This is a genomic window from Methylobacterium sp. 275MFSha3.1, from assembly GCF_900108435.1.
GTDB lineage: Bacteria > Pseudomonadota > Alphaproteobacteria > Rhizobiales > Beijerinckiaceae > Methylobacterium.
In genome coordinates, this window is the sequence record NZ_FNWP01000017.1 from 55015 (window position 1) to 108544 (window position 53530).

64 protein-coding genes and 1 other RNA gene (2 of these 65 running past the window's edge) are annotated in these 53530 nt (G+C 71.9%); 31 read left to right on the forward strand and 34 right to left on the reverse strand.

Annotated elements, in window-relative coordinates; all coding sequences use genetic code 11:
- Positions 1-115: the start of a molybdopterin biosynthesis protein gene (locus BLW78_RS19945; RefSeq protein ID WP_091681638.1), read on the reverse strand. It extends 1874 nt beyond the left edge of the window; 115 of the gene's 1989 nt are visible here — the first part of the coding sequence; the start codon lies at positions 113-115; its stop codon lies off the left edge, out of view.
- On the reverse strand, positions 112-1203 hold the full coding sequence (locus BLW78_RS19950) for a molybdopterin-binding protein (RefSeq protein WP_091681640.1): 1092 nt from the start codon (positions 1201-1203) through the stop codon (positions 112-114). Before BLW78_RS19950 ends, BLW78_RS19945 begins: the two co-directional genes overlap by 4 nt.
- 224 nt (positions 1204-1427) lie before the next feature.
- Here BLW78_RS19950 and BLW78_RS19955 point away from each other — a divergent pair, with 224 nt between their 5' ends.
- The 5 genes from BLW78_RS19955 to BLW78_RS19975 all read left to right on the forward strand — a co-directional run bounded on the left by BLW78_RS19955 (position 1428) and on the right by BLW78_RS19975 (position 5083).
- A complete protein-coding gene (locus BLW78_RS19955) occupies positions 1428-2123 on the forward strand; it encodes an ABC transporter permease (protein ID WP_020094847.1) in 696 nt (231 codons plus the stop codon).
- The gene (locus BLW78_RS19960) at positions 2120-2830 is read left to right on the forward strand and encodes an ATP-binding cassette domain-containing protein (protein WP_091681642.1); all 711 of its coding nucleotides are present in this window, start codon (positions 2120-2122) and stop codon (positions 2828-2830) included. Before BLW78_RS19955 ends, BLW78_RS19960 begins: the two co-directional genes overlap by 4 nt.
- Entirely contained in the window at positions 2803-3648 is an 846-nt protein-coding gene (locus BLW78_RS19965) for an ABC transporter substrate-binding protein (protein WP_091681644.1), read from the forward strand. Before BLW78_RS19960 ends, BLW78_RS19965 begins: the two co-directional genes overlap by 28 nt.
- A 352-nt stretch (positions 3649-4000) precedes the next feature.
- Entirely contained in the window at positions 4001-4666 is a 666-nt protein-coding gene (locus BLW78_RS19970) for a 5-formyltetrahydrofolate cyclo-ligase (protein WP_244526995.1), read from the forward strand.
- A gap of 207 nt (positions 4667-4873) precedes the next feature.
- Positions 4874-5083, forward strand: a complete 210-nt coding sequence (locus tag BLW78_RS19975) for a cold-shock protein (protein WP_020094851.1) — start codon at positions 4874-4876, stop codon at positions 5081-5083.
- A 37-nt stretch (positions 5084-5120) separates the two neighbouring features.
- Here BLW78_RS19975 and BLW78_RS19980 read toward each other — a convergent pair whose 3' ends face one another.
- On the reverse strand, positions 5121-5372 hold the full coding sequence (locus BLW78_RS19980) for a hypothetical protein (RefSeq protein ID WP_020094852.1): 252 nt from the start codon (positions 5370-5372) through the stop codon (positions 5121-5123).
- A 146-nt stretch (positions 5373-5518) separates the two neighbouring features.
- Here BLW78_RS19980 and BLW78_RS19985 point away from each other — a divergent pair, with 146 nt between their 5' ends.
- The 3 genes from BLW78_RS19985 to BLW78_RS19995 all read left to right on the forward strand — a co-directional run bounded on the left by BLW78_RS19985 (position 5519) and on the right by BLW78_RS19995 (position 7013).
- Entirely contained in the window at positions 5519-6199 is a 681-nt protein-coding gene (locus BLW78_RS19985) for a spermidine synthase (RefSeq protein WP_091681648.1), read from the forward strand.
- 190 nt (positions 6200-6389) lie between these two features.
- Positions 6390-6650: a hypothetical protein gene (locus BLW78_RS19990; RefSeq protein ID WP_020094854.1), complete on the forward strand. Its 261-nt coding sequence runs from the start codon at positions 6390-6392 to the stop codon at positions 6648-6650.
- 87 nt (positions 6651-6737) lie between these two features.
- Positions 6738-7013: a hypothetical protein gene (locus BLW78_RS19995; protein WP_020094855.1), complete on the forward strand. Its 276-nt coding sequence runs from the start codon at positions 6738-6740 to the stop codon at positions 7011-7013.
- A gap of 52 nt (positions 7014-7065) precedes the next feature.
- On the opposite strand, the gene BLW78_RS20000 is transcribed toward BLW78_RS19995, so the two are convergent.
- Complete coding sequence (locus tag BLW78_RS20000; protein WP_020094856.1) at positions 7066-7461, reverse strand: TIGR02300 family protein; 396 nt, start codon at positions 7459-7461, stop codon at positions 7066-7068.
- A 373-nt stretch (positions 7462-7834) separates the two neighbouring features.
- Between BLW78_RS20000 and BLW78_RS20005 the strand changes: the two genes are divergently transcribed.
- Positions 7835-8218 carry a phospholipase A2 family protein gene (locus BLW78_RS20005; RefSeq protein WP_042672250.1) on the forward strand — a complete coding sequence of 128 codons (384 nt, stop codon included), beginning with the start codon at positions 7835-7837 and terminating at the stop codon, positions 8216-8218.
- Between the two features lie 204 nt (positions 8219-8422).
- On the opposite strand, the gene BLW78_RS20010 is transcribed toward BLW78_RS20005, so the two are convergent.
- Positions 8423-8707 carry a hypothetical protein gene (locus BLW78_RS20010; protein ID WP_020094858.1) on the reverse strand — a complete coding sequence of 95 codons (285 nt, stop codon included), beginning with the start codon at positions 8705-8707 and terminating at the stop codon, positions 8423-8425.
- A 298-nt stretch (positions 8708-9005) separates the two neighbouring features.
- On the opposite strand from BLW78_RS20010, the gene BLW78_RS20015 reads away from it, so the two are divergent.
- From BLW78_RS20015 to BLW78_RS20035, 5 genes are all read left to right on the forward strand, one after another.
- Entirely contained in the window at positions 9006-9272 is a 267-nt protein-coding gene (locus BLW78_RS20015) for a hypothetical protein (protein ID WP_042672249.1), read from the forward strand.
- 511 nt (positions 9273-9783) lie between these two features.
- Positions 9784-11400 (forward strand): GMC family oxidoreductase, encoded by a 1617-nt coding sequence (locus BLW78_RS20020; RefSeq protein ID WP_091681650.1) that lies wholly within the window; start codon positions 9784-9786, stop codon positions 11398-11400.
- Between the two features lie 333 nt (positions 11401-11733).
- Positions 11734-12630, forward strand: a complete 897-nt coding sequence (locus tag BLW78_RS20025) for a class I SAM-dependent methyltransferase (protein ID WP_244526992.1) — start codon at positions 11734-11736, stop codon at positions 12628-12630.
- A 251-nt stretch (positions 12631-12881) separates the two neighbouring features.
- Positions 12882-13226 (forward strand): hypothetical protein, encoded by a 345-nt coding sequence (locus BLW78_RS20030; protein WP_091681653.1) that lies wholly within the window; start codon positions 12882-12884, stop codon positions 13224-13226.
- Positions 13227-13579: 353 nt separating this feature from the next.
- On the forward strand, positions 13580-14812 hold the full coding sequence (locus BLW78_RS20035) for a DUF3095 domain-containing protein (RefSeq protein WP_091681655.1): 1233 nt from the start codon (positions 13580-13582) through the stop codon (positions 14810-14812).
- Here BLW78_RS20035 and BLW78_RS20040 read toward each other — a convergent pair.
- The 8 genes from BLW78_RS20040 to BLW78_RS20075 form a co-directional block, all read right to left on the reverse strand.
- Positions 14797-16623, reverse strand: coding sequence for a saccharopine dehydrogenase family protein (locus tag BLW78_RS20040; RefSeq protein ID WP_091681657.1), 1827 nt, complete (start codon positions 16621-16623; stop codon positions 14797-14799). The genes BLW78_RS20035 and BLW78_RS20040 overlap by 16 nt on opposite strands.
- On the reverse strand, positions 16620-17339 hold the full coding sequence (locus BLW78_RS20045) for a DUF4166 domain-containing protein (RefSeq protein WP_091681659.1): 720 nt from the start codon (positions 17337-17339) through the stop codon (positions 16620-16622). The genes BLW78_RS20040 and BLW78_RS20045 overlap by 4 nt, the downstream gene beginning before the upstream one ends.
- A 56-nt stretch (positions 17340-17395) precedes the next feature.
- Positions 17396-17953, reverse strand: a complete 558-nt coding sequence (locus tag BLW78_RS20050) for a GbsR/MarR family transcriptional regulator (RefSeq protein WP_026605207.1) — start codon at positions 17951-17953, stop codon at positions 17396-17398.
- A gap of 211 nt (positions 17954-18164) precedes the next feature.
- Positions 18165-18557 carry a CopM family metallochaperone gene (locus tag BLW78_RS20055; protein WP_091681661.1) on the reverse strand — a complete coding sequence of 131 codons (393 nt, stop codon included), beginning with the start codon at positions 18555-18557 and terminating at the stop codon, positions 18165-18167.
- Between the two features lie 22 nt (positions 18558-18579).
- Entirely contained in the window at positions 18580-18945 is a 366-nt protein-coding gene (locus BLW78_RS20060; protein WP_091681663.1) for a hypothetical protein, read from the reverse strand.
- 42 nt (positions 18946-18987) lie between these two features.
- Entirely contained in the window at positions 18988-22137 is a 3150-nt protein-coding gene (locus BLW78_RS20065) for an efflux RND transporter permease subunit (protein ID WP_091681665.1), read from the reverse strand.
- Between the two features lie 11 nt (positions 22138-22148).
- The gene (locus tag BLW78_RS20070) at positions 22149-23882 is read right to left on the reverse strand and encodes an efflux RND transporter periplasmic adaptor subunit (RefSeq protein ID WP_091681666.1); all 1734 of its coding nucleotides are present in this window, start codon (positions 23880-23882) and stop codon (positions 22149-22151) included.
- An 86-nt stretch (positions 23883-23968) separates the two neighbouring features.
- A complete protein-coding gene (locus BLW78_RS20075; RefSeq protein ID WP_091681668.1) occupies positions 23969-24418 on the reverse strand; it encodes a hypothetical protein in 450 nt (149 codons plus the stop codon).
- Positions 24419-25210: 792 nt separating this feature from the next.
- Here BLW78_RS20075 and chrA point away from each other — a divergent pair.
- A complete protein-coding gene (chrA, locus tag BLW78_RS20085; RefSeq protein WP_020094873.1) occupies positions 25211-26386 on the forward strand; it encodes a chromate efflux transporter in 1176 nt (391 codons plus the stop codon).
- 347 nt (positions 26387-26733) lie between these two features.
- Here the strand turns inward: chrA and BLW78_RS30950 are convergent, their stop codons facing one another.
- Positions 26734-26937 (reverse strand): hypothetical protein, encoded by a 204-nt coding sequence (locus BLW78_RS30950; RefSeq protein ID WP_128083351.1) that lies wholly within the window; start codon positions 26935-26937, stop codon positions 26734-26736.
- A gap of 410 nt (positions 26938-27347) precedes the next feature.
- Here BLW78_RS30950 and BLW78_RS20090 point away from each other — a divergent pair, with 410 nt between their 5' ends.
- Complete coding sequence (locus tag BLW78_RS20090) at positions 27348-28787, forward strand: 8'-apo-carotenoid 13,14-cleaving dioxygenase (RefSeq protein ID WP_091681670.1); 1440 nt, start codon at positions 27348-27350, stop codon at positions 28785-28787.
- A gap of 41 nt (positions 28788-28828) precedes the next feature.
- On the opposite strand, the gene BLW78_RS20095 is transcribed toward BLW78_RS20090, so the two are convergent.
- Positions 28829-29464, reverse strand: a complete 636-nt coding sequence (locus tag BLW78_RS20095; protein WP_091681671.1) for a class I SAM-dependent methyltransferase — start codon at positions 29462-29464, stop codon at positions 28829-28831.
- Positions 29465-29571: 107 nt separating this feature from the next.
- Positions 29572-29937, reverse strand: a complete 366-nt coding sequence (locus tag BLW78_RS30955) for a hypothetical protein (protein WP_139307702.1) — start codon at positions 29935-29937, stop codon at positions 29572-29574.
- A 77-nt stretch (positions 29938-30014) separates the two neighbouring features.
- On the opposite strand from BLW78_RS30955, the gene BLW78_RS20100 reads away from it, so the two are divergent.
- The 7 genes from BLW78_RS20100 (at position 30015) to BLW78_RS20130 (ending at position 33089) form a co-directional block, all read left to right on the forward strand.
- Positions 30015-30224, forward strand: a complete 210-nt coding sequence (locus BLW78_RS20100; RefSeq protein WP_012329763.1) for a cold-shock protein — start codon at positions 30015-30017, stop codon at positions 30222-30224.
- Positions 30225-30332: 108 nt separating this feature from the next.
- Positions 30333-30695, forward strand: coding sequence for a DUF6481 family protein (locus BLW78_RS20105; RefSeq protein ID WP_043712997.1), 363 nt, complete (start codon positions 30333-30335; stop codon positions 30693-30695).
- A gap of 54 nt (positions 30696-30749) precedes the next feature.
- Entirely contained in the window at positions 30750-30944 is a 195-nt protein-coding gene (locus BLW78_RS20110; protein ID WP_020094878.1) for a hypothetical protein, read from the forward strand.
- Between the two features lie 120 nt (positions 30945-31064).
- Entirely contained in the window at positions 31065-31340 is a 276-nt protein-coding gene (locus tag BLW78_RS20115; protein ID WP_020094879.1) for a hypothetical protein, read from the forward strand.
- Positions 31341-31536: 196 nt separating this feature from the next.
- The gene (locus BLW78_RS20120; protein WP_020094880.1) at positions 31537-31755 is read left to right on the forward strand and encodes a hypothetical protein; all 219 of its coding nucleotides are present in this window, start codon (positions 31537-31539) and stop codon (positions 31753-31755) included.
- 430 nt (positions 31756-32185) lie between these two features.
- Complete coding sequence (locus BLW78_RS20125; protein WP_091681673.1) at positions 32186-32530, forward strand: hypothetical protein; 345 nt, start codon at positions 32186-32188, stop codon at positions 32528-32530.
- A 190-nt stretch (positions 32531-32720) separates the two neighbouring features.
- Positions 32721-33089 (forward strand): hypothetical protein, encoded by a 369-nt coding sequence (locus BLW78_RS20130; RefSeq protein WP_020094882.1) that lies wholly within the window; start codon positions 32721-32723, stop codon positions 33087-33089.
- A 73-nt stretch (positions 33090-33162) separates the two neighbouring features.
- Here the strand turns inward: BLW78_RS20130 and BLW78_RS20135 are convergent, their stop codons facing one another.
- From BLW78_RS20135 to BLW78_RS20170, 9 genes are all read right to left on the reverse strand, one after another.
- Complete coding sequence (locus tag BLW78_RS20135; RefSeq protein WP_128083350.1) at positions 33163-33435, reverse strand: hypothetical protein; 273 nt, start codon at positions 33433-33435, stop codon at positions 33163-33165.
- An 11-nt stretch (positions 33436-33446) separates the two neighbouring features.
- Positions 33447-33656, reverse strand: coding sequence for a hypothetical protein (locus BLW78_RS20140; RefSeq protein WP_020094884.1), 210 nt, complete (start codon positions 33654-33656; stop codon positions 33447-33449).
- A gap of 66 nt (positions 33657-33722) precedes the next feature.
- Entirely contained in the window at positions 33723-33854 is a 132-nt protein-coding gene (locus BLW78_RS32070) for a hypothetical protein (RefSeq protein ID WP_267965807.1), read from the reverse strand.
- A gap of 43 nt (positions 33855-33897) precedes the next feature.
- On the reverse strand, positions 33898-34176 hold the full coding sequence (locus tag BLW78_RS20145) for a hypothetical protein (RefSeq protein WP_091681675.1): 279 nt from the start codon (positions 34174-34176) through the stop codon (positions 33898-33900).
- A gap of 278 nt (positions 34177-34454) precedes the next feature.
- Entirely contained in the window at positions 34455-35711 is a 1257-nt protein-coding gene (locus tag BLW78_RS20150; protein ID WP_091681677.1) for an extracellular catalytic domain type 1 short-chain-length polyhydroxyalkanoate depolymerase, read from the reverse strand.
- Positions 35712-35783: 72 nt separating this feature from the next.
- Positions 35784-36203 (reverse strand): CopG family transcriptional regulator, encoded by a 420-nt coding sequence (locus tag BLW78_RS20155; RefSeq protein WP_091681679.1) that lies wholly within the window; start codon positions 36201-36203, stop codon positions 35784-35786.
- 229 nt (positions 36204-36432) lie between these two features.
- Positions 36433-37122, reverse strand: a complete 690-nt coding sequence (locus BLW78_RS20160; protein WP_091681680.1) for a hypothetical protein — start codon at positions 37120-37122, stop codon at positions 36433-36435.
- A gap of 154 nt (positions 37123-37276) precedes the next feature.
- Positions 37277-37498 (reverse strand): hypothetical protein, encoded by a 222-nt coding sequence (locus BLW78_RS20165; RefSeq protein WP_020094889.1) that lies wholly within the window; start codon positions 37496-37498, stop codon positions 37277-37279.
- A gap of 104 nt (positions 37499-37602) precedes the next feature.
- Positions 37603-38427 (reverse strand): cobalamin B12-binding domain-containing protein, encoded by an 825-nt coding sequence (locus tag BLW78_RS20170; protein ID WP_020094890.1) that lies wholly within the window; start codon positions 38425-38427, stop codon positions 37603-37605.
- Between the two features lie 389 nt (positions 38428-38816).
- Here BLW78_RS20170 and BLW78_RS20175 point away from each other — a divergent pair, with 389 nt between their 5' ends.
- Positions 38817-39047 (forward strand): DUF6894 family protein, encoded by a 231-nt coding sequence (locus tag BLW78_RS20175; RefSeq protein WP_020094891.1) that lies wholly within the window; start codon positions 38817-38819, stop codon positions 39045-39047.
- A 299-nt stretch (positions 39048-39346) separates the two neighbouring features.
- Here BLW78_RS20175 and BLW78_RS20180 read toward each other — a convergent pair whose 3' ends face one another.
- Together BLW78_RS20180 and ssrA are read right to left on the reverse strand one after the other, a co-directional pair.
- On the reverse strand, positions 39347-39640 hold the full coding sequence (locus tag BLW78_RS20180) for a hypothetical protein (protein WP_056530538.1): 294 nt from the start codon (positions 39638-39640) through the stop codon (positions 39347-39349).
- Between the two features lie 84 nt (positions 39641-39724).
- Positions 39725-40103: a transfer-messenger RNA gene (gene ssrA / locus BLW78_RS20185) on the reverse strand.
- A gap of 137 nt (positions 40104-40240) precedes the next feature.
- On the opposite strand from ssrA, the gene BLW78_RS31465 reads away from it, so the two are divergent.
- On the forward strand, positions 40241-40396 hold the full coding sequence (locus BLW78_RS31465) for a hypothetical protein (RefSeq protein WP_020094893.1): 156 nt from the start codon (positions 40241-40243) through the stop codon (positions 40394-40396).
- A gap of 162 nt (positions 40397-40558) precedes the next feature.
- On the forward strand, positions 40559-41077 hold the full coding sequence (gene msrA / locus BLW78_RS20190; protein ID WP_026605211.1) for a peptide-methionine (S)-S-oxide reductase MsrA: 519 nt from the start codon (positions 40559-40561) through the stop codon (positions 41075-41077).
- A 226-nt stretch (positions 41078-41303) separates the two neighbouring features.
- Here msrA and BLW78_RS20195 read toward each other — a convergent pair whose 3' ends face one another.
- From BLW78_RS20195 to BLW78_RS20210, 4 genes are all read right to left on the reverse strand, one after another.
- Positions 41304-42059 carry an ABC transporter ATP-binding protein gene (locus BLW78_RS20195; protein WP_020094895.1) on the reverse strand — a complete coding sequence of 252 codons (756 nt, stop codon included), beginning with the start codon at positions 42057-42059 and terminating at the stop codon, positions 41304-41306.
- Between the two features lie 8 nt (positions 42060-42067).
- Entirely contained in the window at positions 42068-43903 is a 1836-nt protein-coding gene (locus BLW78_RS20200; RefSeq protein ID WP_056530541.1) for a branched-chain amino acid ABC transporter ATP-binding protein/permease, read from the reverse strand.
- A complete protein-coding gene (locus BLW78_RS20205) occupies positions 43900-44775 on the reverse strand; it encodes a branched-chain amino acid ABC transporter permease (RefSeq protein WP_012329745.1) in 876 nt (291 codons plus the stop codon). Before BLW78_RS20205 ends, BLW78_RS20200 begins: the two co-directional genes overlap by 4 nt.
- 63 nt (positions 44776-44838) lie before the next feature.
- On the reverse strand, positions 44839-46002 hold the full coding sequence (locus BLW78_RS20210) for an ABC transporter substrate-binding protein (protein WP_020094897.1): 1164 nt from the start codon (positions 46000-46002) through the stop codon (positions 44839-44841).
- Between the two features lie 513 nt (positions 46003-46515).
- Here BLW78_RS20210 and BLW78_RS20215 point away from each other — a divergent pair.
- A complete protein-coding gene (locus tag BLW78_RS20215) occupies positions 46516-47709 on the forward strand; it encodes an alpha-hydroxy acid oxidase (RefSeq protein ID WP_056530545.1) in 1194 nt (397 codons plus the stop codon).
- A 629-nt stretch (positions 47710-48338) separates the two neighbouring features.
- Here BLW78_RS20215 and BLW78_RS20220 read toward each other — a convergent pair.
- On the reverse strand, positions 48339-48875 hold the full coding sequence (locus BLW78_RS20220) for a DUF2059 domain-containing protein (protein WP_056530934.1): 537 nt from the start codon (positions 48873-48875) through the stop codon (positions 48339-48341).
- A gap of 207 nt (positions 48876-49082) precedes the next feature.
- Between BLW78_RS20220 and BLW78_RS20225 the strand changes: the two genes are divergently transcribed.
- Positions 49083-49376 (forward strand): hypothetical protein, encoded by a 294-nt coding sequence (locus BLW78_RS20225; RefSeq protein ID WP_056530937.1) that lies wholly within the window; start codon positions 49083-49085, stop codon positions 49374-49376.
- A gap of 63 nt (positions 49377-49439) precedes the next feature.
- Here BLW78_RS20225 and BLW78_RS20230 read toward each other — a convergent pair whose 3' ends face one another.
- A complete protein-coding gene (locus BLW78_RS20230) occupies positions 49440-50102 on the reverse strand; it encodes a ribonuclease H family protein (RefSeq protein WP_020094902.1) in 663 nt (220 codons plus the stop codon).
- A gap of 276 nt (positions 50103-50378) precedes the next feature.
- On the opposite strand from BLW78_RS20230, the gene BLW78_RS20235 reads away from it, so the two are divergent.
- Positions 50379-51590, forward strand: coding sequence for an MFS transporter (locus tag BLW78_RS20235; protein WP_244526993.1), 1212 nt, complete (start codon positions 50379-50381; stop codon positions 51588-51590).
- A gap of 85 nt (positions 51591-51675) precedes the next feature.
- Here the strand turns inward: BLW78_RS20235 and BLW78_RS20240 are convergent, their stop codons facing one another.
- A complete protein-coding gene (locus BLW78_RS20240; RefSeq protein ID WP_020094904.1) occupies positions 51676-52086 on the reverse strand; it encodes a group III truncated hemoglobin in 411 nt (136 codons plus the stop codon).
- A 189-nt stretch (positions 52087-52275) separates the two neighbouring features.
- Between BLW78_RS20240 and BLW78_RS20245 the strand changes: the two genes are divergently transcribed.
- Both BLW78_RS20245 and BLW78_RS20250 read left to right on the forward strand, forming a co-directional pair.
- The gene (locus BLW78_RS20245; protein ID WP_091681683.1) at positions 52276-53361 is read left to right on the forward strand and encodes an efflux RND transporter periplasmic adaptor subunit; all 1086 of its coding nucleotides are present in this window, start codon (positions 52276-52278) and stop codon (positions 53359-53361) included.
- Positions 53358-53530, forward strand: the 5' portion of a protein-coding gene (locus BLW78_RS20250; protein ID WP_091681685.1) for an efflux RND transporter permease subunit. 2941 nt of this gene lie beyond the right edge of the window; only the first 173 of its 3114 coding nucleotides appear in the window; it begins with the start codon at positions 53358-53360; its stop codon lies off the right edge, out of view. Before BLW78_RS20245 ends, BLW78_RS20250 begins: the two co-directional genes overlap by 4 nt.

Consider the following 53530-nt stretch of genomic DNA (forward strand, 5'->3'; position numbering starts at 1 on the left):
ACCGCGCGAGCGCGTCGTCCCGGCTCATCACCCGGAGAAACTGCTCCTGGCTCGAGGCCGCGGCGAGGCGCGCGACGAAATCCGCCGCCCCGTCACGGTCCGCGTCGGCGCTCACAGGGCCCAAACCTCTACCTCCTCGCCGGCCCGGAAGCCTTCGCTCTCCGGCTCGACCACGACGATGCCGTCCGCCTGCACCAACCGACCGAGCGGGAGGCCGGCTCCGCCCAGCGGCTCCACGCCGTCCGACCCGCTCCGGACGAAGACGACCTCGGACAGACCGATCGACGAGACGATCTTCCGGAGGAGGACGTGCCGCCGCGGCGAGCGCTCCCGCGCGCCGGCGAGCCGCGCGATGAGCGGACGGCCGAGGGCCAGGAACGCGGCGAGCGCCGCCTCGGGAGGCCCGGGCACCAGGAGGACCGGCCTGCCGGCCGCGGAGCCGACCGCGGTGGTCTCCCCGGGCCGCAGGGCGATGCCGTGCGCGCGGACGTCTCCGGCGCGGGCGAGGGCCGCCGCGCTTTGGTCCGAGCGGCCGAAACCGCTGCCCCCGACCACCAGCACCGCGTCCGCCGTGCCGCCGCGGATCGCCTCGGCGATCTCCTCGCCCCCCCGGGCGCGAACCGCCTCGGTCGCCCCGCCCGCCCGCGCGATCAGACGCCCGAGCAGGGGCGACACGGTATCGAGGCTGGACGTCCCGGCGGTGACGACGCGCAAGCGCGGCTGACGGACATCGACCGCCTCCAGGCCGGCCGCCTCCAGGACGAGCAGGTGAAGGGGCTCGATCCGGGTGCCGGCCTCGATCAGCCGCGCGTTGGCGGCGACGTCGTCTCCCGCCCCGCGCACGCCCTCCCGCGGGGCGATGTCCGCGACGACCATGCCGTCCGCGAATCCCTCCGGGGGCAGGACGGCATCGGTGCCCGACGGCAACGGCTGTCCCGCCTCGACCCAGGGTGGCGGTCGCGCCGGGAAGATCGGCGCGTAGGCCGACGCGCCGCCCACCGCGGCGGCCTCGACCGCGAAGCCGTCCCGCATCGCCGTCGGGCCCGCGGGCACGGCGGCGTGCGCGACGACCGCTCGCGCGGCGACGCGTCCGAGCGCCGCTGCGAGCGGGACGGTCGCGGGTTCGACGGGAGCCGCCGCGCCGCTGAGCAGGATCGCCGCCTCCCGAAGCGGGATCAGCGCCGAGGACGCATTCCGGATCATCGTGGCGGCGATGCGCCATCCGGGTTCGATGATCAAGGGCCGGCGCGGCGGCCGACCCGCCGACACGACAACGGTCGCCCCGGGCGATATGCTCACCGCCTACCCGCACGCGCTCCCCTGACAGGCATGACAGGTCCATTCCGCCGAACCTGCGTCACGAGGTCGGCCTCGACGGCTGATCTCGCCATCCGCCTCGTCCGATTCCCGAGGACCGGCCCGGGGGCATGATGCAGACGCTCCAGGACATCCTCTCCCGCCTGTTCAGCCTGGATCGGGACGTGCTGGCGATCGCGTGGCTGTCGCTGCGTGTCAGCCTCACCGCCGTCGGCATTGGTCTCGTGCTCGGTATACCCCTGGGTGCGTTCCTGGCCGTCGCCCGCTTCCCCGGACGCGGCGCCGCGGTCGGCCTGCTCAACGCCTTCATGGGGCTGCCGCCGGTGCTCGTCGGCCTCGCGCTCTACCTCGTCCTGTCCCGCTCCGGTCCGCTCGGACCGCTCGGCCTGCTGTTCACCCCCGCCGCGATGATCGCCGCGCAGGCGACGCTCGCGACCCCGCTCGTCGCCGCCCTGACGCAGCAGGTCGTCGCCGACGCCCGGGTGCATCTCGGGGAGCAGTTGCGCTCCCTCGGGCTCTCCGCACCGCGTCAGGCCGCGGCGATGATCTACGACGTGCGCTTCTCCCTCGTGACCGCCGCGCTCGCCGCGTTCGGCCGGGCGATCTCGGAGATCGGCGCGGTCCTCGTCGTCGGCGGGAACATCGACGGGTATACCCGCACGATGACGACGGCGATCTCCCTGGAGACCCAGAAGGGCGATCTCAGCCTCGCCCTGGCGCTCGGCCTCGTGCTGATCGGCCTCGTTCTGGTGGTGAACGTCGCCGTGGCCCTGCTCCGCCGGCACGCCGCGCGGGTGTACGGATGAGCGCGACACCGGCCATCCGCCTCGAGGACGTGACCCTGGTCCTCGACGGTCGGACGGTGCTCGACCGTCTCTGCCTGGAGGTCGCTGCGGGCAGCGTCACGGCCGTCATCGGCCCGAACGGGGCGGGCAAGAGCGTCACCCTGAGGGTCGTCGACGGGCTCCTGCGGCCCGACGGCGGCACGGTGCAGGTCGGCCCGCACCGGCGGGCCTTCGTGTTCCAGCGGCCGGCGCTGATCCGCGCGACCGCGGCCGCGAACGTCGCGCTGGCTCTCGGAGACCTGCCCCGTCCTGCGCGGGCCGCGCGGGTGGAGGAGGCGCTGGCCCGCGTCCGCCTCTCCGAGCGCGCCCGCGATCCCGCGACGCGTCTCTCCGGCGGCGAGCAGCAGCGGCTGGCGCTGGCCCGTGCCTGGGCGGTCGGCCCCGGCCTGCTCCTCCTCGACGAGCCGACCGCGAACCTCGACCCGGCCTCGACCGAGATCGTCGAGGGATTGGTGTCCGCGATGGCGCGGGCGGGCACCACGGTCGTGCTCGTCTCACACAATCTCGGGCAGGTGGCGCGCCTCGCCGACGCGGTGATCGTGCTGGCCTCGGGCCGCGCCGTCGAGCATGGTCCCGCCCGACAGATCCTGTTCTCGCCCCGGACGTCCGAGGCGCGGGCCTACCTCGCTGGGGAATTGCCGTGGACGCCTTTCGTCGCCGCCTCCTGATCCTGGGACTGGCCGCGCTCCTGAGCGCGGCCGGCGTCCTGCCGCCGGCCGAGGCCGAACCGGTGTCGATCGTCGTCGCCTCGACGACCTCGACCGAGCAGTCCGGCCTGTTCAAGCACATCCTCCCGCTCTTCCGGGAGGCGTCCGGGATCGACGTGAAGGTCGTCGCCCTGGGCACGGGACAGGCGCTCGACGCGGCGCGCCGCGGCGATGCCGACGTGGTCCTGGTCCACGACCGTCCGGCCGAGGACAAGTTCCTCGCCGAGGGCTTCGCGAAGCGGCGGTACGACGTGATGTACAACGATTTCGTGCTGATCGGCCCGGCCTCCGATCCGGCCGGCGTGCGCGGCCTGGGCGTGCGCGAGGCCTTCGCCAAGCTCGCGGCCAGCAAGGCGGCGTTCGTGTCGCGCGGGGACCGCTCGGGCACTCACAGCGCCGAGCTGCGCAGCTGGAAGGAGGCGGGCGTCGATCTCGCGGCCGTGCGCGGCCCCTGGTACCGGGATGTCGGCCAGGGCATGGGGCCCGCGCTCAACACGGCCTCGGCCCTCGGCGCCTACATCCTCGCCGACCGGGGGACCTGGCTCGCGTTCAAGAACCGCGCCGACCTGGTCATCCTGGTCCAGGGGGACCGGAGCCTGTTCAACCCCTACGGCGCGATGCTGGTGGATCCCGACAGGCACCCCGGCGTGAAGGCGAAGCAGGGACAGGCCTTCATCGACTGGCTCGTCTCACCGGAGGGGCAGCAGGCGATCGCGGGCTACAAGGTCGGCGGCGAGCAGCTGTTCTTCCCGAGCGCCGGCGCGCCCGTGACGCGCTGACCGGGGATCCCCGGGTCGAAGCGCCGGACCGCCGTCGACGCGCGCGCCTGCCCGTCCCGGGCACCCGCGAGGGTGGGCGGCGGATCTCGCCGGCATTCGCCATCGTGCCGCTCGGAGACCGGCCAGGGACGATGGCCGGCCGGGTCGGGGCGGCGCGGGACGTCGCGATCCGCTTCACCGAACCGGAGGTGCCGAGCGCGCGTTTGGCCGAGGTCACCCAGGACTGTGCGGGTCCACCGTCGCGAGGGAGATCATCGTGGTCGGGCATTCAACCGAGCGGCCTGAGACGCCCCCGGAACCCGCGGCGCCCGAACACTCCGCGTTCGGCGCGTACAGCTCTCCACCCTGCTTCATGCACGAGCTCGGCCCCGACTTCGTCGGCCCGGCGGCGGAGCCTCGGCCTTCCGAACCCTGCGGTCCTGAGAGCGCCGCATCCGACTGGCCGAGCGTGCGGCAATGGCGAAAGGAGACCCGCGCCGCGCTCATCGCGCGGCGGGTCGGCATCTCCGCCCAGGACCGCGCCGCCCGGAGCGAGCGGATCGAGCAGGGTCTCCGAGCCGCTCTACCTTCGGCATCGGGCCTATCGATCGGTCTCTACTGGCCCTTCAGGGGCGAGTTCGACGCCAGATCCCTCCTGACGGAGCTGCGCGGAAGCGGGGCGCGACTGGCGCTTCCGGTCGTCGTCGAGAAGGCGCGCCCGCTCCAGTTCCGGGTCTGGTCGCCGGGCGAGCGCATGATCCGCGGCGTCTGGAACATACCCGTTCCCGCAGAGGGCGAGATTGTCGACCCGGACGTCCTGATCGCGCCGCTCGTCGGCTTCGATCAGGCAGGGTACCGCCTGGGATACGGCGGCGGCTTCTATGACCGGACCATCGCGTCCAGGTCGACGAAGCCGCGGGTCATCGGCGTCGGCTTCGAGCTCGCGCGGCTCGCGACGATCCACCCGCGGGCGCACGACGTCCCCATGGACATCATCGTGACGGAAGGCGGCGTCTGGCCCCGCACGGAGCGACCCTGATCGCGCCGCGGAGCGGGCCGGTGCCCGCGCTGGCCGGCTCGGCAGAGCCTGGCCCAGGACCGTTCGGCCTGAGGTCGGCGGATGAGGGCGCGGGGGTCTCAACCGAGGCTCCTGATCGCGAGTGCCCTTGGAACAGGCGGCCGCGGCGGCTCGTTCAGGCGTCACGGCCCGCCACGTTGGCGAGCCGGTGACGACCAGGATACAGCCATGGCTACAGGCACCGTGAAGTGGTTCAACGAGACCAAGGGCTACGGTTTCATCCAGCCCGACGATGGCGGCAAGGACGTGTTCGTTCACATCTCGGCCGTCGAGCGTGCGGGCCTTCGCTCCCTCAACGAGGGTCAGAAGATCTCCTATGACGTCGAGGCGGACCGCCGCAGCGGCAAGGAGAGCGCCGCCAACCTGAAGGCTGGCTGAGCACCGCGCGACGAGTGGCCTGTATCGGGGCCGCTCGTCACAGATCGGGCTTCGAACTCGGGGCAGGAGACCGCGTCAGGCTCTCGATCTCCCGCATCGGCCTCCCCGACTTGCGGGCGATCTCCTCTTCCTGCTCGGTGATGAGAGTGCGTGCCGGCTCGTCGCCGTCGAGGCCGCCCAGGATCTCGGCCGGCACGCGCCGATTCGAGGCGCGGCTGCCGTCGGCGTAGGTGACGTCGAACAGCACGAACCCCTGCACCTTCGGCAGAGACTTGGTACGCTTGGCCATGAGGGGTATGCCGGCTTCTCGGACGAGGCGAACGCCGTCGCGGCCCCTGCGTCTTGCAGGCGCGACGCGCGGTCAGGAGCGCGTCTCATAACCCATCCTTCCCGTTTGCCGGAATATCCATGGCGCCGGCCCACAGAGGGACGCCTGTGACATCTTGGATGCACATCGACACCGGCCTCGTTCCCGGCGGGACCCCGTTGCACCTGATGCAGCGGGGCCACGAGTTCTCCATCGTCGCCGACACGATCGAGCTGATGAACAGCACCCGCGGGGCCTCCGAGGAGGCGCTGGCGATCCTCGCTTGCGGCCGGGTGCGCGGGCGGGGCGCGGCGCGGGTGCTCGTCGGCGGCCTCGGAATGGGGTTCACCCTGCGCGCGGCCCTGCGCAACCTCGAGCCAGAAGCGCGCGTCACGGTCGCCGAACTGGTACCGACGGTCGCGGCTTGGGCGCGCGGACCGCTCGCGGGCGTCTTCGCCGGCTGCCTCGACGACGCCCGCGTCGATCTGCGCGAAGCCGATGTCGAGCACCTTATCCGGTGCGGCCCGGCCGCCTGGGACGCGATCCTGCTCGATGTCGACAACGGACCGGAAGGGTTCGTGCGCCCGGAGAACGATCGCCTCTACGGCAAGCACGGGTTGGAATCGGCGCGGCGGGCGCTGCGGCCGGGCGGCGTGCTCGGCGTCTGGTCGGCCAATCCCGACCGCAAGTTCAAGGCGCGCCTCCAGCGCTCGGGTTTCGCCGTCGAAGAGGTTCGCCCCCACGCGAACGGGCGCAGCGGCCCGCGGCACGTGGTGTGGATCGCGACCTCCGCCGGCCCGACGGTCTGACCCTTCCTGAACATCGATTGGGCCGCGTTCCGGCCTTGATGGCCTTGCCTCGGCAGCGAGCGGGCGTCCTTCGCACTCTATCCTTCGCGTCCCGGCCCTCTTACACTCGATCCGTCGCCGGATCGGCCAGACTTCAGGTTCCGGCGGCTTGGGGGACGCGTGCCCCCTCCTACGGAGCCGTGAGCCCGCGATGGCCGACCTCATCGATTTCCCCGGGAAACGCCGAGGCTCCGGCTCGGCCTACCGGTTGCACCGGTTCGGCGCGGACGGCAGCGACCGCGGCACGGTCCTCATCCGAGCCCGCGACGACGCGGAGGCCAGGCATCAGGCCGACAGGCTGGCCGAGGGATTGTTGGCCGAGCTGTGGTCCGGGGACCGGCTCCTGGATCACTTCGCGCCGGCCGGCCACCCGGTTGCGGCCTGCATCGGTCCCCTGCGCGACGGGCCCTGATCCCGCGGACGCGCCGGCCTGCCGGCGCCGCGAGCCAGCCGTTGTTACATTGTTGCATGCTCTCGCGCGAGGTGCGATACGCCGCGGATGTCAGCTGAGGCCACGCTCTGGGATCTGGTGACCGCCGAGCGTATCGCCATCGAGGATGTCGGCGCCGCCGTCGACGCCTACTTGGCAGAACCGACCACTCAGGATCACGCCATCGGTCCGGACCACGTGCTCGATCTCGCGGCGGCCGTCGCGGCCCACCCCTCCGCGCCCGCGATCGTGGTCGACACCGAGTCCGACGAGCCGTCGCGCCGCATGGCGGTGCGGGCGGCCCTGCTCATGAGCCGCCCCACCACCCGATCAAACAGCGACTGAGATTGCGGCCACCCGCGCCTGTCCGCCGGACGACCGGCGGCGGCGTGCGGGCCTACTGGTCGTCATCGTCGTCGTTGACCTCGACGAGATCGCTGGTGTCGTCATCGTCCTCATCGACGACGAGGTTGTCGTCGTCGACCTGCTCCCCGTCGTCCTCGATGTCGAGCGCGTCGTCATCCTCAGCGTTGCTGTCCGTGTCCTTCTCGGCCTCCTCGGCCTCGACCTCGTCCAGCGAGACGAGTTCGGGGCCCTCCGTCTCGTCCTCTTCGTCGCTCGGCGCCTCTTTGCGCGCGACGACGGGAGCGCTCCCCCTGGAATACGATGTCGCGGCAGCGATCGGCACGACCTCGCCCGAGTAGGGCGAGATCACGGGATTCTTGCCGAGATCGTAGAACTTCTTCCCCGTCGTCGGGCAGATACGCTTCGTGCCGAGGTCCGGACGCGCCACTGAGACTCTCCCTAAAGGCCGTGAGACGCTGGATCGCCAGCGAGCATGCGGTGATGTCTACCACAGTCAGCAGCCCGATGCCCCGCCTCTTCGCGCCGAGCGAGGCGTGTCTGAACGACAGAGGTGCCGACACGCGATCGGCAGAGGAGGCAGAGGGGGAGAGTGCGGCGGGGCCCGACCTCCGTGATGCCGCGCGATGTCGCGGACGCTGCGGTGACGCAGCGACCGCGATGTCCGCGATGCGGGTAGGACGTCATCCAAATAGGGGTGGTGCTCCGGAGCACGTCGCGCGGTGATGTGTGGTGCTTAATCGTGTCTCGCACCGTCATCGCCGATGGGATTTGTGCGGCGCAGGTGCTGGAGGGTCTCCACCATGTTGACTCGCACCGTCATAGGCCTCGTCGCCCCCGTCTGCCTCGCCGCCGCGTGGGCCACGCCGTCCCTGGCACAGCCGGCCGCCAATGGCGGGCCGAAGTTCCTCATCCACGGCAACTATTGCGGCCCCGGCAACAACGCGCCTCTGCCGCCTATCGACGCCCTCGACGCAGCCTGCGCACGCCACGACGCCTGCACGCCGGATATCGGACTTCCGACAAAGGCCTGTAACCTTCGGCTGGAACGCGAGGCAGCCGCGGTTGCTCGGGACCCGCGGCAGCCGGACAATGTGCGCTCCCTCGCCGGATTCGTCGCGTCGTTCGCGGCGTCGAACGCGTCGAGCCCGGCGCCGACGGTGCTCCCCGCGAGACTGGCGCGCTGAGAGCCCGACGGATCCGCCACCATCCGCCCGCGCGGGCGCAGGGCGCCGGCTCGAACCGGAAGCCGGCGGGATCGCCGGCCGCGGGGGGTCATCCCGCCTGCGCCGTCTGCCGCCCCCGGTCCCACGCGCGGGAATCCGGTGACGGCGATGGCGCGCGCGGAGCCCGCCGCGGCCGGGCGGGCCGCGTTGCGCGAGCGTGGGGGCCTACCGTCCGCTGGGCGCGGCGTAGCTGCCGGTAACGCCGTTACCCCGGCTGCTGCCGCCCGCAGAGCCGGGGGTCTTGTTCCGGACGAAGCTCGCACCCGGATAGCGCCGCTGGACCCGCGACATCGAGTGTCGCCGCACGTGATGGCGCCTCATCCGGACGTCGGTGAGCATGTCGGACGGCGACGAGAGGCCGGTCGCGGGGCCCGCGGGAACGGCCGAGGCGGGGACGGCCAGGACGCCGAGGCCGACACCTGCGAGCGCGGCGAGAACGAGAATGCGCATAGAGCTCCTCCATGCCTCGGCGGAGATCGATCGCCTCGGCATGGAGGGAAGACCTGAAGCACGCGTCTGGTTCAATGAGCGTGCCTTCGTGAGCGCAGTCTGCCGGGCGGCCGCGCGCCGGCGGCAGAGACAGCCTGGTCACGCGCGGTCACAGCTGCGCCGCCAGCGCGATTAATCCCGGACGCCGCGTGCGCAGCGGCACGTCGCTCCGAGACAATCGCCCCCATATCAGTGTCACGCAAGATGAAATGGGCCGTAAGTCTCGGACTGTACTGCGTAAAGGAGCAAGAATTAGCCTATGAAGACCCGTATCGCCGCTACCGTCACCGCTCTCATGCTCGCCGTAGCTCCGATCTCGTCCGCCATGGCCTACGATCGTCCTGCCTGGACTGGCTCCACGCCCTACGATGTCGAAACCACGGGCTCGTTCGGCGCCCCGTTCGGCGGCCGCTACGACCGCGACCCCTGGACCTGCCCGCAGAGCTCGGCCGCGGAGGGCAATGCCAACCAGCAGAACTTCCCGGTCAAGCAGTACGGCCAGACCGCCGGCGGCAACCGCTGCTGAGGTCGGGGGACACGATGCTGAAGGCCTTCTCCTACGCGATGATCGGCGCCTTCCTGGGCGGCCTCATGATGACCGTCGTCGGCTCGGCCGGCGTGCTGATGGGCCTGTGAACCCGGCAGGATGCCGGCGGCCACCCGGTAACGGACAACGAGACTGACGCGAGCGGCGGGGTGCGAGCCTCGCCGCTTTCGCGTGTCCTGCCGCTCGATCCGCCGATCCGACCTGCCCGCTCGCCAGCTTGTGGCGCGGACGAGAAACCGTGTCCCATGTAACGCGCGCGGTCACGCGCCGAAATCCACCTGTAACAGAAGCATTGCGTTATCGATCCGCGCGTCGAACGCGGGGCGCGCGCCGCTTCGCGCGGCAGCCCGATCGCGGCGCCACTGATGTTCCGGCAATCCCGACGAGGCGATTGCTGGAGCGCGGAGACGTGAGCGTCGGAGTTTTCTGCCCGATCCTCGATGGACCGAGATCATTCCGATCCGCTGCTACAGGTGAGACCTTCCAGATCATGAGCACTTCAGACGCCCTCGACCGGGCCGATTTCGCGCGGCGGGCGGGGGAGAACCAGGCCCGGCTGACCGCCGACCTGAAACCGGCCTACGACTTCGTCGTCTGCGGCGCGGGCGCCTCCGGGTCGGTCGTCGCGCGGCGGCTGGCGGAGAACCCCGAGGTGCAGGTGCTCCTGCTCGAGGCGGGCGGCTCGGACGACGCCGAGGCCGTGCTCGATCCCGCCCTCTGGCCGACCAATCTCGGCGGGGCGCGGGACTGGGGCTTTCGCGCGGAGCCGAATGCCCACCTGAACGGACGCACGCTCTCCATGGCGATGGGCAAGGGCCTCGGCGGCGGCTCCAGCGTCAACGTGATGGTCTGGGCGCGCGGCCACCGGTGCGACTGGGACGCCTTCGCCGCCGAGGCCGGCGACGCGGCCTGGGGCTACGAGAGCGTCCTCGACATCTACCGGCGCATCGAGAACTGGCGCGGCGCCCCCGATCCGGCGCATCGCGGAAGCGGCGGTCCGGTCTGGGTGCAGCCCGCCTCCGATCCCAGCCCCGTGGCCCACGCCCTGCTCGACGCCGCGCGGGACCTCGGCATCCCGACCTTCGACAACCCCAACGGGCGCATGATGGAGGGGCCCGGCGGCGCGGCGATCACCGACATGCTGGTCCGCGACGGCCGGCGCGTCTCGCTGTTCCGCGCCTACGTCCATCCCTGGCTCGACCGCCCCAACCTGACCGTCCTCACGGACGCGCTCGTCCGCCGCGTGACCTTCGACGGCCGCCGCGCCACGGGGGTCGAGTTCGTCCACGCGGGCGCGGTCCGGACGGTCGGCGCGCGTGCCGAGACGGTCCTGTCGATGGGGGCGATCCACACACCCAAGGTGCTGATGCTCTCGGGGATCGGCGACCGGGACGAGCTCGGGGCGCTCGGCATCCCGTCGGTGCAGCACCTGCCCGGCGTCGGACAGAACCTTCAGGACCACGTGTCCTTCGGCTGCACCTGGGAGTATGCCGACCCGATCGCGCCGCGGAACAGCGGCAGCGAGGCGACCCTGTACTGGACGAGTCGGCCCGGCCTCTCGGCGCCGGACCTGCTGTTCTGCCAGGTCGAGTTTCCGGTTCCGAGCGAGCAGACCGCGGCGCGCGGCGTTCCGGCCCACGGCTGGACGATGTTCGCCGGCCTCGCGCAGCCCGCCAGCCGCGGCCGCCTGCGGCTGCGGAGCGCCGACATGGCGACGCCGCCGGTCATCGAGGCGAACTTCCTGTCCCACCCGGCCGACGTGACGGCGGCCGCGGCCTGCGTCGATCTCTGCCGCGCCCTCGGCAACGCGCCGGCGTTCCGCCCGTACGTGCGCGCCGAGGCCATGCCGGGCCCGCTGTCCGGCGCGGCGATGGCGGACTACATCCGCGATGCCGCCGTCACCTACTGGCACCAGAGCTGCACCGCCCGGATGGGCCGCGACGCGCTGGCGGTCGTGGACGGCGCGCTCCGGGTCTACGGCATCGACGGCCTGCGGGTCGCCGACGCGTCGATCCTGCCCCGCGTGACCACCGGCAACACCCAGGCGCCGTGCGCGGTGATCGGCGAACGGGCCGCCGAGATGCTGAAGCGGGCGAACGGCCTGTAACGCCCGTCGCCGCAGCGAGCACGATCGGCGGACCGGAGGGCTCGCTCAGGACGCCCCGTCGCGCGGACATCGCACCGGCCGAGCCGGGCGTCGATCCCGTCCCCGGAACCGCGACGCACAGCGCGTCGCGGACGGCCCGATCAGGCCGCGTGTGACGGCCGGAAGCGCTGAGGTCCCCTGAGCCGCTGTCGAGGAGCGCCCGGGTGGGTGATCCACGGGCTCACGGCCGGGAAAGACACCGCGGATCCTTGCCCGGCCTCTTTCCGAGGATGCCGGGCCGTCCTGTTCGGGTGCCGCGACGCGTCGTGGCGATCATCACTTCGGCGGTCGCGGATGGCTATCGACACGATTGAACACACGCTGCGCGCGATGGGAAACGCGGCGCGAGGCCTGGCCGCGATCGGTGCGGCCCTGCGATTGCGGCAAGACGCGAAGGAAGGCGCGCGGGAAAGCGCGAGGGCGGTCGATCCCGAGGTGGCGCGCCGACTGCGCGACGTGGTCGCCGCCGTCATCCCGGGCGGCCTCGGTGAGCTCGAACCCGAGCAGGTGTCCGCGCTCCTGGCATCCGTCACCCACGCGCTCGAGGAGGCGCGGGATCTGCTGGATCACCCGGAGCGGCCGCCGGTCTGGCAGGTTCGCGATCCCGCGATGTTGCAGGCTCAAGGCCAGGCGTCGCGCAGCGTCGTGCGGCGCCTCGCGGCCTTGTCGACCGAGCGCCCGTCGCTCGCGGCCGCACTCACCGGGCGCTTCCTGGATGTCGGCACCGGCGTGGGCGGCATCGCGCTGGAGGCCGCGGCACACTGGCCCTCGCTGCGGGTCGTCGGCCTGGACATCTGGGAGCCGGCCCTGGCGCTGGCGCGCGCGAACGTGGCGGCGAGCCCCTTTCACGGCCGTATCGAACTCCGTCTGCAGGATGTGACGCGGTTCGACGATTCGGCAGGCTACTCGCTGACGTGGCTTCCGGCACCCTTCCTCTCCCGGGACGCGGCCCGAACAGCGCTCGATCGGCTCACGGCTGCGCTCGAGCCGCGGGGGTATCTTGTGGTCGGACTCTACGCTCCGCCGGCGGATCCCGCGGCCGCCGCGCTCGCTGCCCTGCGGCTGGCCCGCAGCGGCGGACATCTGTGGGAAGGCGCGGACATGGAGGCTGAACTCCGCGCACGCGCCTTCACCGCGGTCGAGACTTTCGCGGGCCAGCCGGTCACGCTCGTGATGGGACAGCGCCCGTAGAGCGGTCGCACGCGCGGGGCCGACGCGGCCGACGTGGCGGCCGACGTCGCGGCCAACGGCGCGGGCCGCCTGCCCGCCGCGGCGTCGGAGTTCGCGGTCGTCCCGACCGGTCGAGGTTCGGTCGAAGCGCGCACCCGAGCCCCCGCGAGGGATCCCCGTCGAGCCCCGCGTCCGGGCTTCTGTGACCGGGATCACAGCGGCCGGCCATCGGTCGGCGGCAGAGTGCCTTCACCCCAACAGGGAGACGCACGATGAAGATGATCTCGACGAAGTTGTTGATGGTGGCGGGTCTCGCGGCCGCGACATTGGCCGGTGGTGCCGCCAGTGCCGACGCCCGCGGGTTTGGCCGTGGCGGTTTCGGACACGGAGGCTTCGGCCATCACGGAGGCTTCGGCCATCGCGGGTTCGGGCACGGAGGCTTCAGGCACGGCGGGTTCGGTCACCATCGCCATTTCTACCACCGTGGATTCCGTCGGCGCTTCGGCGGGTTCAGCTGGGGCCATCCCGCGAACAGCTCCTTCCTCGGCCCGAACTTCGGCGATTGCCGCGCGATCTACAATCCTGTCTTCTTCGGCCATGAGCGCGTGTGCGGCTAGCTGAGCGACCATCTTCGACGGATCGCGTTTCCGTCACGCGATCGGCCGCCGCTGCACGCGCGGCGGCGGCCGGCTGACCGACGCCATCCCGCAACCCCTCGCTCCGACGACGGGATCCGTGACGGCGACCCCAGCCCCATCCGTCCCGGGGATGCCGCCCGACTCTCGTGATCCGAGCCGCATCGGCCGCGGATCGAGCGACAGCTCGTAACGGCCGCGAATTCGGACCTCACGTGCCGCCCTCGCTTGAGGGCGGCACGTGGGCGTGGTGAGGGTTGTCTCACCGAGGATGGTATCGGTGACGCGATCCGGGCGCGTCACGGCGCCCTGGCGCTGCGCCGAGGAGCAGGGCGATGGCGGTGGGGACATCGATGGGTGCAGGTCAGGAACGCGAACCGGCGACACGCCGCGCGGCCCCGGATTTCTACGACAGCCTGCCCCGGTTCACCGCCTTCTCCAGCCTCATGGATCCAGGCCTCTACCGGCCCCTGCCCGCGGATTGGTGGCTCGGCGTGGCCGATGTCGTCGGCTCCCGGCAGCAGATCGGGCTTGGCCGCTACAAGGCGGTGAATGCGGCCGGCGCAGCCATCATCACGGCGGTCTCCAACGCACTCGGCCGGCGCGAATTCCCCTTCGTCTTCGGCGGCGACGGGGCCAGTTTCGCCGTCGCCCCGGACGACGCGGACGCCGCGAGAGACGCGCTGGCGGCGACGGCCAGCTGGGTCCGCGAGGCGCTGCAACTGGAGCTGCGCACCGCTCTCGTGCCGGTCTCGGCCGTGCGCGATCGCGCGCTCGACGTGCGCGTGGCGCGCTACGCGCCCAGCGCCCACGTTTCCTATGCCATGTTCAGCGGAGGTGGGCTGCCCTGGGCAGAGGCGGCCATGAAGGCCGGCGACCACGCTATCGCACCGGCCGAGGCCGGCACCCAGCCCGACCTGACCGGCCTCTCCTGCCGCTGGCAGGAGATCCGTCCCCGGCACGAGCTGATGCTCTCGCTCATGCTCGTGCCCCAGCACAGCGGCGACGCGCCGGCCTTCCGGCAACTCGTGCAGGAGCTCCTGCAGAGGCTGGAGATCAGCGGCGAGGTCGCGCGCCCGATGCAGGACGCGGGACCGGAGATGCGCGGACCGTGGGCGGGACTGGACCTCGAACTGCGCGCGATGCCGGGCTCTCGCAGGAGCCGCTTCTGGGCCAAGCTCCGCCTCGCGGCGCGATCGATACCGGAATACCTGATCTACCGCACAGGCGCGCGGGTCGGCGCGTTCGATCCCGCCGTTCTGCGGCGCGAGATCGTGGGCAACACAGATTTCCGCAAGTACGATGACGCGCTGCGGATGACGCTGGATTGCACCCGCGCCTTCGCCGATCGCCTCGAGGCGGAGCTCGCCGGCGCGGAGGCGCAGGGGATCTGCCATTTCGGCCTGCAGCGCCAGGCGGCTGCGCAGTTGACCTGCATCAGCCCTCCGGTCCCCGGCAGCGGACACATGCATTTCATCGACGGTGCCGGTGGCGGCTATGCCGCGGCGGCCGCGAATCTGAAGGGTCGCGCGGCCGATGGCGGTGCCTCGGCTCAGACCCGCCCGTGACGCGGCTCGGGACCGTGCCCGCTGCGGGACGGGGCGCGGGCGCGCGATGACGCGATCGGCAGGACGGTTACCGGCCCGGGATCCCCGCTGGGTGGCCGGGATGGGCCCTGTGCCGGATGTCCGCTCCGAGGCGGTGCGGTCGGCTCTGCGCCCGGGACGAAGCCGGATCGACTCCTTGCGCGATCGTCCGTGTCGAGCCAGCCGCGGTAATGCACCACCAGCCCGACGCGTGGCAGGGCGATCGAGACGTCGAAGCGGAACAACCCCGCCTCCTCCCACTCGCGGGCGGCGGTGCGGGGTGCGAGCGCCAGCGGCAGGGGCAGCCGCGCGACGGACCAGCCGCGCAGCACCATGCGCAGGCCGCCGCCCTCGGGCGCGAGGTCGAACCTGAAGCGGAGCGGACCGAACCGCTCCACGACGCAGCCGCGCTCTTCGGAGAACGCGCTCGTGAACCGGCGACCGGAGAACGCGCGCGTCCAGCGCTCCACCCCGCGCGTCTCGCTGAAACCGACGTGGAGATCGTGCGCGCCCGCGACCGGCAATCCGAGGAGCGCCGCGAGGCCGCGCGCGATGGGGTGGCGGCCCCGTCGCACGACGGCGCGGCCGTGCGCCCCCGCCTCGCGCAGCACGCCGTGCAGGGCCGCGACGCGCGGCGCGAGTTCGGCGAAGCGCGGACCCAGGACGCGCGCGTAGAGCGCATCGGCCTGTCCCGACTCCCGCACGTCGTGGCGGATCGACAGGCGCGCGAAGCTCGGCTCGAAATCGGACAGGTCGAGCGCGGTCCCGGCGTCGCGCGCCCCGGGCGCGATCGCACCGTCCAGGATCCGCTCGGCCAGGATCGCCGCCGGCAGCACCGGGATCTCCGGGCCATGACCGTCGGCCGCCAGGAGGGTCCAGCGCCGTTCGACGCGGCGCCCTGCGGCCGTGCCGAACATCCGGACGACCATGCCGGACCGATCCGAGCCCCAGCGCGCGGTCAGCCGCTGCGCCAGGAGAAGCCCGCGCGCGAGCCCCTGCAGGGAGGGGATCCAGCCCCAGCGCACCGGCCAGCTCGCGCACCAGAGGCCGATCGTCTGCACCGCGAGTTCGGTCCCGGCCCTGAAGGTGACCGCCGGCCGGCCCGGAAGCCGATCGGGCAGGAGATCGAGGTCCGGGACGTCCGCCAGGGCCAGCCAGCGGCGGCCGAGGGACGCGCCGTCGGACAGGGCGAAGCGCTCGCGCCGCAACGCCTGCCAGCCGACAGCCGCCGACCAGCGCTGTCCGCGCCAGAGCCGGATCGGCCGGCCCACGTAGCTCAGGATGGCCGCGGCGACCGACGTCCCGGCGGTCGCGCGGTTCGAGGCGCTGATCGCGATCTCCACGGCGGTGACCGCCTCCATCCCCTGCGCCAGGCGCCGGGCGACGGCACCGGACAGGGCGGGGACGCTCGATGCACCGGAGAGGATCGCGACGCCGGCCGCGCGTGCGGCGGCGTCGAGCTGGCCGATGCCGGTCACGAACGCCCGGCCGTCCGCGAGATCGAGGTACGGGATCGCCGCGGCGATACAGGCCCGGGGCAGGTCGTAGCCGCTGCCCTGGAAGGGGCCGGCCGCATCGATCACGAGGTCGGGACGGACACGTTCCAGCAGGGGCGCGACGGCACCGTTGCGGTCGGCCTGAAGGGGACGGCACGGGGGATGGGCCGCGCAGAACGCCTCGGCGCGCGCCAGGCGGCGGCCGGCGACGACCACGTCGTGACCGGCCGCCGCGAGCCGCCGCGACAGGCGAGCCCCGAAGCCGCCGTACCCGCCGAAGACCAGGATCGTGCTCACGCCGCCTCTCCCTGCCCCGCCGGCTCGGCGTCCTGGAAGACCGCTTCCTGGTGGATCAGCCGCCCGAACCAGGGGTGGGCGATGTCGAGGATGAAGCGGAAGGCGCCCGGCGCCGCGTCCCCGCCGGCATCGGCGTGGGTGACGGTGAGCGCGCCGGGGGTGAGCCAGCCCGGCAGGTGCAGGCGGCGCCCGAGGCAGGCGATGAAGTAGCGGTGGCTGCGAAACGTCAGCGCCCCGTCCTCGACCGCCACCGTGAGGCTCATGCCGACGCCGGCGCCGACATGCTCCTCCAGGCCGGTGGGACCGGCGAAGCGCTTGGCCGAGTGGATCACCTGCGGGAAGCCGGAGGCGCGGGCGTACAGCCGCGTCCAGACCTGACCGCCGCCATCCGGGTCCTCGGTGACGGTGACGACGCCGGCGCGGCCGGTCTGGCGTTCCAGAGGCAGCGGGCCGCCGACCAGCCGCGTCGCCTGCGCGACGAGCCAGCCGAAGCGGCTGACGTCCATCGCGACGACGTGGCCGACATAGACCGCGCTCGCCCCCTGCGCGAGCCGCTTCCCGAAGCGGCGGCGCACGGCCGGCGACAGGCTCGCCCACGCGCGTTCCGGGATCAGGGTCCGGAAGCGCAGGTCCAGCAGGTCGCCCGGCTCGGTGAGCGACCGGGCGGGGGAGAACGCGCGGGACGGCCCCGCATCGGCTCGACGGACATGTCCCATCGCGGTCACCTGGGCCCCTCGATCGGTCCGGCTCTCCGAGGACGACCCTCGGATCGTCACTCAGCCTTGGCCGGCAGGAACTTCACGATCCGGCCGCCCAGCCGGATGAGCTTGGCCAGCGTGCCCCGGGGCACGTTGAGCATCTGGCCGTACCAGCGCTCCATCGACTCGGTGAAGTCGAGCATCGCGCGCAGGCGCCGCTTGGCGACCGCCCCGAGCGCCGGGTCCGCGTCCGCTTCGGCGACGCAGGCGCGCAAGGCCGCGATGGCGGGATCGATCTCGCGCTCCTTGCGGCCGGCGGCGATGCGCGTGACCATCTCCCAGAGGTCGGTCTCGGCGGCGAAGTGGTCGCGGCGCTCGCCCATCACCGGCACGCGGCGGATCAGGTTCCAGCCGAGCAGCTCGCGCAGGGAATTCGAGACGTTCGACCGCGCGATGCCGAGCATGCCGGCGATGTCCTCGGCGGCGAGAGGGCGCTCGGAGAGGTAGAGGAGCGCGTGGATCTGCGCGACCGAGCGGTTGACGCCCCACTGGCCGCCCAGATCGCCCCAGTGCAGCACGAAGCGCTCGACCGCGGCCGGCAGGGGACTCGGTATGTCTGTTATTTCTGTCATGACAGAAATAACAGACCAGAACGAACACGCTGTCAAGCGGCCGGGATCGCGGGCTGTCGACGCTCGGCCGGGTCCCGGTCGCGCCGCCAGGGCGGGACCGGGCATTCCGTCCCGCGCCTGACCGGGAACGGCGCCCGCGTCAGGCGCGGGGTGATGCACCTCCATCGGGGCGGGTCGGGACCACCCCGGTCTCCGGTCCCGCCGCGGGCGGCTACTGGCCGTGCCGCTTCAGCCACGCCTCCATGTCGGAGATCTCCTTCTCCTGATCGTCGATGATCTTCTGCGCCATCGCCTTGGTGGCCGGATCCTTGGCGTGCTTCAGCGCGACCTTGGCCATGGCGACCGCGCCCCTGTGGTGCGGGATCATGTGCCTGCGGAAGTCGACGTCGGCATCGCCGGTGTAGGGGACGTCCATGTCCTTCATCATCGCCGTGTCGGCGGCCTTGAACGCCTTGGTCGAGGCATCGTCCTTCGGGTTGGGCTTCATCGAGCCCATGTCCTTGCCGGACATGGAGCCGTGGTCGTGCATGCCCTGCGCCAGGGCCGCCCCGGCCAGCCCGGTCGACAGCAGTGCGGCGGCGAGAAGGGTGCGGAGGTGCGTCATGGATCGTTCTCTCCCGGTGGGGTCAGTTGAACTTGCCGCTGGCGGTCGCGCCGTCCGGGCCGGTGAGCTGCACCGCGCCCTTGGGGCTCGCGCCGAGCGCGGTCGCGGCCTTGCCGGTCATGCGGTTGCCGTCGGCGGGCTCGAGCGGCACGCGGGTCGGCTTGCCGCCGACGACGAGGATGGCGGTGCCCTTGAAGCCGGCGGCCGGGACCGGCTTCTGGCCCTCGTCGGACAGGAACACGTCGACGGCCTCGCCCTTGGCGACGAGCTCGACGTGGAACCTGCCGGCATCCGTCACACGGCCGCCGTGCTGGCCGGCGGTCTCGTGGGCGCAGACGGCGGACGCGGCGAGGAGGACGGCGATCAGGGCCAGTCTCGGTAGGATCATCCCGGTTCTCCTGGGTTATGCGGGTCAGTTGGGTTGTGCGGGTCAGTAGGCCTCGGCCGGGCGCGGGCGCGCGCCGTCCGGGGATGGGTGGGCCGGCGTGTCGGCGTGGAGGGCGCGCAGCCGCTCCAGGGGCGCGCGGCCGAAGCGCAGGAACAGGACGGGGGTCAGGACGGTGTCGAGCAGCGTCGCGCTGACGAGGCCGCCGAAGATCGTCACCGCCACCGGGTGCAGGATCTCCTTGCCCGGGCTCGCCGGGTGGTAGAGCAGCGGCACCAGCGCGACGCCGGCGGCGAGCGCGGTCATCAGCACCGGGGTGAGCCGCTCCAGGCTGCCGCGCACCACGAGGTCGGGCCCGAACGGCACGCCCTCGTGCAGCGACAGGTTCAGGTAGTGGCTGATCTTCAGGATGCCGTTGCGCGCCGCGATGCCGGTCAGCGTGATGAAGCCGATCATCGACGCCACCGACAGCGGCTGCCCGGCCAGCCACAGGGCGACCACCGAGCCGATCAGCGCCAGAGGCACGTTGCCCATGATGATCAGGGCGAGCGCCGCCGACCTGTAGCGGCTGAACAGGATGGCGAAGACGAGCGCCAAGGACACCGCGGAGAGCACCGCGATGGTCCGGCTGGCCTCCTCCTGCGCCTGGAAGGTCCCCTCCAGGCTGGTGAAGAAGCCCGGTGGCAGCGGCTCTTTCGCCACCGCCTCGCGGATGGCCGCCACGACGGTGGCCATGTCGCGCCCGCCGTCGGTGTTGGCCTGCACCACGATGCGGCGCCGGGCGTTCTCGCGCAGGATCTGGTTCGGGCCGTCGGTCTCGCGGATGTCGGCCACCTGGCGCGCCGGCACCCAGCCCGAGGGCGTCTCCAGAAGGAGGTCGCCCAGGCCCGCGGTGGTCCGGCGGTCCTCGGACAGGCGCAGCACCACGTCGAAGCGGCGCACGCCGTCGACCACCGTCGAGACCACGCGCCCGTTCGAGAGGCGGCTGATCTGCTCGACCACGGCCGCGGGCTGCACCCCGTAGAGGGCCGCCCGCGTGTAGTCGACGCGGACCTCGAGCTGCGGGATGCGGACCTGGCGCTCGACCTGCAGGTCGGCGAGGCCGGGGATCGCCGCCATCCGGTCGCGCAGGGCGTTCGCGACCCGCCGCAGGGCGTCGAGATCCTCCCCGTACACCTTGAGCGCGATCTCGGCGCGCACGCCCGAGAGCATGTGGTCGAGCCGGTGCGAGATCGGCTGGCCGACGTTGACGGCGACCGGCAGGGCCGCGAGGCGCCCGCGGATGTCGGCGACCAGCGCCTCCTTCGGGCGCTCGGCACCCGCGTCGAGGGCCACCTCGATCTCGGAGGCATGGACGCCCTCGGCGTGCTCGTCGAGTTCGGCCCGCCCGGTGCGGCGGCCCACCGTCCTCACGCCCGGGATGTCGAGCAGCAGCTTCTCGGCGATCAGCCCGACCCGGTTGCTCTCGGCGAGCGAGATGCCCGGGTTGAAGGTCATGTTGACCGTGAATGAGCCCTCGTTGAACGGCGGCAGGAAGGCCCGCGGCAGGGTCCAGGCCGCGACGCCGGCGGCGACCACCGCGACCGCGACCGTGCCGACGAGCAGGCCCTGGTGCCGGAACGCGACCCGCAGCAGGGCGGCGTTGCCGCGTTTGAGCCGCTTCAGGAGTCGGCTGTCGTGCTCCTCCAGCGTCTTCAGGCCGGGCAGCAGCAGGGACGCCAGCACCGGGGTCAGGGTGATGGAGGTGAGCAGGCTCGCCAGGATGGAGATGATGTAGGCCTCGCCCAGCGGGGCGAAGAGGCGACCCTCGATGCCCGACAGGGCGAAGAGCGGCACGAACACCAAGATGATGATGAGCGTCGCGTAGACGATGCCCGAGCGGACCTCGTTCGAGGCCTCCACCACCACTTGGAGCACGCCTCTCGGGTTGCCCGCCCGCCGGTTGTCGCCGAGCCGTCGGTAGATGTTCTCCACGTCCACCACCGCGTCGTCGACGAGCTCGCCGATGGCGATGGCCAGCCCCCCGAGCGTCATCGTGTTGATGGACAGCCCGAACAGGTGGAACACCGCCGCGGTCGTCAGCACCGAGACCGGGATGGCGAGCAGCGAGATGGCCGTCGTCCGCACGTTCAGCAGGAAGGCGAACAGCACCACCGCCACCACCAGCACGGCCTCGACGAGGACGCGCGCGACGTTGCGGATCGAGGTCTCGATGAAGTCGGCCTGGCGGAACAGGATTCGGTCGGCCCTGATGCCGGACGGCAGGGTCGGTCCCATCTCCTTCAGGGCGGCCTCGATGCTGCGGGTGAGCCGCACCGTGTCGACGTCCGGCTGCTTCTCGACCGAGACGATGACCGCGGGTCGCGCCATGTAGCCGGCGTCGCCGCGCTTCACCTTCGCGGCGAACGAGACCTCGGCGACCTGCCTCAGGTGGACGGGCGCGTCGTTGACCGTCGCGACCACCAGGCTGCGCAGGTCGTCGAGGCTCATGGTCCGGCCGATGTTCCGGATCAGGTACTCGCGCGCGTTCTGGTCGGTGAAGCCGCCGCCGGCGTTGGTGCCGAACCGGGCGAGCGCCGCCTCGAGCTGCGCGTTCGTGACGGCGAGCGCGCGCATGGCGGCCGGGTTCGGGCTGACCCGGAACTGGCGCACCTCGCCGCCGATGGGGATGACCTGCGCGACGCCCGGGATGGTCAGCAGCCGCGGCCGGATCGTGAAGTCGGCGACCTCGCGCACCTGCATGGGGGTCGCGGTGTCGCCCGTGATCGCCACCAGCAGGATCTGGCCCATGATCGAGGAGATCGGGCCCATGACCGGGGTCACGCTCCGGGGCAGCTGGTCCTGCACCAGGGCGAGGCGCTCCGCGACCTGCTGCCGGTTCCGGTAGATGTCCGTGCCCCAGTCGAACTCGACGTAGGTGATGGACAATCCCACGCCCGAGACCGAGCGCACCCGGGTGACGCCCGGCAGCCCGTTCATCCGGGTCTCGATGGGGTAGGTGACGAGCTGCTCGACCTCCTGGGGCGCGTAGCCCTCGGCCTCCGTCATGATGGTGACGGTGGGCTTGTTGAGGTCGGGGAAGACGTCGACGGGCAGCTTGGTGGCGGTGAAGGCACCGTAGAGCACGAGCACCGCGGCGAGCGCGAGGACGAGCAGGCGGTTGCGGACCGATTGTCCGACGAGGACGGTGAACATCGGCGGATTCCTCAGCGGACCTGGTCGAGGAGTTCGGCGCCCTGCGTCACGACCCGCGTGCCGGGCCCGACCCCCTCCGCCACCAGCACCCGGCCGCCGTCGAGGGGCTCGACGCGGACCGGCCGCGCCTCGAAGCGCTCGGCGGTGGTGTGCTCGTAGACGACGTCCTGCCCGTTCCCCGCGCGCACGACCGCCGCGCGCGGCAGCGCCAGCCCGGCCTGCTCGGTGTCGGTCCCGGCGAGCACGGTGACGAACTGCCCGACCCGCAGGCCCGAGGCGTCGCCCTGGACGGCGAACTGCACCGGGATGGCCTGGTTGCGGTCGGCGAGGCCCGAACCCTGGTAGGCGAGCTTGAGGGTCCGGCCGTCGGCGAGCCGTGCCGTGGCGTCCTGCGCCGCCGCGAGGGCGTCGAAGCTCAGAGCCTCGACCCAGAGGCGGCCCGGGTCGACGACCTGGAAGACCATCTGCCCGGGGGTGGCCATCTGACCGGCCACCGCCGCGGCCTGCGCGACGACGCCGTCGACCGGCGCGACGAGCGGTTCCGGCTCACGCCTGATCCTGTCGAGGGCCGTCCGTCGGTCCTGCAGGCCCTTGAGCTCCGCCAGGGCGTCGTCGAGCTGGGTCTGGGCCACGGCGCCGGTCAGGGCGAGCCGCCTGTAGCGGTCGACCCGGCGCTCGACGATGGAGATCTGCTGGTCGAGATCCCCTTGCGTCTGGCGCATGTCGGAGACGTCGACGGCCTGGATCGGCGGTGTGACCGTGGCCAGGACCTCGCCCTTGCGCACCCGCGTGCCGAGGCGCGGGAACAGTCCCGAGGGCGGAGGCGACAGGCGACCGCCGACCGAGGACTGCACGACGCCGCTGGCGTTCGGGTCCGGGATGATGCGGCCGGGCAGCTCGACCGAGCGGTGGAAGCTGCCTTGCTCGGTCATCGTCGTGCGCAGGGCGAGCAGGCGCTGGGTGGGCTTCGGCACGAAGACGGATCCGTCGGGCAGGCGCTGCGCGAGATCCGACGCGGACGGCGCGGCCGGGCGCGTCCCGGTCAGCGCGGCCCCCCGCACGGGGGCTTCGCGGTCGTCGTCGCCGTGCGCGAAGGCGGCGGTACCCAGAACGAGGGTGATGCCGACGGCGATCAGCGCCGCCGTCGGGACGCCGCGGCGGCCCCGCGCGAGCGCGGTGACGAGGACGCCGAGCAGGAAGGCGACGGCGACCGCGCCGACCAGGATCGGGTCCCCGGCGCCGAGGCGCTGGCGGACGCCACGGGCGACCTCCGACACGCGCGCGAGCGCCGCCCGTGCCGCGGCCGGCTCGGCGGGAATTGCGGCGCCGGCATCGGCCGGCACGGTCACCGTGACCGGCAGCACGTCGACCGCATCGCCGGCGGTGACCGTCGCGACGAGGTCGTGCCGGCCGGGCCTCGACAGCCACGGGGTCGGCAGCGTGTAGCCGCCCCCGGGCGTGGCGCTGGCGGTCCTCGGGCCCTCGGGGGTCTCGACCTCGATCGTCGCGCCGGTCACCGGCTCGTTCGTCCGGAAGCGGTCGAGGAACAGGGTCAGGGTGCCGTCGCGCGGGATGGCGACCAGCTCGAAGGCGTCGGAGAAGGCCTCGCCGCGCGGGGCGATGGTCTTCGAGACGGGGGGCTGGGCGGCGCCGTGGTCGTGGCCCTCGTGGGCGCGGGCGGGCCCCGCCAGGACGGCGGCGAGCAGCGCCACCGCGCCGAGGGCGGCGGCAAGACGGGTCGACATGGAAACGGTATCCTCGCGATGGGGATGCCGGGCGCGGCCACGGGCGGGCGCACCTCGGGCGTCGCGCGCCTCGGGCGCGCCTCATCTCACGCGCGGGTTCGTGGGGGCTCGGGCAGGGCCTCGGGGCCGAGGCCGGTGCGGCCGGCGACGTCGCCCGGGACCAGCGTGACGGCGCCGAACAGGTCCGGCGACAGGCCAGGGGGCCCCCCGAGGACGCCGGTGGCGCAGCAGGCCATCGTCCCGCAGCAGCGGGTCTCGCGGCCCGGACGACAGCACCCGTCCTCGGTCGGCTCGACGCGCGCCGCCGCGACGGTGGCGCGGGCGACCTTGGACCATGCCGGCGCCGCCGACCGGGCGGCGGGCGTCACCGGCACGGACGCGGCGACCGGGGCGACCGCCCTCGGCTGCGCTGCGGCCGCGCGGTGGCCGTGGTGGGCATGGCCCTCGTGGGCCTGGGCGGCGGACGGCGCGACGTAGGCGACGATCGCGAGGATCATCGCCGCCATCAGGCGCAGGATCTGCCGGTCCGGGCTCATGGGTACGGGATTACACCGGTTCCGGCGGCGGGACCATGTCCGCGGCCGGGACGTGGACGCCGACGTGAGATTCCGGTCGCTGCGGCGTCCCCTGGGGCCGCCGCGAGCACGGGCTCGGCCGGGAAGCCGGCCGCGGTGACGCGCTTCGTCGCCAGGTCGACCTCTATGTCGACCTCGATCCGGGCGCCGGGCGCGACGGCCTGCACGGCGCGGGTCACGGACCCGGCGCAGCCGCCGCGCCCCGTCTTCCCGACCTCGAAGCGGACCATGTGGCTCTCCTCCCGACGGTGTCCGGACGAGATGGGGCTTCCCACCGTTGGAAGGTCAAGGCCCGAGATCTGCCCAGCTTCGCGCCCATCGAAGGCCGAGCCTCGTCCGGTGCCATCCCGCCCGGCCGGGATGGTATCCCGCGCGGTTCGTCCCGCGCCCGGCCTCGCCGGCCTCGAGCGGAGCGGATCAGTCCCGCGAGCGCCCCAGGGCCGCTCCGCCTGTTCGCGAGGACGTGACGGACGCGCTCCCGGCACGCCCGCCTGCGAACCGCGGAAACCGGTTGGGTCATCCTGGTGCGCCTGCTGGTAGGCCGGGTGGTAAGCTTGGTAATACGCCCGGCGGTGTTCTTCCCGGACGGCATCCGGACGCGGCTCGACCCCGAGGTGCCCGGTGCCGGTCGTTGGACGCCAGCCACGCCCGCCCCTTCGCGACACGCCCGGACCCAGGCCGCCCATGACCGACGCCTCATCGTCCGCTGAGCCCGGGCGGCCCGAGTCCGCATCCGCACGCGCGCCCGGTTCCGTGGGAGAGGTCTTCCGCGCCTTCCTCAAGCTCGGATTGACCGCGTTCGGCGGCCCCATCGCGCACCTGGGCTACTTCCGCGACGAACTGGTCACCCGGCGCCGATGGCTGGACGAGCGCGGCTATGCCGACCTGGTGGCGCTGTGTCAGTTCCTGCCCGGGCCCGCCTCCAGCCAGGTCGGGTTCTCGCTCGGCGTGCTCCGCGGCGGCGGCCTCCTGGGCGGGCTCGCCGCCTGGGCGGGGTTCACGCTGCCCTCGGCCCTGCTGCTCCTGGCCTTCGCCTACGGCGCCGCGGCCCTGTCGGGTCCGGTCGCCGACGGCGTGATCCACGGTCTCAAGCTCGTCGCCGTGGCGGTCGTCGCGCAGGCGGTCTGGGGAATGGCCCGCTCCCTGGCACCGGACCGGCCGCGCGCCGGCATCGCGGTGGCGGCCCTGTTCCTCACGGTGTTCGTCGCGGGCTCGGTCGGGCAGCTCGGCGCCATCGCCCTCGGTGCCCTCGCCGGGCTCGTCCTCTGCCGGGCGGCACCGCAGGCGCAGGCGGGGCACCTCGCGGTCCCAGTGTCCCGGCGGGCCGGCGCCGCGGCGCTGGTCGCCTTCGCCCTGCTCCTCGTCGTGCCCCATCTGCTCGTCGCCGGCCTGCCATCCCAGGGCCTGGCGCTGTTCGACGCCTTCTACCGCTCCGGCTCCCTGGTGTTCGGCGGCGGCCACGTGGTGCTGCCGCTGCTGCAGGCCGAGGTGGTCGCGCCGGGCTGGGTCGGCCCCGGCACCTTCCTCGCCGGGTACGGCGCCGCCCAGGCCGTGCCCGGCCCGCTGTTCACGTTCGCGGCCTACCTCGGCGCGGTCGCGGGGCCGTCGCCCCACGGCGTGGTCGGCGCGGCCATCGCGTTGGTCGCGATCTTCCTGCCGGGCGTGCTCCTGGTCTACGGCACGCTGCCCTACTGGGACGCGTTCCGGACGCGTCCGCTGGCCCAGGCTGCGATGCGCGGGACCAACGCGGCGGTGGTCGGAATCCTCGGTTCCGCGCTCTACGATCCCGTCTGGAGCAGCGCGGTCGGCAACCCCCGCGATTTCGCCGTGGCCGTGCTGGCGTTCGTGCTGCTGACGGTCGGTCGGGTGGCGCCGTGGATCGTCGTCGCGCTCACGGCCCTGGGCGGTGTCGCCCTCGCCTCGCTCTGACCGGAGCCGCCCTGACCCGATCGGCCCGCTCGACCCGGCCGACCTGAACCCGAGCGACTTGGACCCGACCAACTTGGACCCGTCCTGGCCGGTGCGACCGGGAGGATCGGCTTCGACCGAGGGAGCCGGACATGCGGCGCGGTCGGAAGACGAGCGCGGAACAGGTGGTGCTGACGCTGCGCCGGATCGCGGTGCGGAACGGAACTGCCCCGTCGCGGAGCTTCGCTTCGGCTGCGCGCCCAGACCGGCGGCATCGCCGGCGGCAGCGGCGTCGGCCCCGGCCGCGACGGGCGGGCCCTGTGGGCCTGGAATGCGTCACAGGGCCCGCCACCTTCGAGGCGCCTCGGCTACGGCTTGTTGGCGGGAGCCGGATTCGTCGTCGTGGCCGGAGGCGCAGGGTTCGCCGGCGCCGTGCCGGCGGGAGGCGGAGGCGGCGGGGGGGTCTCGGCCTTCTTCTCGTCCTTGCAGGCCGTGAGCGCGAGCAAGCCGACGAGCGGCAGCAGATAGCGAATTCGCATGAGCGTTCCTCCTGTCTGGGCGATGTAGGCCATGAGGAACGTCACCCGGCCGCTGTTCGATCCAGCGCGCCGCGAGCCCGGCCCCTCGGACGATGCCGATTCATCGCGGGTCGCGGCGAGGCACGGCCACCGGCCCGATCCCGCGGGCCGGCAGGTCGGAACGACGCGGAGCGGACATCGCGAGAGCCGGCCTCGGGTCGGGAAGAGGCGCGGCGGCAACGTCCGCGACCCTGGATCGCCGCGCGGAGGCGGACCGTCGCGAGACCACCCGCGTGCGTCACGCGCGCCGCCTCCGGTCGCAGCGGCATCCGGCAGCACGCCGCCTCACCGCTTTCGGCTATACTGCGCCGTGAAGCGCGTGCGGCGGCCTCCCATGGCGAGGACCCGGACGGCCTCGCGTCGATGTCGCTCCTGCCCGCCGCCCCATCCTGGAAGCGCTGCCGATGCCGAATCGAGTCCAGTCGGCCTTCCGCGCGGCCGCCGAGTTCGGCGTCGGCCTGGTGGCGGCCTGCAACCGGCTGCGGCTGCCCAGGGCGGCGAATCCCTTCGTCGTCGGTGTCCACGCGCCGATGCGCGCGGAGCTGACGCTGGAGAACCTGCCGGTCACCGGGACGATCCCGCCCGGCCTCGACGGCCTCTATCTCAAGATGGGGGCGAACCCCGTCCGCGCGGCGATGCGGGGCCACGACTGGTTCCTCGGCGACGGCATGGTGCACGGTCTCGCGCTCGAGGGCGGCAGGGCGCTGTGGTATCGCAACCGCTGGATCGGCTCGCGCACGGCCGCCGCGGCGCTCGAGCGGCCCGCGGCGCCCGGGCCGCGGCGGGGCGGCAACGACACCGTCAACACCAACGTCGTCGCGATCGGCGACCGGATCTTCGCGGTGGTGGAGGCCGGCAGCTTCCCGGTCGAACTCTCGCCCACCCTGGAGGCGCAGCGCTACAACCCGTTCGACGGGACGCTGGCCGGCTCCTTCAGCGGGCACCCGCACCGCGACCCGCTGACCGGCGAGACGCACGCCGTCGCGTATGACGGCCGCGTCTGGGACAGCGTGCGCCACGTCGTCCTCGCCCCGAGCGGGCGGGTCGTGCGCGATGTGCCGGTCGCGGTCGCGCACGGCCCCTGCATCCACGATTGCGCGATCACGGCGCGCTTCGTGATCGTGCTGGACCTGCCGGTCACGTTCTCGTTCCGGGCCCTGCTCGCCGGGTACCGCTTCCCGTTCCGCTGGAACCCCGGCCACGGGGCCCGTGTCGGCCTCCTCCCGCGTCAGGGCGACGGCGCCGACATCGTCTGGTGCGCCGTCGAGCCCTGCTTCGTGTTCCACACCGCCAACGCCTACGACGACGCGGACGGGCGGGTGATCCTCGATGTCGTCGCCTACGGGACGGTGTTCGCCTCGGCCGCCGGCGGGCTCGACGCGCCGGGCCGGCTCGAGCGCTGGATCATCGACCCGTCGACCGGTCGGGTCGAGCGGCGCGTGATCGACGCGGCGGCGCAGGAATTCCCCCGCATCGATGAGCGGCGCCTCGGGCAGCGCCACCGCTACGTCTACACGGTCAGCGTGCCGGCCGACGGCAACACGCAGCTCGCCGGTGCGACGCAGCTCTACAAGCACGACCTCGAGACGGGCGCGCGCCACGTGCACGATTTCGGTCCCGGTCACGTCCCGGGGGAGTTCGTCTTCGTGCCGGCGCGGACCGGGGCCGATGAGGACGAGGGCTGGCTCGTCGGGCTCGTGATCGACACCGCCGGCGACGTGACCGACTTCACCGTCCTCGACGCGCGGGCGTTCGACGCCCCTCCCCTCGCCCGGATCCGCCTCGGGCACCGGATCCCCCCGGGCTTCCACGGCAACTGGTTCCCGGCGCGCGCGCCGGCCTGAGAGACCGGGTGCGGTCCCGGTGACGGCCGCATCCGGACCGATCAGGCCGCGGCCGTCCAGCCAACCACCGCCGTCACGGGGTCGCCGGGACCTCCCGCGGGCTTGAGGACGCGCCGCTCGACGCGGGCGAAGCCGGCGCGCTGGAGGTACAGGCCGACGAGCTGGGCATGTCCCCCACCGTCGAGGGCACTCCAGATGGCCACGGCCTTGGTCGGGAAGCAGCGGTTCGAGAAGCTGATCACCGCCGGAGCGCCGGGGCGCAGCAGGCGCGCGACCTCGGACAGGACGGAAACGGGGCGCTGGAGATACTGGACCGAGACGCAGATCAGCGCGGCGTCGACGCAGGCCGTGTCGAGCGGCAGGCGCGGCTCGGCGTTGAGGTCCTGCACGAAATGCCGGGTCAGGCGCGGGTTGGCGGCGAGTTCGGCGGCGTTCAGGCCGTGACCGGTGACGCTGGCATACGCGACCTCGTCCGGCAGGTGGCTGACCCAGCTCGACATCAGGTCGAGGACGTCGCCACCCGCCGGCACGATCGCCCTGTAGAGGTCGGTGACCGCCGCCACCGCGGCGGCATCGATATGGGTCACGAAGCGCGGTTGCGCGTAGAAGGCGGGATCGGGATCGCGGTCGTGCTTGGCGAACGCCTCCGGGGGAAAGTCCGGCAGATCCTGGGTCATCGTAGCGCGCTTCCGGATCTGACGGCGCGCCGGCTCCCAGAACCGGCGCGCGAATCGTGGATTGCGTGCGCGTGTAGAGAGAGCCGGGACGCCCCGCGGCCAGGTGTTCACGTCGCCGCATCCGCGCCGTGGCGCGGACGGCAACACGGGTCGGAGCCGACATTGCCGCCGCTTGTCCGCCCCGCTGGCGCGGCCCTGCTCATCACGCGCGACCGGCCGTCGACACTGCCGGAGATCGGGCGGCCGAACGCGGGACCGCACGGGAACCGGCAAGCCGCTTCGTCCGAGCCGTTCACGGGAAACGCCCCGCGAAGTTTCAGGATAAATAATCGCCGCACAAATCGGCGTGAAACGCGCAATTTCTCAATGTACTTGTCATCGACACGTCGATGGCGTACAGATATGAAATCGATTTTTGGCCAGGTATCCGGCCGTATCGCCTCAACAGGGCGAGCGTTCTGCATCTCTCCCATTTTCGACATCCGGCGACCGGGCGCGTGTGATCCATGCGCCCGCCCTATCTATTTGCCTTCACTGACATGGAATACCTATGACCATCGGCACCGTTAAATGGTTCAACGACACCAAGGGCTTCGGCTTCATCCAGCCGGATGACGGCGGCAAGGACGTGTTCGTCCACATCTCGGCCGTCGAGCGCGCCGGCATGCAAGGCCTGAACGAGGGCCAGAAGGTCTCCTACGAGATGGAGACCGACCGGAGGACCGGCAAGCAGTCGGCCGGCAGCCTTCAGGCGGCCTGAGTCTCACGCGTCCACTCGTGACGCGCTTCGAAGCCGTTCCTACCGCGGAGCGGCTTCATCCATGTCTCGCCACCGGGGGCTGACGTCCGGTGCGCCCACGGAGAGTTCGTGAAGCCTTTGAAAACCGATCACCTCGTCGATCGTCTCGCGGAGACGGCCAGAGCGCGGCAGGCCACACTGGCCCGGTTCCGGGCACGCCCGGCGGCCGATGATCCGGTCGTCCTCGCTCGGCAAGCCGCGCGGCGCGCGGTCGTCCAGGCCCGGGACCTGCGGGCGACCGAACGGGAAGCCGTTCGTCTGGCCGCCGAGATCGAGCGTGAGGCTGAGGTCCAGGCCGCGCAGGCCCGCGCCGAGGCCGAGTCAGACCGTCTGGCCGCCGAGAAGGCGGAGCAGCAGGTTGCCCGCGCTGCCGAACAGAAGGCGGCACGCGACGCGCGATTCGCGGCCCGCAAGGCGCGTGCACGCCGCTAGCACGCCGCTAGGTCGAACCCAGCCCGCGCGCGCCATCACTCCGGAGGACGACCCATGTCTCACAAGTTCAAGATCGGCCAGCATGTCCGGCAGCTGGGGATCAGCTACGCTGGCAGTAAGAGCACCGTCGACGGCCTCTTCGAGGTGGTCCGCCTGACGCCGGACGATCGTTCCGGCGAGCCGACTTACCGCATCAAGTCCGCGAGCGGCGAGCGCGCCGTGCGGGAAGGCGAACTCACGCCCGCCTGAACCGTCTCGGGCGGTCGGGCCCGCGGGGGACGACGCGACGTCCCGTGACGCGCATCCGCCATGGTGCACCGGCCCGGCGGAAGGCGTCCGGATGGACCGAGATCGAGGCCTTTGCGATCCATGACGACGACGAAGGACATCCACCCGGCCGATGCGGCGATGATCGAACCCAATCAGACGGCCTTCATCCTCAAGGTGACGCGGCCCGACGACGCGGAGCTGTCGGGCCGATTGGTCATGTTCTACGCCGCGATTACCACCTCGGAGGACGAGGCGCTGGCCATCGTGCGCCGCGCGGTGAAAGCCGATGCGGAGGTCGAGCCGACGGGCGTCCGCCTCTCTCAGCAGACCGCCAGCGCACTCGATCTGGAAGCGGGCCTCGCGCGGGCGCTCTGACACGACGGCCCCCTGGCCCGGCCACACCGCGGGATCGCGCGGAGAAGCCGAAGTGCGACCCTCATAACTCACGAGGTCTTCCATCCGCGCCGATTCCCCGAGCCGATCTGCGGCCCCGACCGGGGTCACGGCCGCGTTGGACCTCCGGGCAGGACAGCGCGTTGTGGCAGGCGGCGGTGAGCGGAGGACGTCTGCCATGAACATCGAACGCTTCGCGGAAACCGAGACGACGCTCGCCGTCGCGGACCGCCTCTGGCGCGCCGAGATGCGTCGCGCCTTCGGACCCGATGCGGTCCTGCTCCACGGCTTCGGCGCGGAGCGTCAGGGCGCACCGGGCACGCGGTTGCGCACGGCCTTCGAGGCGAGACGGAGCGCGATCGCGGCGTGGCGGCACGCGCGGCGCCCGGCCGCCTGAGCCACCCGCCTGCGGGATCGGGCGCCGCTTGGCACGGCCCGTCGTCGAAGCGCCCGGCACGCGCCGCGAAGACGCCGTTCCTGGCGCGCAGCACCCGCCGCCCTCTCGGTCCGGCCCGATCGCGGAGCGGCATCCCGGACGGGGGACGCGAACAGCGGCCGCCGGCACGGTATGAGGGCGATGCGGCTCCGCGGGCTGTGCAGCGACCGACGGTTGCGCAGCCCCCTCGCCTCTCCGAGATCAGCACCATCGCCGCCGCACGACGGCAATCGAGGACAGACCGATCGCAAGCGAAGCACGAGCCCGCGGCGTCCCGAGCCGGGACGCCCCGCGCGTTCCCGAGCGCACCGTCCCCGGCCGGTCATGCGGTTCCTGCACGGTGTGCTGCCGTGCTCTGGCGATCCCTGCCCTCGACAAGCCGGCAGGGATCGTGTGCCGGCACAACACCGGAACGGGCTGCGGGATCTACAGCGAACGCCCGGAGGCCTGTGCCCGGTGGTACTGCCTCTGGCGCAAGATCGACGTCCTGCCCGACGCGCTCAGGCCCGATCGATCGGGCGTGATGTTCTCACTGGATATCCGCTCGCCCGCGGCCGATGTGGCGGATGCGGCCTGCATCGTCGGGCGTGCAGTCGAGGGCGTGCACGCCTTCGACCGGCCGGACGTGATCGAGGCGTTCGCCATGTTCGTGCGCGAGGGCTCCTGGCCCGTGTGGCAGGCGACCGAACACGACACGACCCTGGTGCATCCGGGTCCGCAGATTTCTCCGCCGTGACCGTCGGCTGTGCGGGCACGGCCGGGTGCCGGGACGCGCGACGACTCGGTGGGCGCGCGGCGTCCGGCCCCCGTCCCGGCATACCGCGGCTCCTAATTGTCTCCGAAGTCGTATATTTAAGATCAGGGCGCGACGCGATGTGCTATGTATCCGCACGGGCACGCATTCGCCGCCCGCTCAGGAGATTCCGATGACCATCGTCCGGTGGCTGATCTCCAGAACGATCCAGTTTTTTCTTGGCAGCGCGCAGGAGCGCAGGTCCGATGCGATCGCCAAGCGAAAGGAAGCCGGGACCTTCGAGGGGGCATCGGCGAGCAAGGGCCGGGATTTCGAAGCCAACTACGCCGCGGCAGCTCAGCTCCTCAGAACGCGGATCGATCGGGAATTCCCCGACGCCTACTACGCGCGGCTGAGTTCCGGGAGAAACAGCTCCTACGATTACGGGCAGGATCGCGCGCTGGCCATCGACACCATGTCGATCGCCATAGCGATGGCGTTGCGGAACGGCGCCACCGTTCCGCAGGCGGCCGCGGCCGGGGCGGCGAGTATCGGCATCTGACGGGAGGCGCGGGACATTCGTGCCTCGGAGGACCGGGTCGCGCTCCCGCGGTCGCTCGGCCAGCGGCGGCGCGTCACGCCGTCGTGGCACCGGCCATGTCGCGGGTCCGCTCGATCATCGCGAGGAGGACCGTGTGAAAGGCTTCCTGCTCGCGCGAGCGGGAGCCCGCCCGCGTCGCGCACGCGAGTTCGGCACGGAGCCCGTCGAGGGCCGCCGCGCGTCGCTCCGCACCGTCTTCACGCAGGACGAGTCGCAGCAGGATATCTTGGGCGGCCGCGAGATCGGCCGGGTCCGCCCGGACGATGAGCGCTCCCAGAGCCTCCAAGCACGTCTCACGATCAGTCATGCGCACATCCATCAGGGAGCGAGCGGCAGAGACGACGTCGGCATCAGGCCCTCGACGCGCAGCTTCAATCGAGTGGCCCTGATCGTCTCGATGGAGCGCCACGAAATATTCCGGGCCAGGCCCTCGGTTTCCAGATCCGTGAGCTGATCGATCAGCCGCCCGCTCTCGAGGAGGCCGGGTCGCTGCGCCATACGGACGACCAACCTGGTCAGCTTCCGCATCACCGGGCACGGCCGGGGTTGGCCGGGCTCTACCACGCGGCTTGGCCGTGACGCGCGAACATCGCGTCAGACCTTCCGGGGCGGCTTCGTGGCCGCCGCGACGGAGCCCTTGACGGAGGGCGCCGACGCGTTGGTCTTGGGCACAGACTTCTTCGGCTTCTTGGCTTCGCGATTTCCGCGCTTCTGTTCCGCTGCCATGATCTCGCTCCTGGATACGGTGACAGCCCCGACGACGTCGTCCTCACCGTTCGGGCGTCGGCTGGTCTGGAAGCAACCGGATCGCGGTCGCGACCGGGGTCTCGAACAGGCCGAAGACGGCAACGAGGCGGTCGCTTGCCCAGAGTTCGGCATGATGCCCCGCGATCAGACCCGCTGCCTGCCGCTTGGCGTCGCCGTCGTTGCGCGCTGTGATGACGCAAGTCGTGAGCACGCCACCGGTCGGGGCGAGCCGGTGGACCTGATAGGCGCGGCGCGCGTGTCGTGAGCGCGGCTTGGCGGGAAACGTGATGAGGTCTGCCACGCGCGCCTGTCCGTTGCAGGCGGGGGCATGGACCCTCAGCCACCGGAGCCTGGATCAACCGATCCGGTGATGGCAACACTCTGCGCTCTCACGGCCGACAAAGATAGCCCTGACCGGACGGGCGTCGCGCCCGGCGCGCGACGCGGCGGGCCCGCTCGAGACCTGCGCCCAGCGCCCGTTGGATGATCGGGACGGACGCGAGCGCGCCGACCGGTTGCGATCGAAGCGGTCTGTCCCGTGATCCGGCCGGGCCGATGCGGCCGACCGGCCGGCAACATTCAGGGTCTGGCACCGGCGGCGCGCGCGTGCTCCAGGAAGAAGCGGATCATCTCCTGGCTCGCGTCCGGTCCGCGCGGGTCGGTGAACGAGCCGGCCGGGCTGCCGCCCGACCACGCGTGCCCGGCTCCGTGCAGAACCCACTGCTCCACGATGGCGCGGCCGGACGCGTCCGAACGGACGGTGCGGGTGTAGTCCACCCCGTCCGGTGTCCGGCCCTGGGTCACCGCTGTGCGGAGTTCCGGGTCCGACGGCCCCTGAGCGGCCACGCGATCGCCGTTGGCCGCGTGCACCGTGCGGTCGCGGTCGCCGTGGAACACGATCAGCGGCACGGCGTGGCGTTGTCCCGTCGCGCGCGCGCCGTCCCCCTTCATGGCCGCGAAGGCCGAGGGCACGTCCCGGGCGGAGCCGCAGGCCAGGCCGGAATGGACGCCGATCGCCGCGAACAGGTCGGGGTAGGTCATCGCCAGGATCGCGGCGGCAGCCCCGCCCGCCGACAGGCCCGCCGCGTAGACCCGCCTGTCATCGGCCGAGAACTCCGCGATCACCTGCCGGACGATGCCGGCGATCAGGGCGGGCTCGCCGCCCTCCCGCTGCTGGTCGCCGGGCTCGTACCAGTTCCAGCACCGCTGCATGTTGGCCGAGCGCGGCTGCTCCGGATAGACCACCAGGACGCTGCGCGCCTCCGCGACCGCGTTCATCCGCGTGCCTGCGGCGAAGTCGTCCGGGTTCTGCGTGCAGCCGTGCAGCATCACCACGACGGGCAGGGCCTGGCCGGTGTAGCCGCTCGGTACGTAGACCTTGTAGTTTCGGGTCCCGGCCACGCCGGTGAACGTGCGGGCCTCGAAGCGTGCCCCCTCCGGAAGCCGGGGCGCGGCCGGCGTCGCGCCGTCCCGCCCGTCGCGATCCGTGCCGATGCCGGCCTTCGCCAGCGCCTCCTGGACGGTGCGCATCACGGTGCCGGCGATGTCGCCCGCGGATCCGGCGTGGGGATGCTGGCCCGGACGTTCTCCGGCCGTCTCCGGCGCGACCCAGGCTTCGCCGGGAGCGGAGGGCGCGACCATGTCGAGGATGTCGGCCGCGTCCGCGCTCGGCGCACCCGTCTCGGCGGCGCTCCGGGCCGCCCCCGACCACAGCCTGAAGGCTGCGGCCTGGCGCTCCTGAAGCCTGGCCATCGCCTCCGCGGCGCGGGCGGCACGGGCGGGGTCGACCTTCGGGAACGCGAAGCGCGTGAAGGCGGTCTTCGTGGCGTGATCCATGGGACGGGTCCTGGCTGAGCGGGAAGCGGGCGCGGCGGGGTCCGGCCGCGTCGGCGGGGAGAGGTGGCGGCGTCAGCTCGTCCGGTCGGCGAGCGCCGCCTTGACCGCGGGACTAGCCTGGAAGGCGCCGAGCACCTCGACCGAGGCGATGGCGGCGCGCGCCAGTTCGGGCGTGACGTCGAGGGCGATGCTGGCCAGCCCGAGCACCTGGATGTGCAGCGGCGCGCCCGCGTCGCGCGCCGCCTCGAGCGCCTGCTTCGTGTAGTGCGACAGGCCCAGGCTGAGCTGCTTCCGGCTAACCGATTGCCTGACGGCCTCGCCCTGGCGCTCGATCTGATTGCGCACGGCGGTGCGGATGAAATCGGCACGGTTGGCGTAGAAGCCGTCGCGCACCATCAGGTCGATATGGCCGAGGTCGACGAAACCGAGGTTGAGCGTGATCTTCTCGCTGTCAGGCAGCCTGGGTCGCAGATCGTGCACCTTGTCGGCCATGTGAACCATCCATACGCCATCCGGTTGGATGGTCTGTAGATGGTGCGCAGATACGGCGGCGCAAGGGTTGCCGGTGACGACTCCAATCCGAGGGGCCGATCGCGACGTCTTCGAGGATGCGCGGAACTGCCTCGAGGACAGGAACAGCGCCGCGTCGGATCGAACCGCGGCAGGGCGCGGCCCTGCCAGGTCTCGCCACGAGAAATCGATTCCGGACCCGGTCGGGTCGTCAGCTTTGAGGCCGGCGCGCGGTCGGTGCGGCCTCGTCCCATTCGCGATCCTGCTCCGCCAGCAGGGCGGCGCGACGGGCGGCCGCGCTCGCGGCGTCGCACGACGGTGCCGCCCGGGCCTCCTCCAGGGGACGCGAAGGCACCGGATCGGACGCGCGAGCGAGGCGGGTGAGTGCGGCGACGACGTGGTCCACGTCACCGGATGTCACGGCGCCTGTCCGGAGGAGCCCGAGACGCGAACACGTGGCGATGTCCGCACAGGATGCGTCCGCGAAGCGGAGCGCCGCGATCTGATCCGCCGCGAGGGGCAGGCATCCGGCCGGCAGCCCGCGCAGCCGGCCGAGCCGCCGCGCCCGCGTGGCCTCGGGTGTGTGCATCTCCCGCGCGCCCGGAAGCCAGCGCGCCAGCACGTCGAGGATGAAGTGCCGGACGCGCTCGACGCGGACGGGACCGAACTTCCTGATCGTGGCGATCGCGACCGGTGAAGACTGGGCCAGATGACCGAGATCCGGGAATCCGGCCTTCCGCAGGCGGGCGCGCAGGGACGCCGTCAGCAGGCCGCGCCCAAAGCCCTCGGCCGACAGACGCCGGATCGTGTCCGGGGACAGGTCGTCGAAGAGGGGAAGGCGGGCGCCGACCTCGGCCATGAGGCTGTCGGACCAGACGGCGCGGAGGGATCGGTCGGGCATCACCGCGGCCGATAGGGCACTTGCCGGGTGTCCGCAACGAACCGTCACCGCGGGCCCGACGGACGGGCGCCGAAACGGACCGTCGGACGCGGCATCGCTGGTCGCTCGCGACCGGCCCTGCCCCGCGCGTCGCCGCGGAAACCGTCCGATCAGACTACGATCTCACCGCGGTCAGTTCCTGGAGAGCGCAGTCGATCGCCCGGATGATCTGCTCGCTGGTTCGAACCACGGCAGCGTCTCGCGATAGAGCGACGACCGCTTGCTGCAACGCCCGAAACTGATCGAGCCGAATGGCCGGATCGAGACCGCGCGCGACGGCCGACTGTACGAGGCCGCGGACGAATTCACGCGCCAATTGCTCGTCGAACTCGTGCAAATTCTGGATCTCTGCCTCTCAACCGCGACACGTCTAACACCGTCCGGATGAGAAGGGATCCGCGCAGCAGCGAGTCGCCGAATCCGGCGCCTGGCCGCACGGCGTCATCGCGCGAGGGTGGCCTCCGCGATCCGGACGGCCGATTGCGCGTCCGCGGCGACGGCGTCCGCGCCGACGACACGGGCGCTGGCAGGCTCCCGCACGAAGAGCGGCCCGCCGACGATGACGCGCAGGTCCGGGTTGCACGACGCGGCGCGCAGTTTCGCCACGGACACCGCCATCACCGGCAGGAGGATGTCGCAGGACAGCGAGATGCCGACCAGATCGAACTGTTCGGCGCGGACCAAGCTGGCGGGGTCCTCGTCCGCTCCGTTGGTCAGGACCACGTCCCACCCCGCCTCGCGGAAGAAGCTCGCCACGAGCGCGAGGCTGAAGAGATGGGTCTCACCGGGACAGGGCATCAGCAGGACGCGGCGACCGTTCGCCGTCACGTCCACGCCCTCCAGATCCGCACACAGGGCGCGGGTCAGGTTCTGGAGGCGACCGAGCGCGAGCGCCACGTCGAGGAAGTCGGCGGCATCGTCTTCCCAGAGCTCGCCCAGATACCGCGCCGCGGGTGCGAACAGGTCGAGCAGCAGGGCATCCAGCGATAAGCCCTCTTCCAAGAGCGCGCGCACCCACTCGGCGTGCGGTTCGCCCTCCATCAGCGCTTGAGCGAGAGAGGCGACGCGCTCAGGCGTCGGTGATCGCGTTGTCGACGCGGGCGACGGCGGATCCGCCCGATGCGCGAGCGCCAGACGCGGCAGGATCTCGTCCTCGACGATCCGGGCGAGACCGGCCTGGATGATGGCCGAGTTGCGTTTGGCCGCTCCGTGAACGGACCAAGTCCGTCGGTCGACGCGGGCGCGCGCGACACCGATACCGGCCATTTCAGGCATTGGCTCCCCCGCCGACGCGGCACTATATGTTTTGTATCGGCACTAGGCAACTCGATTAGCGAACTATAATTCCGATCGCGGACGGATGATTGTGGCTACAGCCTGACGGAACACACGCGCGCCGCGACCGGTGCGGGCTGTACAGGTCGGTACCGGCACAGAACTGCCGCCTCGGATGACGGTTCCCGTCAATCCGGCACGGCGGACAGGGCGCTCCGGAGCGAACGATCTCTTCACCGAGAGAGCCGGTCGTTCCGCGCCGCGGCGATTGATCCAGGTGAGTGCCCGCGCGCCGCGTTTGTGCGAGCGTAGACGATTGTGGGCTCGGCGGCCGGTGACCGCGTGATGCGCGCTGCTATGTCCAGTCGGCGGAGAGCCCGATGCCGCGATATTTCATCGTCACATCCGATCACATCACGGTCAAGGACGACGAAGGCGTGCAACTTTCCGGTCGGGACGCGCTGCGCGACACCCTTCGCCGGCTGCTGACCGACATCCTGCGCGATGAGGGCTATCGCACCGAGGTGAACGCGTTCACCGCTCAAGCCTACGACGAAGCGGGCAAGCTCGTGATGAGCGCGAGCGCCAGCTTCTCGGCGACAGATGTGTAGGTTGCAGCCTGTCCGTCGCCGAGGCGCGCGGGCGCTCCGTGGCCGCGGAGGCAGATCGGGTTCTCGCTGATCGACGGTGCGGCGGGTACAAGATCAGGGATGACGGAAGGCCTGCCGCGCTCGGCTGGTTTCACCGGCGGTCACCCCGATTTCCTTGTCCTCGGCCGGGATCGCGGTCTCAACATTCCCGAGACGGAGCTTAGCCCAGGAAGATGGCGAGCAGTTCGCCGGGGACTGTCGCCGTGCGCGGACCGCCTGGAAGGGCCCGCGCCCGGCGGCAGGCACATCCGCGGAGTGCCTCAGTCGCGCGCCGCCTCGACGCTGGCGCGATCGACCACGGCGCGCAGCGCCTCACCGCCCTCCATGGCGAACCAGGCCCGCAACATGTCCGTCGTCTCCGGCGTGTCGCCGGGCCGCTCGCGGAACAGGTCGGCGCAGCGAGCCAGCTCGCGCGCCACGAAGATTTCCAGGAAGGCCGCACCGCGGGTTCTCGCGAGTTCGGCGAGAGCGTCCTCCAAGACGCGCCGCATCATCTCGCCGACCATGGCCGAGATGTAGACGGCCTCCGCGCTGCCCTGTTCGGGCTCGTTCAAGCAAGTCTCCGATCTGCCCGGACGCGACCCCGAACTGAACAACGGGCAGACGATAAAGGCGGGTCCCGAGGCCGAAGCCTCGGGTTCTGTTGCTAGGCGTACCCACGCCCCGGAAGATTACGCCGCGAGGCGCATCTCCATGCCGACGTTGTCGTTGGCATTTAGAGTTTTGGTCAGGTGCCCGGAACGAGGGTTGCCCGCGCCGAGCCGGTCGAGTCCTTACCGAAAGCCGCATCTTACCCTGCCGAGGCAGGGCAGAACTCGCGATCCCTTTACCGCCCAGTCGAACCTGTTTCACCCCCAGCAGAAGCACCCTGGCAGCGCGCGATCCGCAACGCCGGACGCTCGCCCTCGTCCCCGCGCGGTATCCGGGGCAAGATGCTTCTGGTGGAGGCGCCGGGTACCGCCCCCGGGTCCTGAAGCGTTATTACGAACCGGTCATCAACCTCGCAGCCACCGTAACCCATCCCGGCCCGCCGGTCCATCGCGTGCACGCAGCGATCCTGGCCGGACATCGGTGGCGCCGCGGCCGCCGCGTGCCCATATGCGTGCGATCCCTCCGCGCAATTCCGTGCTCTGGGCCACGAAGCGGAGGCCGAGATGGCACGCGAACTCAAGACCGGCAAAGCGCAGGGCGTCACGCCCGAGGACTTCAACGAGCGCGTGAAGCGGCTCCTCGCCGACAAGCCGGATCCCCGCAAGGCCGAACCGGCGCGGAAGAATTTCAAGGTCAACAAGCCGCTCGTGCGGAGCTGACAGACCGCTTCGGAGACGTTCGCCCGGCAGCGAACGTCTTCTCGGAACCCCGCGCGTGCTCGTGCAGGCATCGCAGGCATGGCAAGCTACGAGGCCGCAGCGCGAAGCGCCTCGGGATCCCTATATCTGCGCGATCAGTGGAACGGCTCAGGAGGAGCGACGATGGAAACCGAGAGGGCGGTGCTGGCCGGTGGTTGCTTCTGGGGCATGCAGGACCTCATCCGGCGCCAGGAGGGCGTCGTGTCGACCCGCGTCGGCTACACGGGCGGCGACGTGCCGAACGCGACCTACCGCAACCACGGCACCCATGCCGAGGCCATCGAGATCATCTACGACCCGGCGCGGACGAGTTTCCGGCGCATGCTGGAATTCTTCTTTCAGATCCACGACCCGACGACGCCGAACCGCCAGGGCAACGACAGGGGCCCGAGCTATCGTTCGGCCATCTTCTACACCGACGAGGGCCAGCGCCGCGTCGCCGAGGAGACCATCGCCGACGTCGACGCTTCCGGCCTGTGGCCGGGCAAGGTCGTGACCGAAGTGGCGCCGGCCGGCCCGTTCTGGGAGGCCGAGCCGGAGCATCAGGACTACCTGGAACGGCGTCCCGACGGGTATACCTGCCACTTCATCAGGCCCAACTGGGTGCTGCCCGCGCGCGCGCCCGCCACCCAGAGCGCGTAGGCTTATCGGCCCGAGGCCGCCGGACAGTCGGCGGTCTCGGGCCTCACGGTCGCGACGGTACCGCCGGGGGCCGCGGAGACGCGCCGGTCGTGACGCTGGCGGGCTCGCGGGCCGAGGCGCGTCCGACCGCTGCCGGACCGCCGCGTCGCGGACGCCATTCCGTCCGGCGGTGGTTGCGCGCGCTGCACCGCGCGAGCGACGAAGTCGCCGACGAGGCCCGGTGCGGTCAGCCCGCGAGTTCGGGCCTCGTCCGTCCGCCGAGATAGGCCGACCGGATCTCGTCGTTGGCCCAGAGGGCGTCGGGGGCGCCCTGCAGGACGAGCCGGCCCGTCTCCAGCACGTAGCCCCGATCGGCGACCGAGAGCCCCATCCGGGCGTTCTGCTCCACCAGCAGCACGGTGGTCCCGCGGCGCCGCACCTCGGCGATGATCGCGAACACCGCCTGGACGATCACGGGGGCCAAGCCGAGCGAGGGCTCGTCGAGGAGCAGGATGCGGGGCTTGGCCATCAGGCCGCGCGCGAGGGCCACCATCTGGAGCTGGCCGCCCGACAGCGTCCAGCCCAGGGCGTCGCCGAACCGGCGGATGTCCGGGAAGAGGTCGAACATCGCCTCGACCTCGTCGCGCAGCGCCCGCTTGCCGAGGCCGGCGCGGTTGGACGCGCCCAGCATGATGTTCTCGCGCACCGTGAGCCCCGGGAAGACCCGGCGCCCCTCCGGGACGTGGGCGACGCCGAGCCGCACGATCGCCTCGGGCTTCAGGCCCTCCAGCGGCCGCCCCTCCAGCAGGATCGTGCCGGCGGCGGGCCGCACCAGCCCGGAGATCGCCTTGAGGGTCGTCGACTTGCCGGCGCCGTTGGACCCCAGCAGCGTCACCACCTCCCCGGCTCCGACCGAGAAGGACAGGCCGCGCACCGCCTCGATCTCGCCGTAGCGGACGACCAGGTCGCGGATCTCGAGGAGTGGCGTGGCGGGCGTCGTCATCGCTGGGGTCAGGCCGGGGCGAGGTCGGTCTTGAGGCTCGCCGCCGGACCGGCGGCGGCGTCCTCGCCGAGATAGGCCTGGATCACCGCCGGCTCGCGCAGCACGGTCGCCGTGACGCCGTCGGCGATGCGGCGGCCGAAGTTCAGCACGGTGATGTGGCTCGCCACGTCGCTCACCAGCGTCATGTCGTGGTCGATGATCAGGATGGTCAGGCCCTTGGCGGCCATCCGGCGCAGGAGCACCGTGAGGGCATTCTTCTCGCTGGAATTGAGCCCCGCGGCGGGCTCGTCGAGGAGCAGCAGCACGGGGTTGCCGGCCAGCGCCCGCGCGATCTCGATCAGGCGCTGGTGGCCGTACGAGAAGCCGGAGATCGGCTCCTGCGCCCGCCCCTCCAGCCCCACGAAGGCCAGAGCCGCCCGGGCGCGGGCCTCTAGCCCCGCCCGGTCGCGCGCGCCGAGCGGGTTGTTGGGGCGCTCGGCGCCGATGACGACGTTCTCCAGGGCGCTCATGGAGCGGAACAGGCGGATGTTCTGGAAGGTGCGGCCGATCCCGGCCGCCGCCCGCCGGTGCGGGGACAGGCGCGTGACGTCCTGCCCCGCCAGCCGCACGGTGCCCCCCGTGGGGCTGTAGAGGCCGGACAGGACGTTCAGCGTCGTGGTCTTGCCGGACCCGTTCGGGCCGATCAGCGCGTGGATGCCGCCCCGCGCCACCGTGAAGCTCACCGCGTCCACGGCCTTGAGGCCGCCGAAGTGCTTGGACAGGTCCGACACCTCCAGCATCGGCGCGGCGGACGCCTCGCCCTGGCTCAGAATCAGTTCGGCGGCGGGCGGCGGGATCGGGCGGGCGCGGCGCAGGCGCCGGACCTGGTCGCCGAGGAAGCCCCAGATCCCGTCGGGCATGAACACCACGATCAGGATCACCGCGAGCCCGTAGATCGCGAGGTAGAGCCCGGGGATCTCCTTGAGGAAGCGGAGCCATTCCGGGATCAGGATCAGCAGGGCCGTGCCGATCACGGCGCCCACCGGCGAGCCGACGCCGCCGAGCAGCGCCATCGTCAGGAAGACGATCGACTCGGCGAAGGCGAACTGGTCCGGGCTGATATAGGTGAAGCTGCCGGCGAACAGCCCGCCGCCGAGCCCCGCCAGCAGCGCCCCGAGGGCGAAGGCCGCGACCTTGGTGCGGTAGATGTCGATGCCCGAGACCCCCGCCGCGAGCTCGTTGTCGCGCACCGCCCGCATGGCGCGCCCGAGCCGCGTCCGCGGCATGTGCCAGACGAGCCAGCCGACGACGGCCAGCACCAGCACGCACAGGGCGAGGTAGCTCTGCCCGTCCGCGAACAGGACCGGGCGGCGGATGTTCGGCACGCCGTCGGGCCCGTGCGTGACCGGGATCCAGTTGGTGAGGACCAGGGTGAGGATCTGCTGGAACGAGATCGTCACCATGGCGAGGTAGTGGCCGCCGAGCCGCAGCGTGGAGGCGCCGAGCGCGGCGCCCAGCACGACCGCGAGACCGAGGCCGGTGAGCAGGCAGATCCAGAAGTTCAGGCCCCCGTCGACCGTTCCGAGCCCGACCGCGTAGGCACCGATCCCGAAGAAGGCGGCCTGGGCGAGGTTGATCTGCCCGCACAGGCCGAGCACCACGGTGAGGCCGATCACCGCGATGGCGTAGGTCGCCGCCTGCATCAGGATGTTAAGGGCGTAGCCGCTGAGCGGCGTCGTGGCGGCCAGCGTCACCAGGGCGGCGGCCAGGACCGCGTAGGCGAGGCTCCCGAGGGGCAGGCGGCGGGGCGGGGGCGCGGGAGCCGCTGCGGCCGGGCCGGCGACGGTGGAGGGGCGACCGCTCATGCCTTCTCCGCCACGCGCTCGCCGAACAGGCCCTGCGGGCGCACGACCAGGAACACCACCAGCACCAGGAACGCGAAGGCGTCCTTGTAGGGGACCGAGATGTAGGCCGCCCCGAAGGTCTCGATGATGCCGAGCGCGAGGCCGCCGATGATCGCCCCGGTGACGTCGCCGAAGCCGCCGATGATCGTCGCCGCGAAGGCCTTGAGGGCGATCGTGGCCCCCATCTGGATCGACACGAACAGCACCGGCGCCACCAGGATGCCGGCGATGCCGCCGAGCACCGCGCTGTACACGAAGGTCAGCATGATCATGCCGGCCACCGGGATGCCCAGGAGGGCGGCCATCTCTTTGTCCTGGGACGTCGCCTGAAGCTTCTTGCCGACCAGAGTGTGCTCGAAGAACCAGTACTGGAACGCCACCAGGGCCGCCGTCACCGCGATGATCAGCAGGTACTGGCTGTCGAGGAAGACCGGCCCGAGCAGGAACCCTTGCGTCTCGAAGACGGGCGGGAGCACCTGGGGCTGCGGCCCGTAGAGGGCGAGCGTCGTGTTCGCCAGGAAGATCGAGGCGCCGATGGTCGAGATGATCACCGGCAGGTAGCTGCGGTGCCGCAGAGGGTAGTAGACGCCGAGATTGAACAGGGCGCCGAGCAGCGCCATCCCGCCGAGCGTCAGGAGGAGGGAGAGCCAGTAGGGCCACTGGAGGTCGACGGCGAAGACCACCATCAGGAAGGCCGCCACCATCGAGAACTCGCCCTGCGCGAAGTTCACCACGTTGGTGGCGCGGAAGATCAGCACGAAGCCGAGCGCCACCAGGGCGTAGACGGAGCCGATGCCGATCCCGGTGAAGAGGAGCTGCAGGATCAGGTCCATGCGGTCCGCACTCTCGCCTCCTTCTCCGGATGTCGTTCACGCACCCCGAACACGTCGGCCGGCTCACCCTTGGTAGAAGTCGATCCGCCGGTCGAAGACGATGTTGCCCTTGTCGTTGCGCACGACGTTGTAGCCGTGCAGGCCGTCGCCGTTCTTGTCGAAGTTGTAGGTTCCCTCGGCGCCCTCGTGGCCGCGCACCGCCAGGATCGCCTCGCGGACCGCCTGCGGGTCGGTCTTGCCCGCCGCGTTGATCGCCTTGGCCAGCACCGTGACCGCGTCGAAGGTCCAGGAGGACTGGTTGTCGGGCGCGATCTTCATCGCGGCCCGGTAGGCCTTGCCGTAGGCGCGCGCGGCGTCGCCCGACTCCTCGGCGTAGTCGGCCACGCCGTAGGTGCCGTAGAGGGACGGCCCGGCGAGCTTCAGGGCGGTGACGTTGGTGATCGAGGGCGAGCCGACCCAGGGCGCGGTGACGCCGAGCTGGCGCAGCTGCCGGGCGAAGATGCCGATGTCGTTCTCGAAGGTGAAGTACGAGCCGATCACGTCGGCGCCCGACTGACGGATCGCCAGCACGACCGGCGTGAAGTCCTGGCTCTGGTTGGTGTAGCCCTGGTCGAGGGCGACCGTGGCACCGCCCTTGGCGAGGCTCTCGGTCAGCGCCTTGGCGCCGCTGGTGCCGAAGGCGTCGGTGGAGTGGATGATCGCCCACTTCTTCTTGCCCAGCCCGTTGACGCCGTGCTCGGCGATCACCCGGGCCGAGAAGGTGTCGTTGGGGCGGAAGCGGAACAGCCAGGGATTGCCGAGCTGCGTCAGGACCGGGTCGGTGCCGCCGAAACAGACGGGTTTTCCCGTCTTCAGGATGTCGGGCGCCATCGCGTGGTTCTGGGTCGAGCGGATCGAGCCGAGGAAGCCGACGAGGTCGCCCTGCGACGCCAGTTTCGAGAAGGCGAAGACCGCGCCGGGATTGGTGGTCTGATCGTCCTCCGTGACGATCTCCAGGGGCTTGCCGAGCACGCCGCCGGCCTTGTTGACCGTCTCCAGGGCGATCTTGGCCCCGGCGAGCGCGTAGCGGCCGGCATCCGCGCCGGGCCCCGTCACCGGGAGCACCATGCCGATCCGGACGGTCGACCCGGCGCCCTGAGCGCAGGCCGAGCGGATCACCCCCGGCGCCAGGCCGCCCGCGACTGCGGATGCGGCCCCCGTCAAGAAAACGCGGCGCGTCGTCCTCATTGGCGTATCCGTCCCACCGCCGATGCTCAGGCCCGGCGTTGGCGACGATGGTCCCTATTCCGCGCGCCGATGTCTATCCTGCAAACCTTCGACGCTAAGCTTCGATGAGAAGAAGCTCTCGGATCGTCACTCGACCGCTTTCGCTGCGGTGCGGCGAAGGCGAAGACGATGACGACGAGGCTCCGCCCGCATTCATTCTGTCCTGACGCGCGCTCGGAACGCGAAGATCCGAACAGGCGCGATCCGGAATGTGTACTATCAGGCAGAGATCCGGCGTTCCTCTGCGGCGCCGGCGAGCGCAACAGGCGCTATAGGATCGGTGTACGCGCGGGAAGAGGCCTGACGCGACCGGCGCATTCGGCGAGGAGGCGCTTCCGTTTTCCAGCGAACCGTTGCACCGTCGAGCTTCCAGCACGGGGCATCGCGGCCTGAAGCGCGCGCGGCGTACGAGCGGGCGCGAGCCCGCCTCAACCGCGACCGGCCCCGTCATCCAGTCGCGAGGCCGAACCTCCCATGGCGCCCATCATCACGACGGTCGAGGATCTGCGGCGGGTCGCCAAGCGGCGGGTGCCGCGGATGTTCTACGATTACTGCGATTCCGGTTCGTGGACGGAGTCGACCTACCGCGCGAACGAGGCCGAGTTCGCCGGCATCAAGCTCCGCCAGCGCGTCGCGGTCGACATGACCGACCGTACCCTCGCCACGACGATGGCCGGTCAGGCCGTCGCGATGCCCGTCGCCCTGGCGCCGACGGGTCTCACGGGCATGCAGCACGCCGACGGCGAGATCCTGGCGGCACGGGCGGCGGAGGCGGCGGGGGTGCCGTTCACGCTGTCGACGATGAGCATCTGCAGCATCGAGGACGTCGCGGAGAACGTCAGCAAGCCGTTCTGGTTTCAGCTCTACTTCATGCGCGACCGCAGCTTCAACGACCGCCTCATCGACCGCGCGAAGGCGGCGGGCTGCTCGGCTCTGGTCCTGACGCTGGACCTCCAGATCCTCGGGCAGCGCCACAAAGACATCCGCAACGGCCTGTCGGCCCCGCCGCGGCTGACGCCGGGCACGGTCCTCGATCTCCTGACCAAGCCCCGCTGGTGCTGGTCGATGCTGCGCACGCAGCGCCGGACCTTCCGCAACATCGTGGGGCACGTGGACGGCGTGCGGGATACCCGCTCCATCTCGGCCTGGACGGCGGACCAGTTCGACCCGCGCCTGGACTGGGACGACGTGCGGCGGATCCGCGACCGGTGGCAGGGCCCCCTGATCCTGAAGGGCATCCTGGACGTCGAGGATGCCGAGAGGGCGACCGCGACCGGGGCCGACGCGCTCATCGTCTCGAACCATGGCGGGCGGCAGCTCGACGGCGCCCCCTCGTCCATCGCCGCGCTTCCCGGAATCGCGGACGCGGTCGGCCGGCGCGTCGAGGTGCTGATGGACGGCGGGATCCGCTCGGGCCAGGACGTGCTGAAGGCCGTCGCCCTGGGCGCGAAGGGCGTGTTCATCGGCCGCGCCTTCCTCTACGGGCTCGGCGCCTACGGCCAGGCCGGCGTCGCCCGCTCCCTGGAGATCATCCGCACGGAACTCGACATGACGATGGCCCTGTGCGGCCATCGCGACATCCGCGCCGTCGACCGGTCCATCCTCTGGACGCCCTCAGCGCAGGAGACCCGGGAGGATGCGCCGCCCGTGCGGCGCATCGGGCCCTGACGGCGGGCGACCACCGGTCCGATCCGGACCTTCACGGTGTCGCGGTTCCCGATCCGAATCCCTCGCGGATCGCGCGTCGCCGCGGCCGAGGCGTTCCAGCGCGGCACCGGGCCGGGGGCCTCGCGCCGCGCCCGAGCCACAACGACAACGGCGCAGCGACCCGTGGGGTCGCTGCGCCGTTGGATCGGGCCGCCGAGGGGGGAAAGACGGCCTGCCGAATTCAATATGCCAGAAGAGCCGTCCGGGAGGTGCGCCCGAGCACATCCAAAAGGATGTGGCGCGGCAGCGACAGAGATCGGCCATCACCTGTGGACAGCGCGAAGCGCCCTCGATCCGTCAAGGTTCAGGAGCGAGCGTGATGCCCTCACCACCGATCCGACCCAGCCATGTTCGCCAGCCCGCACGCCTTCGTCCTGCACCATCGCGAGCGCCTCGCCGTGCTCGTCTCCTCGGCCCTGTTCCTCGCGGGCGCGCTGCCGCTGTTCTGGGCCATCGGCTGACCGTTCAGGCCCGCCGCGCTGACCGAGCGTCCGGGCACGCTGTCCCGGCGCCCCGCATCGTGTCCGGCCTATCGACGCCTTCGAAGCAGGGTGCCGCTCCGCTCGGAAGGCGTCGCGGCCCGGGGAGGCTCAACGCGGCTTCGCCGATCCGCCCGGCGCCCAGCCGTGGGCCTGGATGGCCGTCGTCAGCTTGCCCTGCATCTCGGGCATCACCGACTGGATCCATTGCTGCATGCCCGCGAGCTGGATCTGAGCGAGCTGCGGCTGGGCCGCCGCGAGGCGCTTCCCGGCGGGGGTCGCGTAGAAGGCGGCGATGGCCTGCAACTCGTCCTTGTTCAGCACGGTGGCGAAACCGCGCGCCTGGATGTCGAGCAGCTCGTCGTAGTGCGCCGTGAGCGTCGGCATGACGACCTCCTGCACCAGCACCTGCGCCTTGTCGGGCTCCTTGATCCCGATCTGCTGCATCATGCCGATCATGGGGGCCGCCATCGAGCCGAGCGTCGCGGCGCGATCACCCTGCATCTGCGCGACGGTCTCCCGGGCAACCTTCAGCAGGGCCGGATCCGGCGCGGTCGTGGGCGCGGGCTTCGGGGCCGGTTGTGCCAGTGCCGCACCGATCGGGAAGGAGGTCAGGCACAAACCGACGACGAGGGCAGAGAAGCGCATGGCGGTCCCGTTCACGAGCGCCGCGCGGTCCACAAGGCCGCGCGGCCGGTCCGGGTAGCTACCACAGCTCCGAACAGGATCGATGACAGCGCCGGATCGCCCGGCACCGCGTCGCGCGCGGCGGGCCCTGAACTCGGGGTGCCGATCAGCACCGAGATCCGGCGGTCGCGGGCTCATGGTGTCCGCATCGAGGAATGGGAGGACACCATGCGTCAAACGTTTCTGCGGACCGGCGGTGCGGCCGCGCTGGTCGCTCTGGCACTCTGCGCCACCCCGCCGGCCGCTCAGGCGCGCGGCATCGGCGTCGGCGGCGCCGTGGCGCTGGGCATCCTCGGCGGCGTCGTGGCCGGCAGCGCCATCGCGTCCGCCAACAGCGGGTACTACCCGGGTCGCCCCGTCTACGCCGCGCCCGACCCGTACGGCGCCTGCCACTTCGAGCGCCGCGCGTACATCGACCCGTACGGGTACGAGCACGTTCGGCGGATCGAGGTCTGCGAGTAGGCCGAGCCCCGTCCCGGAGATCGCGGAACGGCGACCCGGCGTCGCCGCGCGCGGCCTCGCCCGCTAGGCCCGGCCTGATCGCAGGCGTGCGACCTCGCTCGGCCCGATCTCCAGGTAGAAGCGGATCGCATCGTCGACGAGTGCGTCGGGCGTGACACCCGCCGCCTTCGCGGCCCGAGCGACCTGGAGGCCGAGCGCGAGGTCGATCCGCAGGTCGGCGCCCCGGCTCGACGGCGCCGGTGCGGCGGTCGGGGCCGGTACGGGCGCGGCGCTGCTCCGCGACTCGAGCTTGCCGAGCTTCGCTTCGCGACGCCCCCTGTGGACGAGCGCGTCGGCGCGCTCGTTGAGGCGGTCGCCGGCATGCCCCCGGACCCAGGTCCACTTCACGTCGCGCGCCGCGTTCAGTTCGTCGAGGCGCTTCATGAGATCGACGTTCTTCACGTCACCGGTCGTCGAGCGCCAGCCCCGCGCCTTCCAGCCGCGCATCCACTCGGTCACCGACTTGACGACGTACTGGCTGTCGCACCGCATCTCGATCGCGGCCCCGGCGGGGAAATGCTCGAGGCCCTTGATCGCGGCCGTCAGTTCCATCCGGTTGTTGGTCGTGGTGCCGGGCTCCCCGCCGCACAGCTCGATCGTGCCGTCCGGGGCCGCGATGACGACGCCCCACCCCCCCGGCCCGGGGTTCGGGTCGCAACCGCCATCGGCATAAACGATCGTTCGCATCGTGGCGTCAGCCCTCTCGTACGAGTGGTCGGTGGACGGGCGCCATCGAGGCCCGACATCGGCCGACCGATGGTCGCCCCGGCCCGAGCCGGCATCGCCGGCGAGCGCGGCGGCACCTCTAGCACCGATCGCGCGCCGCGGCAGGGCCGGGTGAGGCGCGCGTCGGCGAGCGAGCGGTGTCCCGAAGGCCCCGCGCCGACGGGCGGGCCCGGTGCTGGCGACGAAGGCGCATTCGTGTGAAACGCGCCGCACGGACGGAGATCGATGTGCGCCGGAATGGCTGAGGATGGGATTGCCGATTCGGGCCGCGCCTGGCGTCGGCTCGCCGCGGCGACGGCGCTCGGCACGGTCGGGGGCGTCGGCATGTGGTCGGTCGTCGTCGTGCTGCCCGCGGTTCAGGCCGAGTTCGGGGTCGATCGGGCGGCGGCCGCCCTGCCCTATACCCTCACGATGGTCGGCTTCGCGGTCGGCGGCCTCCTGATGGGCCGGCTCGCGGACCGCATCGGCATCGTGCCCCCGCTGCTCCTCGGGACCGTCTGCCTGGCCCTCGGCTACGGGCTCAGCGCCCTCGCGACGAACCTCTGGCAGTTCGCCCTCGTGCACGGCGTGCTCGTCGGGGCGCTCGGCAGCTCGGTCGCCTTCGGACCGCTGATGGCCGACGTGTCGCGCTGGTTCTCGCGCCGGCGAGGGCTCGCCGTCGCGCTGTGCGCGTCCGGCAATTACCTCGCGGGCACGCTCTGGCCACCGGTGGTGGAGCGCGCGGTCCACGCGTACGGCTGGCGCGCGACGCAGGTCGGAATCGGCCTGTTCTGCCTCGTCGCCATGCTGCCCCTCGCGCTGGCGATGCGGGGCCGACCGCCACGGGCTTCGGCGACGCGCGCGGCCGGTCCGCAGGCCGTGACGACGCTGTCGCCCGCGGCGCTGCAGGGCCTCCTCGTCGTGGCCGGCACCGCGTGCTGCGTGGCGATGGCGATGCCGCAGGTCCACATCGTGGCGTACTGCAGCGATCTCGGGTACGGCGTCGCCCGCGGCGCGCAGATGCTGTCGCTGATGCTCGGTTTCGGCATCGTCAGCCGGGTCGCATCGGGCTTCGTCGCCGACCGGATCGGCGGTCTCGCGACGCTGCTGGCCGGTGCGCTGCTGCAGGCGGCGGCGCTCGCGCTCTACCTCGCGTTCGACGACCTGACCTCGCTCTACGTGATCTCGGCCCTGTTCGGCCTGTTCCAGGGCGGCATCGTGCCGGCCTACGCGATCATCGTGCGCGAGTACCTCCCGGCCGAGGAGGCCGGGGCGCGGATCGGTGCGGTGCTGATGGCGACGCTGGCCGGCATGGCGCTCGGCGGCTGGCTCACGGGGGCGATCTTCGACGCCACCGGCTCCTACCGTGCGGCGTTCGTCAACGGGCTGGCCTGGAACGCCGTCAACGTGGCGATCGTGCTGTGGCTGATCCACTGCCGTCGGGCGCGCACGAGTCCGGCCGCGCTCTGAGGGCTCCGGACCCGCCCCCGGGATCTCGGGCCGTCCCGCCGGTCGCGGCTCCGCGCGCGTCTCACGCATGCGCCTTCCCCGCGGGTCACGGCGCGGCCGATCCCGCCGCGGGCACGGGCAGCACGTCTGGCCGGAAGAACAGGCCCGCCTTCAGGCTGTCGCCGATGCGGTGCGCGCGCTCGATCAGGAGGGCGGCAGGTTCGGGCGGGAAATGGGCGGAGGCCGTCTCCCCGAACAGGTCGAGCCACCGCGCGAAGTGCTCGGGCTCGAGACGGCCCAGCGCGAGATGCTTGCCGAACGGGTTGCCCTTGTAGCGGCCTGACTTGAAGAGGACCGAGGACCAGAACGCCCGGACGGTCTCCATGTGCCGCGGCCAGTCCGGGTCGGGGATCGCGGCCGCGAAGACGGGTCCGATCAGCGCATCGCCGCGCACGCGCCCGTAGAAGGCATCGAGAAAGCGGGCGAGGCTGGCTTCGTCGAGCGCGACATCGGGCATGATCGTGAGATGCCGGCAGACCCCGCTCTCTTCAAGGGGGATCGGACGGCCTCCGGATCGGAGCCGGAGGGGACGGCGCGCGTCAGGCCTCGGCCGACGCCGGGCGCAGCCGCCATTGACGGCGGTATCACGCCATAATAAATGATGGTCATAATTATTTTGGGCGATCGGCTGCGACGGGACTCGGTGATGGACGCGCGATGGGTGATCGGGTTCGCCGGCTTGGCACTCGCGGCATGCTCGCCGGCCGAGACCGCCGTCACGCCGGAGCCGCCGCTGGTGCAGACCGTTGCGGTCGCGCCCGCCTCGGCGGCGGTGGCGCGCTACACCGGCGTGATCCGGGCGCGCACCGAGAGCAACCTCGGCTTCCGGGTCGGCGGCAAGATCTTCGAGCGCCTCGTCGACCCGGGCGACCACGTGCGCCTCGGCCAGCCCCTGATGCGGCTCGACCGGACCGACTTCACCCTGGCGCTCAACGCGGCCCGCGCCTCGGTCGAGGCGGCCCGCGCGCAGATGATCAAGGCCAGGGCCGACGAGGAGCGCAGCCGCAAGCTCGTCGGCGACGGGTGGACCTCCAAGCAGACCTACGACCAGAACAAGGCGGCCGCCGACGCGGCCATCGCCCAGTTCGCCAACGCCGAGGCGCAGGCGAGCCAGATCGCCAACCAGGCCGGCTATTCCGAGCTCCAGGCCGATGCCGACGGGGTCGTGATGGAGGTGCCGACCGAGCCGGGCCAAGTCGTCGCCGCCGGGCAGACGGTGGTGAAGCTCGCCCGCGACGGCGCGCGCGAGGCGGAGGTGTTCCTGCCGGAGGGGAGCCGGCAAGGCACGAAGGGCACGGCGTCGGCCACCCTCTACGCCGAGGGCGAGACGACCTACCCGGCCAAGCTCCGGGAATTGTCGGCCACGGCCGATCCGGCGACCCGCACCTACCGCGCCCGCTACATCCTGTCGGGCGGGGGCGAGACCGCGCCCCTCGGGGCGACCGTGACGCTCCAGCTGATCCCTGCCCAGGGGCAGGCGCGGGCTTCGGTGTCCGTGCCGCTGGGGGCCCTGTTCGACCAGGGCGGCGGCTCGGCCGTCTGGCGCTACGACGCCGAGACCCAGACCGTCGCGGCGCAGCCCGTCACCGTCGCGCGCCTGTCGGAGGAGACCGCGGAAGTCGCCTCGGGCCTGACGCCCGGTGACCGGATCGTCGCGCTCGGCGCCCATCTGCTGAGAGCGGGCGAGAAGGTCCGTCAGGCCGACGCCAGCGTCGTGGAGGCCGGTCGATGAACGCCTCCGGCTTCAATCTCTCGGCCCTGGCGGTGCGCGAGCGCGCCGTCACGCTGTTCCTCCTGCTCGCCGTCACCGCGGCCGGGATCTTCGCCTTCGAGAAGCTCGGGCGCGCCGAGGACCCGACCTTCACGGTCAAGACCATGGCGGTCTCGGCCGCCTGGCCCGG

Bases quoted from the DNA above. Each gene is read 5' to 3' on its own strand.
- BLW78_RS19950 (WP_091681640.1), bottom strand. From the start codon at position 1,203: ATGATCCGGAATGCGTCCTCGGCGCTGATCCCGCTTCGGGAGGCGGCG.
- BLW78_RS19955 (WP_020094847.1), top strand. From the start codon at position 1,428: ATGATGCAGACGCTCCAGGACATCCTCTCCCGCCTGTTCAGCCTGGAT.
- BLW78_RS19960 (WP_091681642.1), top strand. From the start codon at position 2,120: ATGAGCGCGACACCGGCCATCCGCCTCGAGGACGTGACCCTGGTCCTC.
- BLW78_RS19970 (WP_244526995.1), top strand. From the start codon at position 4,001: ATGCACGAGCTCGGCCCCGACTTCGTCGGCCCGGCGGCGGAGCCTCGG.
- BLW78_RS19975 (WP_020094851.1), top strand. From the start codon at position 4,874: ATGGCTACAGGCACCGTGAAGTGGTTCAACGAGACCAAGGGCTACGGT.
- BLW78_RS19980 (WP_020094852.1), bottom strand. From the start codon at position 5,372: ATGGCCAAGCGTACCAAGTCTCTGCCGAAGGTGCAGGGGTTCGTGCTG.
- BLW78_RS19990 (WP_020094854.1), top strand. From the start codon at position 6,390: ATGGCCGACCTCATCGATTTCCCCGGGAAACGCCGAGGCTCCGGCTCG.
- BLW78_RS19995 (WP_020094855.1), top strand. From the start codon at position 6,738: ATGTCAGCTGAGGCCACGCTCTGGGATCTGGTGACCGCCGAGCGTATC.
- BLW78_RS20005 (WP_042672250.1), top strand. From the start codon at position 7,835: ATGTTGACTCGCACCGTCATAGGCCTCGTCGCCCCCGTCTGCCTCGCC.
- BLW78_RS20010 (WP_020094858.1), bottom strand. From the start codon at position 8,707: ATGCGCATTCTCGTTCTCGCCGCGCTCGCAGGTGTCGGCCTCGGCGTC.
- BLW78_RS20015 (WP_042672249.1), top strand. From the start codon at position 9,006: ATGAAGACCCGTATCGCCGCTACCGTCACCGCTCTCATGCTCGCCGTA.
- BLW78_RS20020 (WP_091681650.1), top strand. From the start codon at position 9,784: ATGAGCACTTCAGACGCCCTCGACCGGGCCGATTTCGCGCGGCGGGCG.
- BLW78_RS20025 (WP_244526992.1), top strand. From the start codon at position 11,734: ATGGCTATCGACACGATTGAACACACGCTGCGCGCGATGGGAAACGCG.
- BLW78_RS20030 (WP_091681653.1), top strand. From the start codon at position 12,882: ATGAAGATGATCTCGACGAAGTTGTTGATGGTGGCGGGTCTCGCGGCC.
- BLW78_RS20035 (WP_091681655.1), top strand. From the start codon at position 13,580: ATGGCGGTGGGGACATCGATGGGTGCAGGTCAGGAACGCGAACCGGCG.
- BLW78_RS20045 (WP_091681659.1), bottom strand. From the start codon at position 17,339: ATGGGACATGTCCGTCGAGCCGATGCGGGGCCGTCCCGCGCGTTCTCC.
- BLW78_RS20050 (WP_026605207.1), bottom strand. From the start codon at position 17,953: ATGACAGAAATAACAGACATACCGAGTCCCCTGCCGGCCGCGGTCGAG.
- BLW78_RS20055 (WP_091681661.1), bottom strand. From the start codon at position 18,557: ATGACGCACCTCCGCACCCTTCTCGCCGCCGCACTGCTGTCGACCGGG.
- BLW78_RS20060 (WP_091681663.1), bottom strand. From the start codon at position 18,945: ATGATCCTACCGAGACTGGCCCTGATCGCCGTCCTCCTCGCCGCGTCC.
- BLW78_RS20065 (WP_091681665.1), bottom strand. From the start codon at position 22,137: ATGTTCACCGTCCTCGTCGGACAATCGGTCCGCAACCGCCTGCTCGTC.
- BLW78_RS20070 (WP_091681666.1), bottom strand. From the start codon at position 23,882: ATGTCGACCCGTCTTGCCGCCGCCCTCGGCGCGGTGGCGCTGCTCGCC.
- BLW78_RS20075 (WP_091681668.1), bottom strand. From the start codon at position 24,418: ATGAGCCCGGACCGGCAGATCCTGCGCCTGATGGCGGCGATGATCCTC.
- BLW78_RS30950 (WP_128083351.1), bottom strand. From the start codon at position 26,937: ATGGCCTACATCGCCCAGACAGGAGGAACGCTCATGCGAATTCGCTAT.
- BLW78_RS20090 (WP_091681670.1), top strand. From the start codon at position 27,348: ATGCCGAATCGAGTCCAGTCGGCCTTCCGCGCGGCCGCCGAGTTCGGC.
- BLW78_RS20095 (WP_091681671.1), bottom strand. From the start codon at position 29,464: ATGACCCAGGATCTGCCGGACTTTCCCCCGGAGGCGTTCGCCAAGCAC.
- BLW78_RS30955 (WP_139307702.1), bottom strand. From the start codon at position 29,937: ATGGGAGAGATGCAGAACGCTCGCCCTGTTGAGGCGATACGGCCGGAT.
- BLW78_RS20100 (WP_012329763.1), top strand. From the start codon at position 30,015: ATGACCATCGGCACCGTTAAATGGTTCAACGACACCAAGGGCTTCGGC.
- BLW78_RS20110 (WP_020094878.1), top strand. From the start codon at position 30,750: ATGTCTCACAAGTTCAAGATCGGCCAGCATGTCCGGCAGCTGGGGATC.
- BLW78_RS20115 (WP_020094879.1), top strand. From the start codon at position 31,065: ATGACGACGACGAAGGACATCCACCCGGCCGATGCGGCGATGATCGAA.
- BLW78_RS20120 (WP_020094880.1), top strand. From the start codon at position 31,537: ATGAACATCGAACGCTTCGCGGAAACCGAGACGACGCTCGCCGTCGCG.
- BLW78_RS20130 (WP_020094882.1), top strand. From the start codon at position 32,721: ATGACCATCGTCCGGTGGCTGATCTCCAGAACGATCCAGTTTTTTCTT.
- BLW78_RS20135 (WP_128083350.1), bottom strand. From the start codon at position 33,435: ATGACTGATCGTGAGACGTGCTTGGAGGCTCTGGGAGCGCTCATCGTC.
- BLW78_RS20140 (WP_020094884.1), bottom strand. From the start codon at position 33,656: ATGCGGAAGCTGACCAGGTTGGTCGTCCGTATGGCGCAGCGACCCGGC.
- BLW78_RS32070 (WP_267965807.1), bottom strand. From the start codon at position 33,854: ATGGCAGCGGAACAGAAGCGCGGAAATCGCGAAGCCAAGAAGCCGAAG.
- BLW78_RS20150 (WP_091681677.1), bottom strand. From the start codon at position 35,711: ATGGATCACGCCACGAAGACCGCCTTCACGCGCTTCGCGTTCCCGAAG.
- BLW78_RS20155 (WP_091681679.1), bottom strand. From the start codon at position 36,203: ATGGCCGACAAGGTGCACGATCTGCGACCCAGGCTGCCTGACAGCGAG.
- BLW78_RS20160 (WP_091681680.1), bottom strand. From the start codon at position 37,122: ATGCCCGACCGATCCCTCCGCGCCGTCTGGTCCGACAGCCTCATGGCC.
- BLW78_RS20170 (WP_020094890.1), bottom strand. From the start codon at position 38,427: ATGGCCGGTATCGGTGTCGCGCGCGCCCGCGTCGACCGACGGACTTGG.
- BLW78_RS20175 (WP_020094891.1), top strand. From the start codon at position 38,817: ATGCCGCGATATTTCATCGTCACATCCGATCACATCACGGTCAAGGAC.
- BLW78_RS31465 (WP_020094893.1), top strand. From the start codon at position 40,241: ATGGCACGCGAACTCAAGACCGGCAAAGCGCAGGGCGTCACGCCCGAG.
- msrA (WP_026605211.1), top strand. From the start codon at position 40,559: ATGGAAACCGAGAGGGCGGTGCTGGCCGGTGGTTGCTTCTGGGGCATG.
- BLW78_RS20195 (WP_020094895.1), bottom strand. From the start codon at position 42,059: ATGACGACGCCCGCCACGCCACTCCTCGAGATCCGCGACCTGGTCGTC.
- BLW78_RS20200 (WP_056530541.1), bottom strand. From the start codon at position 43,903: ATGAGCGGTCGCCCCTCCACCGTCGCCGGCCCGGCCGCAGCGGCTCCC.
- BLW78_RS20205 (WP_012329745.1), bottom strand. From the start codon at position 44,775: ATGGACCTGATCCTGCAGCTCCTCTTCACCGGGATCGGCATCGGCTCC.
- BLW78_RS20210 (WP_020094897.1), bottom strand. From the start codon at position 46,002: ATGAGGACGACGCGCCGCGTTTTCTTGACGGGGGCCGCATCCGCAGTC.
- BLW78_RS20215 (WP_056530545.1), top strand. From the start codon at position 46,516: ATGGCGCCCATCATCACGACGGTCGAGGATCTGCGGCGGGTCGCCAAG.
- BLW78_RS20220 (WP_056530934.1), bottom strand. From the start codon at position 48,875: ATGCGCTTCTCTGCCCTCGTCGTCGGTTTGTGCCTGACCTCCTTCCCG.
- BLW78_RS20225 (WP_056530937.1), top strand. From the start codon at position 49,083: ATGCGTCAAACGTTTCTGCGGACCGGCGGTGCGGCCGCGCTGGTCGCT.
- BLW78_RS20230 (WP_020094902.1), bottom strand. From the start codon at position 50,102: ATGCGAACGATCGTTTATGCCGATGGCGGTTGCGACCCGAACCCCGGG.
- BLW78_RS20235 (WP_244526993.1), top strand. From the start codon at position 50,379: ATGGCTGAGGATGGGATTGCCGATTCGGGCCGCGCCTGGCGTCGGCTC.
- BLW78_RS20240 (WP_020094904.1), bottom strand. From the start codon at position 52,086: ATGCCCGATGTCGCGCTCGACGAAGCCAGCCTCGCCCGCTTTCTCGAT.
- BLW78_RS20245 (WP_091681683.1), top strand. From the start codon at position 52,276: ATGGACGCGCGATGGGTGATCGGGTTCGCCGGCTTGGCACTCGCGGCA.